Source organism: Hypericibacter sp., from assembly GCF_050729195.1.
In the GTDB taxonomy this organism is placed as follows: domain Bacteria; phylum Pseudomonadota; class Alphaproteobacteria; order Dongiales; family Dongiaceae; genus Hypericibacter.
Genome location: NZ_JBOHKS010000272.1, coordinates 1 through 41256, shown reverse-complemented (window position 1 = coordinate 41256; position 41256 = coordinate 1). Strand labels below are relative to the sequence as shown.

The following is a 41256-nucleotide window of genomic DNA, read 5'->3' as shown; positions in this document are numbered from 1 at the left end:
CGCCCACGGTATTCCCGGCGAGGGTCCCGCGCAGCGTGGCGATGGCCGCCTGCGCATCCTGCGGGGTCGCGGTCAGCGACAGAACCTTGCCCTTGCCGGGCAGGTCCGCGAGCGGCCCCGGATCGGGCACGACCAGCCCATGCCGCTCGAGGGCATAGGCCGCGCTGAAATCGATCGTCTGTTTCTGGGCCTGGGTCACGGGCAGCCAGGCCATCAGCGCGTCGGTGCGCCGCGCCAGCAGCGCCGCGACGCTGGCCTCTCCCTTGCCGGAGACGAACTCGCACTGCGCCGCCATGCGGGAGCAGAGATCCTTCGCCAGCTCGGCCTCGAAGCCGATCGTGGCGGCGCTCTCCGGCGCGCTCCCGGCCGGATCGCGCAGGGCGATGCGGATGGTCGTCGAAGCCGTGTCGGCCGCCGCGGCGAACGCGTAAAGGGAGATGGCGAGAACGGCGAGCGCGGCCGTGACGGAGCGGCGGCTCCGTCCCTGCGTCGCGCGGCCCCTGCTCAGGATGTCGCCTCGGCGGTTGCCGCCGGCTTCTTCTGCAGGCCGACCCGCCGCGTCCGCTCGGACAGGAACACGACGAGGAAAGAGACGCCCAATATGCAGGATCCCAGCGCCAGCACGCTGGGCAGCTGGTTGGGCAGGCGCAGCTGGCTGAAGATGAAGAGCGGCAGCGTCGCCTCGTTGCCGGCAAGGAAGAAGGCCAGCAGGAACTCGTCGAAGGAGGTGGTGAAGCAGAGCAGCAGGCTCGCCACGATCCCGGGCATGGCGAGCGGGAAGGTGACGCGCCAGAAGGTCTGCCACCCGTTCTCGCCGAGATCGGCCGAGGCCTCTTCCAGGTTTTTGTCGAAGCCCTCGAGCCGGGACATCATCACCAGCATGGCGAAGGGCACGCAGATCAGCACATGGCCCGCGATGATGGTGTAGAGCGACGGATCGATCTTGAAGACATTGAGCGCCAGCACCAGGAGCGCGATGCCGAGGATGATGCTGGGAATGACCAGCGGCAGCAGGATCAGGCCGCTCACCGGCCCGCGTCCGGGCAGGCGATAGCGGGTCATGGCCTTGGCCGCGAGGATGCCGAGGATCGTGCTGATGACCGACGCCGAGACTCCCACCTTGAGGCTGTTGGCGAGCGCGTGGATCAGCGCGTCATTGTTCGCCATCGCGACGTACCACTGGAAGGTGAAGCCCTTCAGCGGAAAGGCGACGAAGATGCTGTCGTTGAAGGAAAACAACGGCAGCAGCAGCACCGGCCCGTAGAGGAAGACCAGATAGAAGATGGCATAGCCGATCATCGGATCGGTGCTGGCATTGCGCTTCATCATCGCTTCAGATCTCCCGGCGGGTCATGCGGGAGCGGCCGACCGACCAGAGGAAGATGCAGACCATGATCGTGATCGTCATCATCGACACCACCGAGACGGCGGCGGCGAGCGGCGCGTTGTTGCCCTTGCTGAAGAGCGACTGGACCACATTGCCGATCATGATGCCGTTGGTGCCACCGACCAGGGTCGGCGTGATGTAGTCGCCGACCGTCGGGATGAAGACCAGCAGGCTGGCGGCGATGGTGCCGGGGAGCGAGAGCGGCAGGGTGATGCGCAGGAAACGCTCCAGCCGGCTGTCGCCGAGATCGGTCGCCGCCTCGAGCAGCGAGCGGTCGATCTTCTCGAGCGAGACATAGATCGGCAGGATCGCGACCGCGGCCCAGGCATGGGCCAGCGTGATGATGACCGAGAAGGGGTTGTAGAGCAGGAACTCGAGCGGCTGGTCGATCAGCCCCAGGCTGACCAGCCCCGAATTGATGACGCCGTTATATCCCAGGATGATCTTCCAGGCGAAGACGCGGAGCAGATAGCTGGTCCAGAACGGCACCGTGATCAGGATCAGCCAGGCCATCTTGTGCTTGGTGACCCGGAAGGCGAGGAAGTAGGCCATCGGATAGGCCAGCAGCACGACGGCGGCCGTCGAGGCCAGCGAGATCAGGATCGACTTGAACAGCAGCAGCAGATAGATCGGCTTGTGGAGATAGAAGGGAATGCCGAGGAAATAGGCGGGCGTGGAGGAGGGCTCGAAGATCGTCCAGTAATTGTCGAGCGTGAAGCTGTAGTCGATCGTCACATATTTCTGGGTGAAGAAGGACATCGCGAACATGCCGAGCAGCGGCAGGACCATCAGCCCCACCATCACCAGCAGAGTCGGCGACAGCAGCAGGTAGCCGCGGACGGCTTCGTTGCGATAGAGCCAGGCGCGCAACCGCTGCCCGGTGGGCAGTGGCGGCATCGCATGGGAAGGCAGGGTCTCGGATGCGCTGACCATCGTGGCGCGTCTCCCCGGGCGTCAAATGGAACGGGCGATTCCCATCTCGGTGCGGCGATCATCCGGCGGCACCAAGGCCGCCGGATGTGTTTGCGCCATGACCGTCAGATGCCGGCCTTGACCTCCTCATACATGGACTGAAGCGCCGGCTCGTTCTTGATCGTGGCCTGGAAATGGCCCGCCTTGATGTAGGCGTCGATGTCGCCCGGCGTCAGGCCACGCTTGACGAGCTCGTCGGCCGTGATATGCGAATAAACGTTCTTGTTGGAGTGGCCCATGCCGAAGGTGTTGACCCAGTAGATGCCCGTATCGACGCTGAGATAGGCGTTGATCAGGTCGTAGATCATGTTCTCCATCTCCGGCTTCACCCAGCTCGTCATGGCGACGCCGCAGGTCCAGGTCATGGGCCCTTCCTTGGGGATCATGAACGCGGAGGGAATGCCCTGCTTGGAGAGATTGAGGATGGTGTCGTTCCAGGAATCCGCGGCCACCAGCTCGCCGCTGGCGAGCGCCTGCTGCCAGCCGGTATTGTCGTTGGTGTAGAAGCGCAGCAGCGGACGCTGCTTGATCATGAGCTCCTTGAGTTTCGCCACCTCGGCATCCGTCATGTTGAACGGATCCTTGGCGCCCGAATAGATCGCCGCCGCCATGACGCCGTCGATCAGGCTGTCGATCATGGAGAGCCGGCCCTTGTATTTCTCGTCCCAGAGGATGCCCCAGGTGTGCTTGTCGGCCGGCACATACTCAGGCGCGAGGTCGGTGCGGAAGGTCACGGAGGTGAGGCCCCACCAGGCGGGGACCCACATGCGTTTGCCGCCGATGACCGTGTCCGGCACGTTGTCGAGCGCCGGAATGATCTCGGGCCAATGCTCGAGTCGCGAGGTGTCGATCGGCTTCAGGAAGCCCAGGTCGTTCCACTTGTTGACCTTGTAGGAACAGGGCATGACCATGTCGGGATGGAAGCCCGAGCGCATCTTCGACTCCGCTTCCTCCTCGTCGCCCCAGATCGAGAAGTTGGGCGCCTTGCCGTACTTCTTGTCGAACTCCCCGTGCATCTCGGGAGCGTCATAGCCGCTCCAGGTGAAGACGGTCGGCACGCTGTCATCGGCGAGCGCTCTGGTGCGTCCCGTCGGCATGATCGCCACCGCCAGGCCCACCGAGGCCATGGCGCGGGCGAATTTGCGGCGCGTCATGCGCCCATATTTGATCTCGTCGATGAATTTCTCGATATCGCGTTTGGTCTCCATGGTCACGTTCTCCCCGTCATTACGAATTTTTGTTTCGGTCGTGTCCGGGCGGCGGCATGCGCGGAACTCGTTCGCCCGACGACCTTTGTTTGAAACCGACCGTACGAATGCCGCCCTAACCATAGCGCGCAGGGTGACCTAGAGGAATATTCGAGATGAGGCGGGAGCGGTCCGCCAAATCCAGGATGTTTATGAACAGAGTTTCACAACCATTGGATTGATGAAAGCGCCGGCCTGAGAGCCTCGGCGAACCGGTTTATGACAGCGGATCGTTCCTTGCTGGTGGCGGGGCGACGGGGAGGCCAGGCCCAGGCGGATCGCGGGCCAGGGCGGGCGCCCGAGCGGATTCCGGGGTCACGACGTTGTGTGCCGGGGCGCTCTTGAGGGAGCCCGCCGGCCTCCGCATCTATCCAAGGGGGTATTCGGGCCGGAAATGTCGCAATTCCGGCCGACAAGGTGGAGGCCGCCATCGCCGCGTTCGTAACAAGGTCCCGGGCCCTTCGCGGGCTCAGGTTTGTCCTGCCACTGCTGGCCCTGGCCGGCAGCGCCGGGCTGGCGCTGGGCGACGATTTCGTGGTCAGGCCCTATCAGCCGGCCCCGGCGCCGCAGAGCATGGCCCCGCCGCCCGCGCCCGCGCGTCCGCCCACGGCCGGTATCTCGAATTTCGGGAGCTGGCAGAAGGAAGACAACCATTTCCGCTGGCAGCCCGGCCAGCAGAGCAACGACCCCAACCAGGCGCCGATCTGGGTGCCGGGACAATGGGGCAACGACGCTCAGGGCAACCAGACCTATAGGCCCGGCTATTGGCGATGAGGGCGGCGCAGCCGGCAGGGCGCCGGATCGCGGCTCAGGCCAGCTGCTTCGCCAGGTCCGAAAAATCGCGCGCCACCAGGTCGAACTCGGCCTCGAAGCCCGTGTCGCTGTAGTCCTCGCCCGGGTCCTGAAGGCGGGGCATGACGTAGGCGGCGCGGAAGCCTGCCACCATGCCGGCGCGTAGATCGCTGGGATGAGCCGCCACCATCATGATCTCCTGCGGCGCGCAGGCAAGGATCTCGACCGCGCGCGCATAGCAGCGCGGGTCGGGCTTATAGAGCCCGAGAATGTCGCAGGAAAGAATGCTGTCCCAGGCGATGCCGTTGCGCCGCGACGAGCCGACCGCCATGTTCCAGCTCAGGATCGTCAACGGCACGACCACATGATTCTGCCGCAGCGCCGCGATCGCCTCGCGGGCCCCGGGCCAGGCCGGCATGCGCCGCCAGCACAGATCGAGATCACGCCGGTCGCGCGCCGAGAGCGCCGTCAACCCGTGCCGCGCCTCCTGCTCGGCCATGACCGCGGCGAAGATCTGGTCGGCCGTCATCCAGGGCCGCTCGCCGCGAATCACGTCGCTCATCATCGCGAGGAAGCCTTCGCGGCAGGCGAAGGCAAAGGCCTGCCGGTCGAGCACCGGCTTGCTGTCGCGGGACAGGATCCGGTCGAGCGTCTCGACGATGGCGCTGTTCCAGTCGAACACCGTGCCGCCGATATCGAACAGCAGAACCCGCGCGTCCATGAGGGACCCCTTTGGCTGGCGATCGGCAGGAAGCTTAGGTCCGGCCGCTCTCCGCCGCCAGCCGCAGCGGGCGTCGGGGCTGAGGGTTATGGGCGGATGGTCTCGATCCGGGCCGCCATGTCGGGGCGCACGCTGATCCGGTAGGTCGCATTGCTGCAGGAGAGAATCCAGACCGGCATGTCGGGCCGCGACAGTTCGGGATCGCGATGGGCCTCGATCGCATTGCTGCAGGCATGGCCCTGCTCGCGAACCTGGTCGGCGAGAATGGACCTAGCCCTGACGGGCTGGCTTTCGTCGGGCGTCTCCGCCGCGAGCGCGACGGTCGGCAGCAGGAACAGCGCCGCGATCCAAAATCCGTGCGTCTTCGCCATGATCATCCTCTTCCGTCGGGATCCAGTCTCAAGACTATTCCCAAAACCGCCATCGCCTTAATCTAGATTATGGCGTCGATTCCACGAACAGCGGTTAATTCCCGCATTCGCGAATCCCGCCGCCGGCAAGGAGTTTCACGATGCAACGCTCATTCTCGCCTGCGCGCGCGGGCCGCAGTCTCATCCTGCTTCTGCCGCTGCTGCTGCTCGTCGCCTGTAATGCCGGCACGCCGATGCCGGGTGGTTCCTTGCCGCCGCCCGACACGACTATCATGTCGAAGACGGAGCCGCCGCCGCTGCAGGAGGAGGTGATCCCGCCGCCGCCCAACGGACCGCCCGGCTACTTCACCTGGGACTTCGGCCATTGGCATTGGGACGGCGAGACCTACAGCTGGATCCCCGGCCACTATATCGAGCGCCCCTATCAGCACTCGACCTGGGTTCCCGGGAAGTGGGTCTATGACGGTAGCCTGTTCTGGACCTGGACGCCGGGTCACTGGAACTGACCCGGCGTTGTTTGATGCCTGCGCTCAGCCGACCTTCTTGACCGGCGGAACCTTCCAGCTGCCATCGATGATCGAGGGGTCCTTCTCGCTCGGCCAATAGAGCCGCATCATCAGGATGAACTCGTCCGGCGGCGCCGGCAGCCAGTTGGATTCCTTGTCGGCGCCGGGCGATTCGTTCTGCAGATAGAGGTCGACCGATCCGTCGGCGTTCTTCTTCAGGTCCTGTCGGGCGCTGATCGAGTAGCGGTTGATCGGGTTGGCGACGAAGAAGTAGTCCTTGTTGTACATCGTGATCGACCAGAAGCCCTTGGCGGGCGGCGTCTGGCCCTTGGGGAAATGGATCACATATTTGTGGGCGCCGTCATAGGCGCCGCCCGCGGCGTCCTTCTGCGAGACCGGATAGATCGCATCCTGCGGCCGGTTGCAGCCCAGCCCGATCGCAGTGACGAGGGCGCGGAGCAGATAGTTCGTTCCGTAGACGCCGCCCTTGGTCGTATAGCCCCAGCCATTGATCTTGGTGATGCCCTTGTTGACCTTGAACTGTAGCATGATCCGGTCGAAGGCGATCTCGGGGATGCGCTTCTTGAAATCGGCATCGAGCTTGCTGGGGTCGAAATCCTGGCCGGCGACGAGACCGATCTTCGCATAGCGGGCGAGCTCGGGCGCATCCGCGGCCGCCGGCGGATTGCGCTTCATCAGTTGCGCGAGCAGCGTGAAATAGGCGTCCGCATCCATCGCGTTGACCTGCTCGCGCACGGCCATCTTCATGTCGATGGAAGGATCGACCGTTCCCGCCGGCGGCGTGTAATCCTTCCCGTAGGAACTCAGCGGGACCAGCTTGAACTCGTCCTGCAGCGCATGCACGGCGGCATAATCCTCCGACGTGCCGGTGCAATAGATGCGGCCCAGCAGCCAGACGATGCTGGTCGGCGACTTGTACTGCTTGACGCCGGCCGGCAGCGTGCCGGTCCAGCCCGGCCCGGTGATCGCATAGGTCTGCGCGCCCGTGCCCGTGGTCCGCTTGCCGGGGACCTGGAACACGTCGGTCCAGCCGTCGAGCATCGGCATCAGCGCATAGCGGCCCTTCATATCGGGGATGCTGAGCACCCAGGGCTCCTCGCCGACATCGAAGAAGGCGGTGGTGTAGAGCGTGTCGGCGTTGGGCGCCGTGACGTCCTTGAAGCTCGCGTCCGGATATTGGCGCAGCTTGATGATCTGACCCATCGGCGCATGGGTTCCCTCGGGCGCCACCACATTGGTGAGGACGCGCCGGGTCATTTCCATGGTGACGAGCGGATAGCCGAAGATATAGGCGTCGGTCGCCAGCCAGAAATCCTCCAGGCCCTCGCCGATCCCTCCCAACTCGCCGAACTCGGCACGGGCCGGGCGGGTCAGTGCTGCGCCCGCCAATAATCCCAGGCCGCCGATCATGGCGGCGCGTCGCGATGTCTTCATGGTCAATGCCCTTTTTCCTATCGGATGAAATTCCGGGCCGGATGATAGGAGAGACAAGGTCAATAAAATTGTCATTTGGCGCCAAGCGGCGTTGACTGCCCGCGGCTGAACGGGCAGCCAGGGAGAACCTCGGGCGTTGCGGCCTATCCCGCGACCAGCGTAAGCACCGGCCCGCCAGCTTCAGCCGAAGAGTTGTCGATCGACAGAATGGAGGTCTGCCGGGTCAAAATATTTCTCAGCCCATTTGCCGCTCGTCGACAGGAACCATCCCTTATCGATCGCCGCTTGCTGCTTCGAGGCATTGGGGGTTTTTTTCTTGGCGGATTTGGGACCCGTGGCGCTTCGATCCAAGAAATCGAAATGATCCACGAGCGTCAGCGCCTCGATGGCGAAGACCGTCGCGATGTCGGCGTCATGGATGGCGAGCAGATTGTCGCCGTTCAACTCCTCGCCGCCCTGCGCCAGGTTGGAGGAGCCGCAATACACGACCGGATCGGGGCCGTTGAAGCCGCATACGACGAACTTGTGATGAACCTGATGGCCGATGCCGCCGACATTGGGCACCTGATTGAACGGCGCCGGCAGAATCGTGTTGATGGGCTTCCCGGTGACGAGAACCCCCGTCTTCTTGCCGACGGGATAGAGCGCAATGCCAAGCGGGCTATCCGATATCCCATAACTGAAAATGCTCTGTTCCTTGTGGATATCGTTGAGGGCCGTGTAGACGGGGCTTTTGCCTTTATCGATCTGCATGACGGCGAACAGGACGCTTCCCACCGATTTCGACTTGCGGCCTTCCTGCGCGATGCGCTTGGCAATCCCCTGCAGAATGGAATCGGCGAATGCCGGATCATGGGGTGAAAAAGTGATCGTTGTCTTGGGCGTCTTCGCCGACGAGAAGCTGAAGGTCTGGGAAGACCACTTGGATTTCAGAAAGCCCGGTCTTTTGGCGTCGTCGTTCCAGCATTCATCGAACATGTCGGCATAGGTCTGCGCGATCTGTCCGTCATTGAAGACAAGAACGTGATTGGAGTTCACATAGAGCCCGGTGACGGCGAAGTTGCTCGAGCCCGTCAGTACCTTCTTGGCAGCGCCATTGCCCTTGGGACGAACGATCAGGACTTTGTCGTGGGCATAGCGACCGAAATGCCCGCGCTTCAGGAGCTGCGCCTTCCCTGCTGCCTTCGTGAACAGCGTTTCGAATTCGTCTTCGGGGATCGCCTTCGACTTGCTGTGATGCAGGGCGGCATTGTCCAGGATAATCCGGACGCGCCCCTGCCTGGCGAGCTTCAACAGGATTTTGATGATGTCGGGCTCTTTGAGGTCATAGGCGAAGACGTCGACGCGCAAACTCTTGCTGTCAAAAACCTCGTTCAACAGCCCGAAAATCTTCTCCCGGGCCGTGAAACCCAGCCACGCATACTCGTCTTCGAAAGTGAAATGCTCACCCATCGCGTTGACGCCGGATTCCTGCGATGTATCGAAAACCAGCTCTTTGTCGTTGGGCTGGATACGAGCGTCCTTGCCGAAATGATTCACGAACGCCTGTGACTGCGTGTAGCCACGGGTGAATCCGAGTTCCAGGCCTTTCTTCTCGAATCCCTTGACGTCGATGACGACCGACGCCCCGAGATTGGGGTCCAGCGGCTGAAGGGATCCGCTGTCATCGAAAAATCTGGGCGTTGCCGTGTAGGTATATTCCCCGAGGAAGGGGCTGATGCCCTGATGCACGGAACCCGGCACATGTACCCAGCGAAATTTGTGGATCGGCGCGTTGATGCTCGAATTTTCCGGCTCCTTCGGATCTTGAGCATGCTGGCCCGGTTTTTCGAATCGCAGATTGTTGTGGATGTAGAAGGAGGGGCGGCCCTTCGGCTGACACAGGATCGTGAATCCGGCCAGGTTCTTCGCGCTTCTCTTATCCTGAAGGTCGAAGGCGAGAAGCGTCTTCGCGTCGCCGCGATAGGCCTTTAAGGAGAATCCACCCTTCTTGCTCTTTGCGCTGTTCATTTTTCTGATTCCTCATGGCTTGGATCAGTTTCACAGGCGGCGGCTCAACCATGAGACCTGGGTCCGGGAAATATCCACTAATATTTGCAGTGACCAATTTTGTTCATCGTTCGCGATGCCAGGTTCACGTCGCGTTGCGGGCAATCCCGCTCCTCTGCAGGCGAGCGATGGCGCGATAGGGTGAAGACCTTGTCCTAATCGTCGGTTCACCCCCTCCGATGCGGAGCGCCGTTGGTTGCCGAGATTGAACGAACGGCCAACAACGTGCGGTTTGCAGCGCTTATCCCACACCTCGCTTGCGATGGAGATTCGAGGCCGCGCGGCCTCACCATGACGGGTTCGGGCAAAGCAGGTTGGAACCCCAACAACTGTCGCGGCCTTAATCTAGATCATTGCCGCGATTTGACGAATGGGACCAGATTCCAGGCCTCGGCGGCTTCGCGCGTGCGGGATCGCGCCAGGTCCTCTGCTGAAGCGGAGAGACACCGGCCGGCGAGGAAGGAGGTCGATATGTGTCGGCTGATGTCGCGCGTCCTTCTTTCTTCCTGGCCACAGCATGGCCGCGCGCTGGCGCTGCTGTCGCTGCTGCTCGCAGCCTGCAGCCCGGATGTGAAGACGCCGGGCTGGACCTTCACGCCCGCCGAACCGCCGCCGCCCGCCGAGCAGGAACTCATTCCGCCGCCGCCCGAGGGTGCCGGCGATCAGGCCGTCTGGGAATTCGGCCACTGGCACCGGGAAGGCCAGGATTACACCTGGGTCCCCGGCCACTATGTCGAGCCGTCCAATGACGAATCGATCGGGTCCAATGGCCGCTGGATTTACACCGGCAATCACCAATCGATCTGGATCCCGGGCCATTATCAGAAAGAGTGACGGGGCAGACGTAGCAGCGCCCCAGCCCGCGACCAGCCTGCGATAGAGATGCCAGGTCGCGTCGCCCGGCACCGGCATCACCACGATCAAGCCGAGGAAGAGCGGGATCGAGCCCAGCACCAGCCCGCCGGCGCCGCTAATCAGACCGGTGGGCGTCTTCCCGGCACCCATGACGGCCGCGCCATTCGCTCGGCATAGGCGGGGAACATGATGTTGAATCCGATGCTGATGCGCATGCGATGGCTGCGGTTGGGATCGACCGCATGCTGCAGCCAGGCGGGAAACAGCAGCAGCAGACCGTCCTTGACCGTGACGACGACCTGCTCGGTGTTCTCGGCCGTCAGTTCCGTGACCGGCGGGCGGATGATCGCGGTTTGCGGTCTCGGATCGAGGAAATTGATGCTGTCGGCCCCGGGGTGCGTCCGCACATAATAGACACCGCTCAGGTAATTGTTCGGATGGTTGTGCAAGCGGTGCCCGGCGCCCGACGCGTTCAGGTTGGCCCAGCATCCCGTGATCTTGGCGCTCTCGTGACCGACCTTGAGATAGGCGAGGGCACTCGCCGCAGCCTCGTTGACGCAATCCACGAGTTCCCGGAACCCGTCCCGCTCCTGCAGCCCATGATCCGACTGCCAGCTCTCCGTGGGCTTGAGGTCATAGAGCGGCGCTCCCATCTGGCCGAGCGCCTGCAGGATCGAATCATTGAGCGGCTCGTAGATCTCGGGCCGGAGCTCCGCCTTCCATAGGAAGGTGGGGAACATCCGCAGCACATCCGCATTCTGAAATCTTTGCCCTGGTTGTCGGGTCATGGTGCTCATAGGAGCGATTGAGGGAAGCGGCGGCTCGCCGCTCACGATCGGTCCGACATCGGAGGAATGGCGCCGCCGCAGGCAAGATCGGGATCCCGGAAAGTCGATTGCCAATTCCGTGCGGCCATGAGCTGCGCGCCATTGAGGAACCGGGCGCCGATGAGATTGGCACCGGAAAGATCGGCGCCGTCGAGGACGGCCTTGAAGAGGTTGGCGCCCGCGAGATTGGCGCCGATCAATAACGCGCCGGTGAGAATCGTGCCGCGCAGGTCCGTCTCGCGAAGATCGCCCCCGGAAAGGTCCGCCCCGGCGAGACCCAGACCGCGCAAGCTCGCGTTCGAGAGGTCGGGCTTGGCAATCGCCTGTGCCGACCGCCACCGGTTCCAGCAATCCACGCCTTGCTTCAGCGCGGCGAGATGCGTTTCGTCGGCCATTTTCTATTCCTCTGCCGACAGCTCCGCCGGCAGTCGAGCGTCGGTCAGGGACAGAGCCGCGGCGAGCTGGGCGCGGGTCAAGCCTTCTGCATTTCGCAGATCTGCCGCCGACAGGTCGGCGCCGTCGAGCCGCGCCACACGAAGATAGGCGCCGCGGAGATCGGCCTCCCACAACGACGCGCCGTTCAGGAAGGCGCCGCCGAGCCGGGCCGCCCGGAGATCCGCGCGATCCAAACGCGCATGCCGAAGGCTGGCGCCGCGCAGGTTCGCCTCGCGCAGATCGGCCTCGCGCAGGTCGGCACAATCGAGGGTGATCCCGCTCATGTCGGCACCGTGCAGATCCGCTCGCCGCAACACGGCCCTCGTCATCGCGGCAAACTCCAATTCGGCGCCGGCGAGAACCGCCTCCTTGAGGTTTGCCGCCTCCAGGTTGGCACCGGAGAGCCGCCCACGCCCGAGATCGGCCCTTATCAGCCAGGCGCCTCTCAGATCGGCACCGATCAGATTGGCCTGCTGCAGATCGGCCTCTTCGAAGTCGGCGTCCCGCAGGCGCGCATGGTCCAGCTTGATCCGCCGGAGGCTCTGGCTTGAAAAATTATGCCCCGTGAGGTCGGTCGCGCCGAGATCGGCGCGTGCACCCTGCTTCCGGTTCGTCTCGAGATAGAGACGGTGCGCCGTCAGGATTTGCGCGAGGCTCCCGGGTGAAATCGCGCGCAACCGGAGCGGCCGCGAGGCTTTACGGTTCCTCGCAAGAGTCTCTTCGGAGGGGCCAGCCTTCGCCATGGCATGGTCCTGACCCTCGACACAACACGGGCTCGCGGCTCAACCGCCGCGCGTCGAGGAAATCCTCGGCCGCCCGGCCGCCATCGGCAACAGCAAGCTAGCCCGCGACCAGCCTGCGATAGAGATGCCAGGTCGCGTGGCCCAGCACCGGCATCACCACGATCAGGCCGAGGAAGAGCGGGATCGAGCCGAGCACCAGCCCGCCCGCGACGATCAGGCCCCAGGCCGCCATCGGGCCCGGATTCATTCTGACCGCGCGGATCGAGGTCTTCACCGCGGTGTCGAGCCCGACATCCTTGTCGAGCAGCAGCGGGAAGGAGATGACGCTGATCGACATGGCGAGGAGCGCGAAGAGGAATCCCACCCCGCAGCCGACGATGATGAGCGCCCAGCCGGCGCCGGTGGTGAAGAGGTCGCGGGCGAAGGCGCCGATCGAGACCGGCACCGCGGGCCCCAGCGTCACGGCGTAGAGGAGCCAGGCGACGGCAAGCCAGACGAGGAACAGGAGGACGAGGCCCAGCCCCAGCAGCAGGATCGGGCCGATCGCGGGCGCTTTCAGCACCGCGAAGGCGTTGGCCCAGCTCGCCTGCACGCCCCGCTCGCGCTCGCGGCTCATCTCATAGAGACCGAGTGCCGCGAACGGGCCGATGAGGGCGAAGCCCGAGGCCAGCGGAAACAGCAGCGGCAGCATGGCATGGCCATAGACCGCGCGCGCCAGCAGCAGGCCGACCACCGGGTAGAACACGCAGAGTGCGATCACGTCGGTGCGATAGGCGCCGTAATCGGCGAAACCCTTGCGGATCACATCCTTGAGCTCGCTCGTGCGGATGCGATGCAGGGTGGGGGCCGGCGAATGCAGCGTCGTCTTGGTATGGCCGATGGCGTGGCCGGCTTCGCCCAGCGCATGGCCCAGATTCTTCATCTGGTCCACGCTCCATTCGACGGGATTGCGGATGGCTTCAGTCATGGCGTCCTCCCGAACGGTTGATCCGGGGGGTCGCGCGCCGTGGACGGCCGAGAGCAAGGTCGGACCCGCTCAGGCGGGCCGTGAATCTTGCCCTCTTCCCGCAAGATGGGAGGCTGATTCACGTCTCGAGCCAAGGCTTGAGACGATCAGGCCCCTGATGGTCTTGCGGTCTTGATACGGCCGTCGGACGTAAAACCCGCGACCCACCATGGGGATAGAATAGGCCGATTGGGGGCGGGCGCCAGCCCCCTCAGGCGGCCGGGGTGGTAAGGCGTTGATCCGGGACGCGTTAACCCTGTTGGGCCGGCGCTTCCGTTCAGCGCTTCCACCCATAGCGCGGCACGGCCCCCCGGTAGCGGCGGTAGGGCTCGCCGAACTTGGCCTCGAGATAGGTCTCCTCGCGCCGCACGATGCCGTAATGGAGCAGGGGCAGGCTGGCCAGCGTGAGCAGCAGAACCCAGTCGAGCGCGAAACCCAGCGCGATCCCGATGAGCGCCAGGATGCCGCCGACATACATCGGGTTGCGCAGATGCGCGAAGATGCCGTCGGTCGCGATCGCCAGCGCGGGCAGGGTCGGCCGCGTGTTGGTGCCGATCCGCTGGAAATGGCGATTGGCGATGACGATGAGCGTCACCCCGACCGCGAAACCGACGGCGCCGATGACGATGCGCGGCTGAACCGGAATCTGGATCAGCCCTCCCAAAGGCAACAGCCATTGCAGCAGCAGCCCGATCACCAGCACCGCCAATGGAATGAGCGGCGGGAAGACGACGATGTCGGGCCGATCGGGCTGGGTCATGACGCACTCATGATTTCTGAGAGCGACCACAATCTACCCCTCCTTCGCCCGTCTTGACAGACCAGGGCTCGCCGGGCCTTTCTCCCGCCCATGGCCTTCACCGACATCAAGCCCGAACCGATGACCCAGGCGCTGGCGGAAGCCGCGGCCGCGGCCGCGCGCGGCGAGGTGCCGATCGGGGCGGTGCTGGTCAACAGCGCGACGGGCGCCGTGCTGGCCAAGTCCGGCAATCGGGTCGAGACCGATGCGGATCCGACCGCCCATGCCGAGCTCCTCGTGATCCGAGCCGGCACCAAGGCGCTCGGCACGCCGCGGCTCGAGACCTGCGATCTCTACGTCACGCTCGAGCCCTGCGCCATGTGCGCCCAGGCGATCGCCTTCGCGCGCATCCGGCGGCTCTATTTCGGCGCCTACGATCCCAAGGGTGGCGGCGTCGAGCATGGCGCGCGGATCTTCACGCAACCGACCTGCCATCACCGCCCCGAAGTCTATGGCGGCATCGCCGAGCGCGAGGCGGGGGCGCTGCTGAAGCGGTTCTTCCAGGAGCGGCGCTAGAAGCGGCCGCGCCTTTTTCCTGTCATCGCCGGGCCCGACCCGGCGATCCAGGGGCCGGTAGGGCTGAATGCCCGCCTCAAGCTTGTCCTCGGGCCAGCCCCGGGGATCCGGGCGTGACAGAGAATGCGGGTGGGGGTGTTCTCTTTCGCGAAGCGGCGCTTCTAACCACCGATCCCGAAAATCCTTCGCGGCCGTGCGAGTCCTGCCAGCTCATGCGTGCCGAGCTCGCACAAGCCGGGATGGTCGCCCAGCGCCGTGGCGAAGCTTTCCGAGAGCAGCACGGGGCGCTCGAGCCGCTTGCACAGGGTTTCGATGCGCGAGGCCTCGTTGACGGCGGGGCCGACCACGGTGAAGTCGAGACGGTCGGTGGTGCCGACATTGCCGTAGAGCACCTCGCCGTGATGGAGCGCCAGATCGAGCCCCAGCACCGGCAGCCCCTCGGCCGCGCGCGTCTCATTGAGCAGCGCCATGGCTTCCTGCCCGGCCTCGGCCGCCGCGAGCGCCCGCAGGCAGGCGCCCCCCGCATTGTCCTCCGAGGGGAAGATCGCCATCAGCCCGTCGCCGAGGAATTTGAGGATATGCCCGCCTTCGCGCGTGACGGGCGCGCCCATGGCGTCGAAGGCCGCGTTCAGCAGCGTCAGCGTCTCCTCGATCGGCGTGGTGTCGGAGAAGGCGGTGAAGCCGCGCAGATCCGCGAACAGGATCGCGGCCTCGATACGCTGCACGCCGCCGCGCGTGATCTCGCCCGCCAGCACCCGCTCGACCGAGTTGCCGCCGACATAGGTCGCGAGCAGGTTGCGCGCGATCTGCTGCTGGGTGTCGGCCTTGACGACCAGGGCCGTCGTTCCCATCAGCTCCTCGAGCAGCAGGATATCCTCGTCGGTGAAGCCCGCGGGCGCGCCCGTCGCCCAACTCGTGATCATGCCCGTCATCTGCGACCAGGGCAGCCCCGTCTCGGGATTGAAACTGTGCAGGCAGCAGAGCCAGTCGGTCAGCCCCTGGTCGCGGAACTCGGTCAGCACCGGGAAGTCGAGCTGTGCCTGGTTGCCGGTGAGGCGCCGGCGCAGATTCGGCAGCCGGTTCTCCAGCACATGTTTGAAGGGGCTCACCTTCCAGCCTTGCGTGTCGTCCATGCCGCGGGTGAAGAACTGCGTCTCGACCGCATCGGTCTTGCGCGTCCAGGTATGGCTGAAGCCGCGCAAGGAGGGATGCAGCAGCGCCACCGACAGATGCGCGCGCTCGATCCGGAGCGGCGTCGCCGCAAGGCGCCGGCACAGCTCCTCGAACAGCGCCAGCACTGGCCGGTTCTGCAAGCCGCTCTCGATCAGCCAGACATGAATGGGCACGGCATCGAACATGGGGGAGGACTCGATGAAAAATACATCACGCCCCCTCCCCTTGCGGGAGGGGGTAGGGGGAGGGGACCCTTCGTCTTACATAGGAGAAATGTCGGCGGTTGCCAGGGCGGAAATGTGAACGGAGGCTTTCCCCGATCATTTTGCTTTCATGTCATCGCCGGGCTTGACCCGGCGATCCAGGGGCAGTCAAGCCTGGATGCCCGGATCAAGTCCGGGCATGACAGGGGGCCTAGATCGGCAACCGGTCCCTTACGCGGTAATAGAAGATCGAGGGCGCCAGGAACCAGGGCCAACCCGTATAGAGCGGCCGGGTCGGGAAGCTGATGCCGTCGATGGCGGTCGCCCCCTCCTTCTGGCCCAGGATCTGCTGGCCGATCCTCGTGCCGAAATAAGTCGCGAGCGAGACGCCGGAGCCGCAATAGCCCATCGCGTACCAGAGCCCGTCCTGCTTGCCCATATGCGGCATGGTGTCGAAGGTGTAGGCGACGAAGCCGTACCAGCTGTGGCTGATCTTGGCGCTCTGGAGCTGCGGATAGATATCGCACATCGCCTTGTGCAGGCGCGGCGCGCTCACATTGGCGTCGGTCTCGTTATAGGCGACGCGGCCGCCGAACAGCATGCGCCGCTTGTCGGGCGAGAGCCGGTAATAGAACACGAGCTTGCGTGAATCCGAGAGCGAGCGCGCATTCGGATTGAGGCCCAGCGCCAGCGACGGCTCGAGCGGCTCGGTCGCGATGATGTAGCTGCCGATCGGAATCACGCGGCGGCGGAACCAGGGTGTGCCGGGCCCGGTATAGCCGTTGCTCGCGATCAGCACATCGCGCGCCCGGACATCGCCGCGCGCGGTCTTGACGGTGAAGGCCTGAGAGCCGCGCTCGACGGAATCGACCTTGGTGCGGTCGATCACGGTGGCGCCGGCCTCGCGCACCCGCGCCAGCAGCCCGGCATGATAGCGCGCGGGGTGAAGCTGCGCGTGGCGCGGGAACACAGCGCCACCGAAATAACGGTCGGAGCCGATCTCGCGACGCTGCTCGGCGCGTGGCACCATCTGGTAGGGCACTTCCTGGCCCAGGGCCTGATGGCCCAGATGCTGTGCCATCGCCTCATATTGGCGCGGGTTATGCGCGGCATGGAACCGGCCATTGATCTCCCAGTCGCAGTCGATCTTCTCGCGCTCGATGAGGTCGGCGATGAAGTCCAGCGCGCGGATGCCCTCGCGCCGGATCTCGAGCGCCTGCGCCGCGCCATGACGTTGGGTCAGGGTCGCGTAGTCGGGCTTGATCGAGGTCGAGACCTGGCCGCCATTGCGGGTCGAGCAGCCGAAGCCGGCGACCTCGGAATCGAGCACCACGACCGAGCGGCCGCCGCGCGCGGCCACCAGCGCCGCCGAGAGCCCCGTATAGCCAGAGCCGACGATGGCCAGATCGACCGAGGCCGGCGGCTTGGCATCGGGCAACGAGGCCGGCGGGGCCGCCTCCCACCAATAGGATTGCTGCTTGTAGCCGCTCGCGAACAATGCGTTTCCGTTCATGATACCCGTCGGGTGGTTGCTATTTCTCGGCCAGGACCGTGACCGCCATCCAGTTGGGCGGCGGCGGCACGATCATGAAGGCTTTTGCGCGCTCGATGAAGAGGCGTGACGGCGGGTCGCCGTCCGGGCATTCCCGGTCGGCGGCCTTGAAGGCGTCGATGGCCTCGGCGAATTTCCGCTGCGCATAGAGATCGAGGCCCTGCTCGTAGAGCGCGATCCAGCCCAGCGACCCGAGCTGGGCGCGCTCGGCCGGCAGCCCGATCAGCTCATAGATGGCGATGCCCTCTTCCTTGCCATAGACCGCGACCCGGTCGAGGCGGCGCACGAGGATGCCGTCGCCCGCCTGGCGGCGCGTCTCCTCGCCGATCAGGATCGCGGTCTCATAGCGTTTGTTGAGGGCCTCGAGCCTCGAGGCGACATTCACCGGATCGCCGATCGCGGTGTAGTTGAGCCGCTCCTCCGAACCGATATTGCCGACCAGGATGTTGCCGCTGTTGATGCCGACCCGCATCCGGAGCGGGACGCGGCCTTGCGCCTGGGCCTCGAGGCCCAGGGTCGCCAGGGCCTGCTGGCAGGCCAGCGCCACGCGGCAGGCATCGAGCGCATGGTCGGGATTGGGCTCCGGCGCGCCCCAGAGCGCCATGATCGCGTCGCCGATGAATTTGTCGATGGTGCCGCGGCCCTCGGCGATGATCGGCGACATGCGGCTGAGATATTCCGCCAGCACCGGCACCACTGCGTCGCCCAGCTTCTCGGACAGGGCCGTGAAGCCGGCGAGATCGGTGAACATCACCGAGATCGGCAGATGGGTGCCGCCGGGCTTGGCCTCGATGCCCTGTTTCAGCAGGCGGCGCACCAGCTCGGTCGGCACATATTTCTGGAAGGAAGCGAGGCCCGAGGCCATATGGACGAGCGCACCCGAGAGCCGGTCGATCTCGGAGAGGAAGGAGTTCCTGCGCTGCACCCGGTGCAGCTCGAAATTCTCGATATGGCGGAGCTCGGCGGTGACGCGGCGCAGGGGCCGCGCGATCGCGCTGCGCGCGAACCAGATGGCGCCGGCCGCCATGAAGAGCGTGAAGAAGCCGATGATCCAGGCCAGCCGGCGCGTGTTGCGCTCGACCTCGGCCAGGAAGTCCGAGGCCGGGATCACGGTCGCGACCAGCCAGCCATTGAAGCCCAACGGCGTGAAGGTGACGAAATAGTCGTCCCGGTCGACCGTCGAGCGATAGTCCCAGGACATGGTCCCGTGGATCTGGCCCAGCTGCATGCCGAAATGATGCAGCGCCTCCATGGCGACCTGGTTGAGCTTGTCGCGCAGCGCGTCGTTCATGACGGTGGTCGAGGCGTCGGTCGCGGCTGTCTCGTCGCTTTTGTCCGCGAGCTCGGGCGCCGCCACGATCCGGCCGCGAGCATCGACGATCGCGACGGTGCCGCTGCGTGCCACCTGGATGCCAGCCAGGAATTTCGACAGCCGTTCCAGCTCGATCGCCACGCAGATCACACCCTGGAACCTGTCGAACACCTTGAGCTGGCTCGAGATGGCGATCGCGGGCTTGGTTTCCGTCGGGAACAGGCTGATGTCGCTCCAGACAGGCTGGTCGGTGGCCATGGCGCGCTGATACCAGGGCTGCTGCGAGGCGTCGAACGCGTCCGCGGTGAAGCTGCGTTGCAGGAACTCGATATCGCCGGTGATGATTCTGTAGGTATCGACGCGGCGCCTCGCGCTCAGATGCTTCGGCAACCAGGTCACTTCCACCATCTGGATGTTCTGGTCGCCGAGCTTCTCGGCACCGAAAAAATGGCCGTCGGGCCAGCCGAAGGAGATCCAGGAGAGGCTCGGCTGCGATTGCAGCAAAGCGAGGAAGATGAATTCGCGCTTGGCCTCGTCCTGCGGCGTGATGACATTCTGGAAGAAGATGGTGCGCAAGGCTTCCTGGGCGGCGGTCGCGTTGGCGATGACCGAGGCGACCTCCTGCTGGATCGAGCCCGCGATCTTGTCGTTGAGCTGCCCCACCAGGTCCTTGAGATTGGCGCGCGCGACGGTCTGCCAGGAGAAATGGATCAGGGCCGCCGTCAGCAGTACCGAGAGCAGCAGCGTGACGCTGAGCACGGCGCCCAGGCTCGGACGCCAGCGCCGGCGCGCCTCGCCCGAGGCGGGCTCCTCAGTGGCGTTTTCGTCCTCTTGTGGGGCTGGTGGCACGGCCATGACGACAGGATGTCTTTCTGGCGCCGCCGCCAATTTGCGACAGCCGCGTGACAGGCTAGCCTTTGTGCGCGGTCGCGGTCTATCCGTTGGGCGGGTGCCCCTGATTCGACGGGCACGGGCGGCAGTGGTAATCTGAGGCCACCATGAAAATCCTGGTTCTGGTTATAGCTGGCCTGATCGTCGCTGCTCTCTTGGATCGCTTTGTCAGGGGCTTTTTTCAGCACCGCCGTGAGACGGGTGCCGATCAGGATCCTGAAGCGACCATGCCAGGGTTCTCGGGTGCTGCGCTGCGCTCCGATGGCTCTGACACCCATTCCGCCGGAGGTCATGGAAGCGACGGACACCATTCGGGCTGACCGCTCAATTCCAATCCCCTGAACGGCCTTGGACCAACCTCTGGATTGGTCTCGGGCGGCGGGGTTGCGAACCGCCCGCTTCTCGGCCAGCATGGCCGCCTCATTCGCCGGCTGGCCCGGCGATCCATCTCGGGGAGAAACAGCATGTCCGGACCCACGATCCATCGTTTCGAAGCCAACGGACCCGGCGGCAAGGGACTGCAGGATTGGGGCGGAATCCCCGCGGAATCGCTGGTCAGCGGCACGCCGCATCAGAACGGTCACAGCTACGTCAATGACGACAAGCTGGGCTTCAAGGCGGGCGTGTGGGACTGCACCGCCATGACCGGCAAGATGGAGCCCTATCCCTGCCATGAGTTCATGGTCGTGCTCGAAGGCTCGGTCACCATGGTCGAGGAGAACGGGCGCGAGACCACGATCAAGGCGGGCGAGAGCTTCATCCTGCCCAAGGGCCTCGTCTGCCAGTGGAAGCAGCCGGGCTATATCCGCAAGTTCTATGTGATCTGGGACGATCCGGCCGGTGCTGCGCCGAAGGATCCGACGTCGCTGAAGGTGCTGAAGCCCGATCCCAAGGGCAAGCTCGAGCCGAGCCCCGCGACCCCGGCCGAGATGCTCCTGTCCGGAAAACCGGTACAGCATGGCCATGACTGGTTCGTCGATCCGACCGGCCAGTGGAGCGTGGGCGTGTGGGACTCGACCGCCTATCACCGCAAGCAGGCGCCGTTTCCGCGCTACGAGATGATGAGCCTGCTCGAGGGCGCGGTCACCATCACCGACGACAAGGGGAAGGTGAACCACTTCAAGGCCGGCGACACTTTCTTCATCGAACAGGGCGCCGTCAGCGACTTCAGGACCGACGGCTATGTGCGGAAGTTCTACTGCATCTTCCAGCCGAAGAAGGCCGCGGCGAAGAGCGAAGCGGCGGAGTGAACGGACGCGGACGCTCGCTCGCGAATCTTTTCTGCACCAACCCCTCCCCCTACCCCCTCCCGCAAGGGGAGGGGGCGTGATCCTTGTTTTCCAGCTCTCCCACTACGACAGCGGGGCGCGGTCTTTGTTTTCTAGCCCCCTCCCCTTGCGGGAGGGGGTAGGGGGAGGGACCTCGCTCGGGAACCTCACCGACTTCCCCGCGTTTTCCTTCAGACAGCCCTCTCGCGCCCGGGAGGATCTCTCCAAATGGCCGCCGCTCCCACCGCCCTGGTCATCATCGACGTGCAGAACGCGATTCTGCGCGGGGTCGGGGGCGCGCGGGTCGCGGAGACGGAGCGGGCCTTCGAGACCGTGGTCGCGCGTATCGCCGCCTTGCAGGCGCGAGCCCGTACCGCCGGACTGCCGGTGATCCTGGTGCAGCATGACGGCGAGCCCGGCCATCGCCTCGCGGGCGGCAGCGAAGGCTGGCTCATCCGCGGCGAGCTGGCGCCGCATCCGGGCGAGGCGGTCGTGCATAAGAAAAGCTGCGACAGCTTCTTCGAGACCGACCTGGCACGGCAGCTCGCCGCGCGCGGGATCGAGCCCGGCACCGGCCGTCTCGTCATCGCCGGCTGCATGACCGAATATTGCGTCGACACCACCTGCCGGCGCGCGGTCACTCTGGGATATGACGTGACGCTCGCTGCCGACGCGCATATGACCGCCGATTCGGGCGCGCTCACCTTCGAGCAGATCATCGCGCATCATAATGCGCTCCTGGAGGGCTTCGACGCCGGGAGCAAGCTCGTGACGGTGAGGCCGGCCGCGGACATCGCGCTGTAACAATTCGCGCGGGTTGACAGATCCTGTTCCCTGCATCCTCAGTCGATAGGTTCGCCTCGCGCTGCTTTGAACGCCACGGGGGGATCGACGGTAAAAAAATTCTCCGGGAGCGACATGCAAAATACGCGCTCCGGACGACAAGGGTGTTCAATCCCGCGCCTCCTCCTTGTGACAAGAAGGCCCCCTGCGGCAGTCGGTCTCACGCACGGGATTGTGAGCGGCGCCGCAAAGTTTTCGCGGCTAGGCTTTCGACGCAGGGGGCATGAGACGAGGGAGATCGTCGTTGCAGAACCATCGCACCGGGCCGGATGAAGAACGGCCACCCCTGCCGAGTGTCGGCACAGCGCTGCTGCGCCTCGCAATCATCGGTGTCGTCTCACTGCTCGCCACCGCCGCCATCGCTCATAGCGGCGGATGGCTCCATCCCGGCAAGTCGGCGCCCGTGCGCGTCGTCGATGGTCTGGCGCAGGAGAGCGGGCTGCAAGCCGGCTTCCGGCCCAAGCATGTAAAAGGCCCCTGCCTAGCGGACATGGCCGAGAGCGATGGCCAGGGCCCGCGTGACTCCAAGGCCGGTATGTTCGATCTGGGACCGGTGCCGGTGACCGGCGGTTTCGCTCTTGCCGGCGGCCAGCCTTATCTTCCCGACACGCCGCAGACCGCGCGCGGCATGGCGCTGCGTTTCATGCCGGTGAACGGCGAAGACTCTCCCTTGACCGCAGAGAGTGGAGACGAAGGGCATGACCGGGCCGCAGCGCCTCTCTCCTTGCTCCCTCCCGCAAGGGGCGGGGCCTGAATCAGGGCGCGTCCTGCCCGATCATCGCCGGTGCTTCGGGGAGCCCGATGAGCTCGACCGCCCAGCCGAGGCAAACGGCCAGCTGCAGCCGCTGGATCCAGCGCAGGCGCGGCAATCCCGGTGGCGGCGGCAAATACGCCTTGTCGGCGAAATAGCCGGCGGCGAAAGCGAGCGCAATCTGCTGGTCGCGTTTCGGAAAGCGCAGGCCCAGCGCCCGCTCGAACAGCGCCACTGTCTCGGAAGCGGCCAGGCCGCCTTCGCCCTCGACGCTGGGGGCGAAGAACACCGTGTCGAGCACGACCGGCCCCGTCGTCACATAGGACCAGTCCAGCAGTACGGGCGCGCCGTCGGCACGGAACAGCAGATTGTCCGAGCGCAGATCGAGATGAATGAGCGACGTCGCGCGCTCCGGGGCCGGCTGCAGCAGCTCGCCCGCGGCCGACTGCAGTTCGACCAGACGGGGCAGACTCCGGTCGAACCAGCGCCGCGCCGCCGCCCGGTCGGCGAAGAGGGAGAGGAATCCCTTTTGCGCGTCGGTCGAACGCGCCAGCGCGATCCATCCGGTATCGAGATCGCTCAGATCGATCGCGAGCGAGCGATAGGCGTTGGGGCGTTGCCAGGTCATCGCCAGATCCCGCGCGCGCTCATAGAACACGGCCAGCGATTGCGCGAGGCGCTCAAGCTTGGCGGGGGACCAGGGCAGCGCCTTCTGGGCACCTTCGATGGCCTCGAGAAGGAGGAAGGTCCAGGCATCGACCTCGATCGTGCCGAGATAATCGGGCGCCAGGCCTTTGAGGACGGGTAGCGCCCGATAGCTCTCGATCTCCTGCGCCAGCGAGAGCCGGCCCTCGCGCGTCTGGCCGGGATGGGTGCCTTTGACAAAGGCGTGCCGGCCATCGGCCAGCGTCAGATGGAACGAAGCCGAGGGCGAGTAGCCGCCCCAGGCGATCTCGGCCTCGGCGACGCTGGCGCCCAAAGCGCGTTCGAGCGCAGCGACGGCCGCGGTCGGGACGTCGCTCCAGCGCGGCTTGTTCTCCCGCGCGGCCGGTGGCGCCTCGGTGAAGCGCAGCCTCACAGCCGCCGCCAGTCCTTCAGCACGCGCATCGCGGCATTGCGGCCGGGCGCGCCCGACACGCCGCCGCCCGGATGGGCGCCGGCGCCGCAGAGATAGAGCGCCTTGACCGGTGTGCGGTATTGCGCGGCATCGGGATGGGGCCTGAGCGAGAAGATCTGCCCGGGGTCGAGCTGGCCGTGATAGACGTCGCCGCCGGTGAGCCCGAACACCCGTTCGAGATCCGCAGGGCTGTAGGCGCGCCAGCCCAATACGAGCTTGCGGATATTCGGGATGTAGCGCTCGGTCGTGGCGAGGATGCCCTCGACCGCATCGCCCCGGGCCTGCTCCCAGGACCGGCCGCCCGCAAGCCGATAGGGATAATGCTGCGCCAGGATCGAGAGGATATGGCAGCCCGGCGGCGCCAGGCTCGGATCGGTCGCGGTCGGGATCACCGCATCGAGGATCGGATCGGCGGGCAGCTCGCCACGCTTGGCCGCGCGAAAGGCCTCGTCATAGGCGGCATAGCCCGAGACCATTCGGATGAAAGCGCGATGCTGGGGGCCGATCTCCTGGCCCGGTCGCGATGCGAACTCCGGCACGCCCGAGAGTGCGATATTGATTCGGAACGAGCCGGATGCCATGCGGTAGCTTTGGATGCCGGCGGCGAAATCCGGCGGCAGCCTCTGCTCGCCGACGAGACCGAGGAAGGTTCGTTTGGGATCGGCATTGGACAGAATCGCGCGGGCGCGGATGTCCTCGCCGGATTTGAGACGCACGCCGATGGCGTGGCCTTGCTCGATCAGGATGGTTTCGACCGGCGCGTTGACGCGGATCTCGGCGCCGAAGGATTGCGCGGCCTTCGCCATCGATTGCGTGACCGTGCCCATGCCGCCCTTCGGCAGATGCCAGGCCCCGCGCTCGCCCTCGACCTCGCCGATGCCCAGATGCAGCAGATTGATGGCCGAGCCCGGCTCGTCGAGCGCCACGAAGGCGCCGGCCGTGGCGGTCGCCGCATACATGGTCTTGACCGCGTCGCTGTCGAAATATTTCTCGAGAATGGTGCCCACGGGCGTCAGGAAAAGCTGCAGGAACTGATGGCGCTCGGCCGGCGAGAAGCGCTTGAGGCCACGGCCGAGCCGCAAGCCGCCGAGGAGATCGGCAAGCCCGCCGCCGGAGAGCCGCGGCGGTTCTTCGAGCATCTCGGCGCGCACCAGATCGCCCGCCTTGCGCAGCATCGCGCCCAGCCTCGCCATGGCGTCCCAGTCGCGATTCGAGAAGCGGGCGACCTCCGCGCGGTCGGCATTCTCGTCGCCGGTGAGGAGCAGCGACCTGCCATCGGCAAAGGCGCCGAAGGAGCCGCCCATGCGCAAGGTCTCGAAACCGTGGCGCCTGAGCCCGAGATCCTCGATCACTTCCGGGCGCAGCAGGCTCACCACATAGGCCGCGGCCGAATTGTGGAAGCCCGGATGGAATTCCTCGGTGAGCACGGCGCCGCCCACGACCTCGCGGCGCTCCAGCACCAGCACGCGCTTGCCGGATTTCGCGAGATAGCCCGCGGCGGTCAGGCCGTTATGGCCGGCCCCGATGACGATCGCATCCCATTTTTCGGTCACGGTCGCTCCCCTGGTCTGGACCTTCGACGGCCCCGAATGCCGTTTGAGATTAGAGCGGGTTCAAGGAAGGTCCAGAGTGCCGGACGTCACTTCTCCCGGTCGAGGCCCGCCGATCCGCCGCGCGCGCCCACCGCGCGCCAGCCGATATCGCGGCGGCAGAAGCCTTCCGGCCAGTCGATCTGGTCGACCGCCGCATAGGCGCGAGCCTGGGCCTCGGCGACCGAGCTGCCGAGCGCGCTGATACCCAGCACGCGCCCGCCATTGGCGAGGATGCGCCCGTCGGGGCTTCGCTCCGTGCCGGCATGGAACACCACCACGTCGCGCATCTGCGCGGCGCGCTCGAGGCCCTTGATCTCGGTGCCCTTCTTGTAGGGACCGGGATAGCCTTTGGCCGCCATCACCACGGTGAGCGAGGTCTCGGCCTTCCAGCGCAGATGGAACTTGGCGAGCATGCCGTCGGCCGCCGCGATCAAAGCCGGCAGCAGGTCCGACATCAGCCGCAGGCAGAGCGCCTGGCATTCGGGATCGCCGAAGCGGACATTATATTCGATCAGGCGCGGGCCCTTCGGTCCGATCATGAGGCCGGCGAAGAGCACGCCCGAGAAGGGGCGCCCCTCGGTTTCCATCGCCGCGACCGTCGGCAGGATGATGGTCTTCATCACCTCCGCCGCCATCGCCTCGGTGACCACGGGAGCCGGGGAATAGGCGCCCATGCCGCCGGTGTTGGGGCCGGTGTCGCCTTCGCCCACGGTCTTGTGGTCCTGGGCCGAGGCCAGCGGCAAAGCGGTCTTGCCGTCGACGAGGGCGAAGAAGCTCGCCTCCTCGCCGGCGAGAAACTCCTCGATCACGATCTCGGCCCCGGCGGCGCCGAACTCGCGCGCGGTCAGCATCATGTCGATCGCGGCCTCGGCCTCCCCGACCGACTGCGCCACCACCACGCCCTTGCCGGCGGCGAGCCCGTCGGCCTTGATCACGATCGGCGCCCCTTGCGCCCGCGCATAGGCCTTGGCAGGGGCGGCCTCGGTGAAGCGTTTGAACGCGCCGGTCGGGATGCCGTATTTGGCGCAAAGCTCCTTGGTGAAGGATTTGGAGCCTTCGAGGGCGGCCGCCTTGGCGGAGGGGCCGAAGGTCTTGATCCCGGCGGCGCGGAGCTTGTCGGCCAGGCCCGCCACCAGCGGCGCCTCGGGGCCGACCACGACGAAATCGATCCGGTTGTCGCGGGCGAAGGCGACCAGCTTGTCGAGCTCGTCCGCCTTGATCGGCACGCATTCTGCCTCGGACGCGATGCCGGCATTGCCCGGCGCGCAATAGAGCTTGTCGCAAAGCGGCGAGGCCGCGATCGCCCAGCACAGCGCATGCTCGCGCCCGCCCGATCCGACCACCAATATCCGCATCGCGATTCCTCCATCGTTGTTCCGAGTCGGCTGCCACCCCTCCCCCTACCCCCCTCCCGCAAGGGAAGGGGGCGGAGTTTAGCAGAACCCCCTCGCTCTATCCGCCGCCGCGCCCGAAGCTCTGAAGTAGAGCGAAGCGATCACATTAACTTAGGGGGTAGGGGGAGGGGTCGTGCAGCAACGCGCTGCCGCTCCCGCCGGCGCGGGTTCTTAGCATAGAATGGGGGCATGAGCGAAAGCCGGACCCCGGCGGGCGAGACCCGCCTGCATAACCTGCCCGAATACAGCGTCTCGGAGATCAGCCGCGCCGTGAAATCGACGCTGGAGGAGAATTTCCAGCGCATCCGCGTGCGCGGCGAGGTGTCGAAGCCGAATTATCACGGCTCGGGCCATCTCTATTTCAGCCTCAAGGACGAGGACGCGGTGATCGACGCGGTCTGCTGGCGCGGCACGGTCGGGCGGCTCAAGCTCAAGATCGAGCATGGCATGGAGCTGATCGCCACGGGCCGCATCAGCTCCTATCCGGGCAGCTCCAAATACCAGATCATCATCGACTCGGTGGAGCTGGCGGGCGAGGGCGCGCTGCTCAAGCTCCTGGAGGAGCGGCGCAAGAAGCTCGCGGCCGAGGGGCTGTTCGACGAGGCGCGCAAGAAGCCCCTGCCGATGCTCCCCGCCGTGATCGGCGTCGTCACCTCGCCGACCGGCGCCGTCATCCGCGACATCCTGCATCGCCTCGCTGATCGTTTCCCGCGGCCGGTGCTGCTCTGGCCCGTTGCGGTGCAGGGCGAGGGCGCGGCCGAGCAGGTCGCGGCCGCCATTCGCGGATTCAACGCGCTGCTGCCCGGCGGCAAAGTGCCGCGCCCCGATCTCATCATCGTCGCGCGCGGTGGCGGCAGCCTCGAGGATCTCTGGGCCTTCAACGAGGAGATCGTGGTCCGCGCGGTCGCGGCCGGCACGATCCCGCTCATTTCCGCGATCGGTCATGAAACCGACACGACCCTGATCGATTTCGTTTCCGACCGGCGGGCGCCGACGCCGACCGCGGCGGCGGAGATGGCGGTCCCCGTCCGCTCGGAGCTCATGGCGGCGATTGCCGAGAACGGTCATCGCCTCGCCCGCGCTGTCGCTCGCGACCTCGCCCATCGGCGCACGGAGGTTCAGGGCCTGGCGCGCGGCCTGCCCGAGCCGCGCCGCCTGATCGAGGAGAAGACCCAGCAGCTCGATGGCTGGATCGAGCGGCTCAAGGGGGCCGAGCGCGGATTCTTCGCCGAGCGCCAGCGTCAGGTCGCGACCCTGGCCGCACGGCTGGTGACGCCGGGCGAGATGATCCGGCGCAAATCGCAGGAGCTGGCCCATGGCGCGACCCTGCTGAAGAACGCGATGGCGGCTTTCGCCGCGAAGAAAGAACGCGGGCTCGATCGCATCGCCGCGGGGTTGCGGCCGGCGCTGGTGACCGAGCTGATCGCGCGCCGCCGCCTGGCGCTGGACGGGCTCGCCAGGCTGCTCGACGGGCTTTCCTATGAGAGCGTGCTGCAACGGGGTTTCGTGCTGGTGCGCGATGCCGCCGAGCGGCCAGTGACGCAAGCCGCGGCCGTCGCCGCCGGCATGAAGCTGACCCTCACCTTCGGCGACGGCACCGTGCCGGCGATCGCCGAAGCCGGCGGCCGAACGACCTCGCGCGCCGCAAAAGCCGCAACGCCCGCCGAATCGCCCTCTTCATCCAAACCCAAGAAAGGCGGGCCCAAGGACAGCGGCCCGCAAGGCTCACTGCTATGACATTCGACCGCTCGCGCCGGCTCTGGCTCAAAGGGAGTGCTGCGCTCGGCGCCGCCTGGGCGCTGGGCGTGCGCCGTGGGCTCGCGGCCGCGCCTGCGACGATCGAGGGGCATATGACCCAGGGTGGGCTGCTCTTTGGTCATGCCGAGCCCGGTTCTCGCGTCTGGCTCGATGGGGCCAGCATCCTGGTTTCGCCGGCGGGCGAGTTCCTGTTGGGCTTCAATCGCGATGCGCCGCCGGAGGCCAAGGTCCGGATCGAGCATGCCGATCATTCGGTCGAAGAGCGAACCCTCGCGATCACGCAGCGCACCTATGAGGAGCAGCGGATCAATGGGCTGCCGCAGAACACGGTGACGCCCAACGCCGACGAGCAGGCCAAGATCGCGGCCGACCAGGAGAAGATCAACGTCGCGCGGATTCCGCAATCGACGGTCGCCTGGTACGCGCATGGCTTCGACTGGCCGGCGCTGGGTCCGATCTCCGGCGTCTATGGCTCGGTGCGGATTCTGAACGGCGTGCCGCGCAATCCGCATTACGGCGTCGATGTTGCCGCGCCCGAAGGCACGCCGGTCAAGAGCCCGGCCGACGGCATCGTCCGGCTCGCCGAGACCGGCATGCTGCTCACCGGCGGCACCGTCATCATCGAGCATGGCCAGGGCCTGACCTCGATCCTGATCCATATGTCGGCGGTGCTGGCGCATCCCGGCTTGTTCGTTTCCAAAGGCACCGTCATCGGCCGCATCGGCCATACCGGCCGCGCCACGGGTCCGCATGTCCATTGGGGCATGAACTGGCGCGATGTGAAGCTCGATCCGCAGCTGCTGGTGCTGCCCATGCCGGCGAGTGCCGCGATGGTGAGTTCCTCGAAGACACCGACCGCGACCGGCGAATGACGGCGGCCGTGTCAGCGCGTGAGGACGGGTTTCAGTAATTGGTCCAGCGCCGCTTCATCCTCGAAGCGCAGCAGGATATCGAGCGGCGTCAACCCGGCACGGAAGTCGGGATGGACGCGCACCCAGTCCTTGCGGGTGGTGAGCAGACCGGCGTTGAGCGCGCTCGCGTCGGCGCGGAGCCGGTCGAGCTCCTTCTCGCTGTAGCGGTGATGGTCGGGGAACTCGCGCCAGCCCGCGAGATCGAGCCCCATCTCCTCGATCGTGCGGCGGAATTTCTCCGGCGCGCCCAGGCCGCAAAAGGCGAACCAGCGCCGGCCCTTCACATTCTGGGGATGGGTCGGCTCGATCCGCGCTTTCAGCAGCGGCAGGCCTGCCGGCAGGCGCTGTGCGACGCCGGCCTCGTCCGGGCCGATGATGACGGCGAGCTGGCAGCGGGCTGCGGCCTTCGCCACCGGCTCGCGCAAAGGCCCCGCCGGCAATTGCCAGCCATTGCCGAAGCCCGAGATGCCGTCGACCGTCAGGATGGAGAAATCCTTGGCGATCGTGCCGTTCTGCAGCCCGTCATCGAGCAGCACGACTTCAGCGCCATCCTGCGCCGCGGCCGCCACGCCGGCGGCGCGGTTGCGCGCCAGCCAGACCGGCGAGGATTGCGTCAGCACCAGGGTTTCGTCGCCGACCTCGGTCGCCAGATGGCGCGCCGGGTCGACCCGCAAGGGTCCGCGCTCGCTGCCGCCATAGCCGCGCGTGACGATATGAACCCGCCGCCCCTGCTGGCGCAGCCGCTGGGCCAGCGCAAAAGTGAGAGGCGTCTTGCCGGCGCCCCCCACGGTCGCGGCCCCCACGCAGATCACGGGCACCCGCGCGCGATGCGGCTTGGCACCGGCCTGACGAAGGAGAAATCCCAGGCGATAGAGGACGGCGGCGGGTGCCAGCAGCGCCGGAAGGATGATCGATGCGCCGCGCCGCCAGAATCTAGGGGATGACATGAGGGTCCTTCGCGGTTTCGAGCGCCCGCAGGATCGGCGCCAGGGCGACGAGGCTGCGATCGAGAACTTGCGCCTCGGCCTGTGCGAAACGCTGGGCTGTCGAAGCGAGTTCCGAACGCGCGGCGGGATCGCCGAGCAGGGAGATCGCCTGCGACGCCAGGCTTCCCGCGTCGGGCAGGATCCGGCAGCCGCCCGCTTCCGCCAGGCGCCCATAGAGATCGGCGAAATTGCCGATATGGGGGCCGGTCAGGATCGCGCGGCCCACCAGCGCCGGCTCGATCGGATTATGGCCGCCCTTGTCGACGAGCGATCCGCCCATGATCACGAGATCCGCCAGCCGGAACCACAGCCCCATCTCGCCCAGACTGTCGGCGAGATAGATCCGGTCCTTGGGGCCGGGCAACCCGCCCAGGGAGCGGCGGCGCAGCTTGCCGCCCAAGGCCAGCAGCGGTCGCAATTCCGGGAGAAGGATGTCGCCCCGGGTCGGATGGCGCGGCGCCACCAGCAGCAGCGGCGCGATCTCGCCGGTCAGATGCGGCGCCAAGGCCATCGCAACCAACTGCTCCTCCGGATCATGACTGCTGGCCAGCAGGATGACCGGGCGCCCGGCGATGGAGGCCTTGAACCGCGCGAACTCCGTTTCGTCGCAGGCCGGCATGGCGGCCGCGGCCTTGAGATTGCCGGTGGCGACGGCATGGCGCGCGCCCAGGCTCGCGAAGCGTTGCCGTTGCGTCTCGTCGATGGCGGCGATCACGGTGAAGGAACCGAGGAGCTGGCGGGCGAAGCCGCGCAACCAGCGCCAGCGCCGGAAGGAGCGTTCGGAGAGCCGGCCATTGACCAGCGCCAGGGGCAGGGCCCGCGCCTTGGCGGCCAGCAGCAGATTGGGCCAGAGCTCGGAATCGACGATCACGCCGGCATCGGGCCGCCAGTGGTCGAGAAAGCACTCGACCCAGGCCCGGCGGTCCAGCGGCAGATATTGCTGGATGGCGCCCGGCGGCAGCGACGTCGCGAGCAAGGCCGCGGCGCTCATCGTGCCGCAGGTGACGAGCAGCTGCAACCCGGGCCGGCGTTGGCGCAGGGCCGCGATCAAGGGCAGCAGCGACTGGGTCTCGCCGATGCTGGCGCCATGCAGCCAGAGCAAGGTCCCGGCAGGCCGCGCGACCCGCGTCTCGCCCCTGCGTTCGCCAAGCCGGCTCTTGTCTTCCTTGCCGAGGGTGGCGCGATGCTCGAGATGGCGATCGAGCCAGGGGCCGGCGAGATCGGTTGCGGCACGATAGAGGGTTACGATCATCGGGCGGGCTCCGCGATGGCGGGAGATGCTGCCGGCTCGATCGGGGCATGGCCCATGCGCCGGTCGCAGTCGGCGGAAAGCTCGTTGAGCGCCCGTTCGAGCGCCAGGCGCGCGGCTTCGATCGTGGCCACATCGGCATCGCGCGGCACCCGGATCGGCGCGCCGACGCGATAGATGCCGCGCCCGAAGGGCAGAGGCAGGAGGAAGCGGTCCCAGGAGCCGAAGACATGCCGGCGGCTGGTGGCGACGGCGCTGGGCAGGATCGGCACCCCGGTCAGGGCCGCGAGATGGATCGTGCCGGCGGCCGCCTGCATGCGCGGTCCCCGCGGCCCGTCGGGGGCGATCGAGACGATGCCGCCCCTGCTCAATTGAGCCCGGCATTGAAGCATTGCCGCCTCGCCGCCGCGCCGGGTCGAGCCGTCGACGATGGAAAGCCCCAGGCGCTCGATCATGCGGGCCACCAGACGGCCGTCGCGATGGGTGGAGATCAGCACCGCGGCCGCGCGCGCCTCGCGATGGCAGAGCGGCATCATGGCGAGGCGCCCATGCCAGAAGCAGAAGATGACGGGCTTGCCCTCGGCCCTGAGGGCTTCGAGCGTGCCGAAACCTTCGCGTTGCCAGCGCGTGGTCCAGCCGACGATGCGGATATAGAGCGCAAGGAAACACGCAAGGGGCACCTGGATCAGTTCCGAAGCCAGCAGCCGGCGGGAGATTCGCATCGTGCGGGGCTCAGCCTTGGGCCTGGCGCCGGCGCTCGGCCGGCAAGGGCTCGGACGCCGGTCCATCGTCGGCGTCGACCGTCGTGTCGCGGAACTGCAGCGCATGGAGCCGCGCGTAAGTCCCGCCCAGCGCCAGGAGCTCCGGATGCGGGCCGGTCTCGACCACGCGGCCCTGGTCCAGCACATAGATGCGGTCGGCGGCGGCGACCGTCGCCAGCCGATGGGCGATCACCAGCGTGGTGCGCCCGCGCATCAGCCGGGCCAGCGCCGTCTGTACGGCGCGTTCGCTTTCAGGGTCGAGATTCGAGGTGGCTTCGTCGAGCAGCAGGATCGGGGCATTGCGCAGCATGGCGCGCGCGATGGCGATGCGCTGGCGCTGGCCGCCGGAAAGCTTGGCGCCGCGCGGGCCCACCATCATGTCGAGCCCCTGCGGCAAGGTCTCGATGAACTCCCAGGCCTGGGCCGCGCGCGCCGCCTCAATCACCTCGGCCTCCGAGGCCTCGGGCCGGCCATAGAGGATGTTGGCGCGGATGCTGTCGTCGAACAGCAGCACATCCTGGCTGACCAGCGCGATCGACCGGCGCAGCGAGGCCAGGGTCAGCTCGCGGACATCCTGCCCGTCGAGCGTGACGCGGCCCGATTGCGGATCGAAGAAGCGCGGGATCAGATTGAACACCGTGGATTTGCCGGCGCCGGAGGGTCCCACCAGCGCAATGGTGGCACCCGCCGGTACGTCGATATCGACGCCGGCAAGCGCCGGCCTCTCGGCAGCACCTTCATAGGCGAAGCCGACCTGCTCGAGGCGGATGGCGCCGCCTTGCAGGTTGAGCGGCCTGGCGCCGGGGCGGTCGACGATGGCCGGTTCCAGGTCAATCATGGCGAAGATGCGATCGGCGGCGGCGAGGCCTGCCTGCATCGCGGCGTTGAGATTGGCGAGACGCTTCAGCGGCTCATAGGCCAGGAGCAGCGCGGTGATGAAGGAGAAGAAGGTCCCGGGCGTGCGCAGGCCCGCGATCACCTGATGGCCGCCATAGAGCATGACGGCGACGATCGCGAGGCCGCCCAGCACCTCCATCACGGGCTGCAGTGCCGAGCGGCTGCGTCCCGATTTGAGCTGCAGCTGGAACAGGCGATCGACCGCTTCGTCGGCGCGCGCGATCTCGGTCCGCTCCATGCCATAGGCCTTGACCTGGCGGGCACCATGGAAGACCTCGTCGAGGAGCGTGGCGAGGCCGCCGGTCTGCTGCTGCGTCCCGCGGGCGAGCCGGCGCACCCGCCGCCCCACGCGCGCGATCGGCAGCACGGCCAGCGGAAAGGCGACGAAGGCGATCAGCGCCAGCAGCCAATCCTGGTAGAACATCAAGGCGACCAGCCCGACCAGGGTCAGCGCATCCTTGCCGACATTGGTCAGGAGCGTGGAGAGCGCGTCGCGCAGCTGCGCGCAGTCATTGATGACGCGCGCGATCAGATCGCCGGGCGAGCGGTCATGGAAGAAGACCAGATCGGCACCGACCACATGGCGGAACAGGCGCTTCTGCAGGCCCGATACGATGGCGAGACCCATGCGGGTCATCAGCACCGACTGGCCGAAGCTGGCGAAACCCTTGACGACGAAGATGGCGAAGGTGCCGGCCGCGACCATCTGCAGGGCCGCCATGTCGCGCGCGCCGAAGACACGGTCGAGGATGGCCTGCATCTGCCAGGCAAGGGCCGCGGTCGTGGCCGAGACGATCGCCATGCAGATCAGCGCTGCGATCAGCCGCGGCAACTCGGGCCGGACATGATCGGCCAGGAGACGGCGCATGGGCGAGGCGGGCGCCTTGCCGGCCTTGGGCAGGGCTGAGGGGGAAGAATCGGTCGGGTTCTTCATACGGCCGGCAGGATAGCACGGCCTCTGGAAGGTTCTGACCGCCCGATTTTCGTCAGTTAAGGAGATCCGGCGCGTCGCCCGGCCGTTCCTGCGCCGCGACAGAGCCCTTGAGCGGCGCCAGGTTGGCCAGGAAATCGCGTGCCGACCGGGCCCAGGAGAATCGCATCGCATAGGCCCGGCAATGGGCCGGATCGATCTTGCGCGCGGCCTCGATCGCCTTGCCCAGATCCTCGTCGAGCACGCCGGCGCCGCCGTCGGCGATCACCTCGTTGGGGCCCGTGACCGGAAAGGCCGCGACGGGCACGCCCGCCGCCAGCGATTCCATCATCACCAGACCCAGCGTGTCGGTGCGGCTGGGGAACACGAAGACGTCGGCGGCGGCATAGTACTTCGCCAGTTCCTCGCCCTGCTTGACGCCGACAAAATGAACCGCGGGGAACTGCTTCTGCAGCCGGGCGCGTTCCGGCCCGTCGCCCACCACCAGCTTGCTGCCGGGCAGGTCGAGCCTGAGGAAGGCTTCCAGGTTCTTCTCGATCGTGACCCGCCCGACATTGAGATGGATCGGCCGCGGCAGATCGAGAAAGCCCTTTTCGCGCGGACGGAAGAGCTCGGCGTCGGTGCCCGCCTGCCAGAGCCTGAGATTGTTGCCGAAGCCCCGTGCCTTCAACTCATCGATGATGCCGTCGCTCGGGACCATGAGGCAGCGCGAGATCTTGTGGAATACATGCAGCGTGGCGAAGGTCTTCGCCATCGGCACGCCGAAGCGCGCCTGCATATATTCGGGCGACTTCGTCACATAGGAACTGGTGAAGGGGATGTTCCGGCGCCCCAGGATGTTCCGGGCGGCGACGCCGACCGGCCCCGCGGTCCAGAGATGGATCGCGTCGGGTCGGGCCGCCAGCATCATCGGGCCGATGGTCTTTTCCGGCGAGAGCGCCACGATCACTTCGGAATCGCCCGGGAAGGGGATCGTCTGGAATCGCCGCGGGCCGATCACCACGACCTCATGGCCCATGATCTCGAGCTGCCGGTCGATCTGCTCGATCATGCGCACCGTCCCATTGACGGTCGGGTGCCAGAGATCCGTTACGGCGAGGATTCGCAAAAGCACACACTCTCGAGGCTGATGAGAGGAAGAGGCCGGATATCCGTTCGCAGCGGGCGCATCTTAGCCATCTGTGGTCGGGCCTGCCATGGCGGGCGCCGGTCCTTAACCATGGATGTCCGAGCCTTAATGTTTTGTTGCGAGCAGTTCCCGGAAACGATGCGCGGATCTTTCCCAACTGAAGGCCAGGGCATGGTTGCGGGCTCGTTCGCGAGGAATGGCCAGGGCGCCTTCAACGGCGCGACCCAGATCCTCGTCGAGCACGCCGGCGCCACTATCGGCAATGATGTCCCGGGGACCCGCAACAGGAAAGGCCGCGACTGGAAGGCCCGAGGCCAGCGCCTCCAGAATCACCAGGCCGAAAGTGTCGGCCCTGCTCGGAAAGACGAACAGGTCGGCGCTGGCATAGAACCTCGCCAGCGCTTCGCCTTCCTGCGTCCCCGGGAACAGCACTCGAGGATAGCGCTGCTTGAATTCCTCGAGCATGGGGCCCGCGCCGATCATGATCTTGCTGCCGGGCAGGTCGAGGTCGAGAAAGGCCCCCAGGTTCTTCTCCGCCGAAATTCGGGCGACGCAAAGGTGGATCGGACGAGGCAAGTCGAGCGGCGCGCGCCACCGCGGATGAAATCGCTCGGTGTCGACGCCGAAGGGCCAGACATGGAGGTTCTGAAAGCCTCTCGCCTTCAGCTCCCCGGCGATACTGTCGGTCGGCACCAGGACGCGGGTCGAGGGAATGTGGAACTGGCGCAATTTCGCAAAGAGCGGCTCCGGCGACGTCCCGAAGCTCATCTGGGCGAACTCCGGCAGCTTTGTCAGATAAGAGCTGGTGAAGGAGCGACGCTTCTTGAGGCACCACCTGCGAGCGGCGAAACCCACGGTCCCCTCGGTCGCGATATGAAGGGCCTCGGGCGCAAACGCTTCGATCATGGGTCCGATGGTTGCCACGACATTGTCGGCAAGGCGGACGGTGGGACCGAGGAAAGACGGGCTGGTCTGGAAGCGATCGGGCCCCACGACCTCGACCGTCTCGCCTTGCGCCTGCAATTCGGCCACCAGGCTGTGAAGCATCCGCTCCACCCCATGATGCATCGGCAGCCAGAGATCGGTGGCGATGAGGATGCGCAAGGGGCGCCGACCCGCTTCAGGAGATGACGATCGAGACTGTGACCATCGATGCTAGCAGTCCCGGCGGATGGGGGAACATAATCCTTTCGGAGGTGGCTATATCAAACTCGGGTCGAGGGTGAAGAGCTCCTGGGCCCGGCTGACGCCCCGCAGCGCGTAGCGGCCGACCGAGACGAGATCGGCCCGTTCGGCCGCCGGTGCCGCCGCCGCGAAGGCATCGGACAGCAGGACGCTGCGGTCGACCTGGCGGCACATCGAGGCGATCCGGCTGACCTCGTTGACGGCCGGCCCGACCACGGTGAAATCGAGCCGTTCGTCGCTGCCGATATTGCCATAAAAGACTTCGCCGATATGGAGGCCGAGATAGACCGAGGTCACCGGGCGGTTCTCGGCCGCGCGGCGCTGGTTGAGCGCCATGAGATTGCGCCGCAGGCTTTGGGCGGCGCGCAGCGCGCTGCGGCAGGCGTCCCCCGGGTCCTCGGCCTTGAAGATGGCCAGCGTGCCGTCGCCGATCAGTTTCAGCACGTCGCCGCCGGCCTCATGGATCGCGGCGATGACCAGCTCCGCATAGTCGTTGAGGAAGGGAATGATCTCGGCCGGTGCGGCGCTGTCGGCGATCGCCGTATAGCTGTGCAGATCGGAAAACCAGAGCACCGCGCTGATCCGGTCGGCGACGCCGCGGGAAATGCGGCCGCTCAGCACGCGCAGGCCCGCATCGCGACCGAGATAGACCTCGACCAGCGTGCTGGCGATCCGGGCCAGGGATCCGCATTTGATCGCGAGCGCCAGCGCCGGCACGAGACGGCGCAGGGCCACGAGATCATCCGCCTCGAAGCCTCCGGGCCGGCGCGTGACCCAGGAGGAATAGACGCAATCCATGCCGCCGATGAAACCGTCGCGGGCAAGCCGATGGATCATGGCGACATAATCCGTGTGACCCTCGGCCTTCAGCGTGTCGAGCATCGAGAAATCCGTGGGCTCGCCATGGCCGATCCGGCGGCGAACCTCGTCGGTATCCGTCGTCAGCAGGTGGTGGAAGGCGGTCCTCTGCCAATCGGCCGCCGCCGCCCCCTCATCGGTGCGGCCATATTCCACGAGGCTCTTCTCTTCGATGCCGTCGTTGCGCCAGCGAAAGGCGCAACCCTCATAGATCGGGTGCAGCGTGTCGATGAGGGCGATGGCGCGGGAAAGCTCCAGCCCCGCCGCCTGGCAGCGCTCGCAGAAGCCCTGCAGCAACGCGTCTTCCGCGGTGCCGGCGAGGCCGCCGGCAATGAGCCACGCCTTGATTCGATGGAGGTCGCTGTCGTCCATAAGCCCATTCTGCGGCAATCGCGGGCGGCGACCAGCGAAAAATCTCCGTTCATGGCTTTCCTCTCCACCACGAAGTGGGGGAGAGATGCTATGGGGCGGGCGGAGAGGAAAGAAGACCGACCCTCACGCCGCGAGATTGCCCAGGAACTGGCGGGCGGAGGCGGCCCAGGAATATTCCAGGGCCAGGTCGCGGCAGCGCACCGGATCGATCGCGCGGGCCGCTTCGACCGCCTTGCCCAGGTCGAGATCGAGGGCGCCGGCGCCGCTGCCATTGATCACGTCGAGTGGGCCCGGCACGGGATAGGCCGCGACCGGGAGGCCCGAGGCGAGGGCTTCCAGCAGCACGAGGCCGAAGGTGTCGGTGCGGCTGGGGAAGACGAAGAGGTCGGCCGCCGCGTAGTAGCGCGCCAGCTCCTCGCCATGCTTCTCGCCGGCGAAATGCGCATCCGGGTAGGCCCGCTTCAACTCATGCAGCTGCGGCCCGTCGCCCACCACCAGCTTGCTGCCGGGCAGATCGAGCTCGAGGAAGGCCTCGATGTTCTTCTCGACGGCGACGCGGCCGACATAGAGATGGATCGGCCGCGGCAGGTTGAGGAATTCCTTCTCGCGCGGCCGGAACATCTCGGTATCGACGCCGCGCGACCAGCGCCGGATATTGTGGAAGCCATGCGCGATCAGCTCGTTGGCGATGCTGTCGGTCGCCACCATCACGCTGGTCGAGGGCGCATGGAAGCGGCGCACCACGGCATAGCTCCAGGCCAGCGGCACCGCGCAGCGCGCGCGCACATATTCCGGGAACTTGGTGTGGTAGGCGGTGGTGAAGGGATGGTCGTGGCGCAGGCACCAGCCCCGCGCCGCCCGGCCGATCGGGCCTTCGGTCGAGATATGGATGCAGTCCGGGCGGAAATTCTCGATCGTGCGTGCGACGCGCCGGCCCGGCATCAGCGCCAGGCGAATCTCGGGATAGGTGGGGCAGGGCACCGTGCGGAAGCGGTCGGGCCCGACCACCTCGAGTTGGTGGCCTTGCGCTTCCAACTCATGGGTGACGCGGCCCAGCGTGCGCACCACGCCATTGACCTGGGGGCGCCAGGCGTCGGTCGCAATGAGGATGCGAAGGGAACGTGTGAGGGGTGGGTGCAATTCGCCGATCCGCCGCATCATGCCAGTTCGAGCATGGAGGCCTGCCGGACCTCGGCCCAATTGACGATCTCGAGCCGCCCGTCCCAATGCTCCACCAGCGCGGTGCAGCTCTCGACCCAGTCGCCATCATTGCAATAGAGCACGCCGTCGATGGTGCGGATCTCGGCCTTGTGGATATGGCCGCAGACGACGCCATCGACGCCGCGCCGGCGCGCTTCCTCGGCGACCGCGCGCTCGAAATCGTCGATATATTTGACCGCGTCCTTGACGCGCTGCTTGAGATAGGCCGAGAGCGACCAGTAGGGATAGCCCATCTGACGGCGCGCGATATTGAACCAGTGATTGGCGCGCAGCATCCAGTTGTAGGCCCAGTCGCCCATCAGCGCCAACCACTTGGCATATTTCACGATGCCGTCGAAATCGTCGCCATGGATGACCAGCAGCTTCCGGCCATCGGCGGTCTCGTGCATCGTCTCGTTCAGCACGGTGATGCCGCCGAACTGCAGCTCGGAATAGTCGCGCAAGGGCTCGTCGTGATTGCCCGGGACATAGATGACGCGCGTCCCTTTGCGCGCCTTGCGCAGGATCTTCTGCACCACATCGTTATGACTCTGACGCCAATACCAGGCGCGCCGGAGGCGCCAGCAATCGATGATGTCGCCGACGAGGTAGAGGAATTCCGATTCGTTATGTCTGAGAAAATCGACCAGGAACTCGGCTTTGCATCCGCGGGTGCCGAGATGGATATCCGAGATGAAAATCGCGCGATAACGATGCGACGCGCGCGCTTGATTCATGAGCGACTCTCGGTTCCTAAGCGTCTGGTCAACGAATCACGTTTCTCTTTCTGTCGCATGCCTCTACCGCTTTATCTTCTGGCATTACAAGAAAGAACCTGTATATTGCGCGCCGCTCCAATAAAAATTCACCACTGCGTCATAAATCATCAATAGAACTGACTCGAACACCCGGATTGTGACCCCGCGATGACATTGGCAGCTCCCCTCGCAAGCAGCATCGACAGCAACGATCGGACGCTGCTGGTGATTTTCAACCCGACCGCGGGCGGACGCCGCCGGCGCCGTCTCGACGCGGCGCTGGCGGCGCTCGAGCATCGCGGCTGGGATTGCGAGTTGCTGGAGACGCAGGCGCGCGGCGATGCCGAGGCCCTGGCGCAGAGTGCCTCGAGCGATTCGAAGGCGACGCGGCTGCTGATCGCGGGCGGCGACGGGACCATCAACGAGGCGGTCAATGGCGCGCTCAAGGCGGGCGCGCGGCTGCCGGTCGGGATCATCCCGCTGGGCACCGCCAATGTGCTGGCGGCCGAGCTGGGCATGATGGATATGGGCGAGGCGGTCGACGCGGCCGCCGCGGGCGTCATGCGGACGATCTGGCCCGGCATCGCCAATGGCCGGCACTTCGTGATGATGGCGGGGGCCGGCTTCGACGCCCATGTGGTCGCCAATGTCGATGGCGCGCTCAAGAAGAAGATCGGCAAGCTCGCCTATGTCGCGACCATGATCCGTCTCGCCTTCCGCTTTCCCTTCCCGCTCTATCGCGTGCGGATCGACGGGGTGTGGCATGAGGCCGCCTCGGTCGTGGTCTCGAAGGGCCATTACTACGGCGGCCGCTTCGTGCTGGCACCGCAGGCACGGCTCGACAAGCCCGAGTTCCAGGTCTGCCTCTTCACCAAGGGTGGACGCTGGAACCTGATCCGCTATGCGCTGGCGTTGCCGCTGGGTCTGTTGCCGAAGCTGAAGGACATCAAGCTGATCGCCGCGCGCGAGGTCCTGATCGAGGGACCGGAGAACGATCCGGTGCAGGGCGACGGCGACGTGATCGCGCATCTGCCGGTGACGATCCGCCTGGCAGAGAAGCCGCTGACGGTGATGGTGCCGCCGGCGCGGGGCTAGTCTCGCGAGGTTTCTATCGACCTCGCTGCTGATGATCCCTATTTCCCCGCGATCGTCATTCCGTCGACGCGCGTGGTCGGCGCGTCGGTGCCGTATTCGAACTCGAGGTCGTTCGCGGGCTCGAGATTCAGGAACATGTCCTTGAGATTGCCGGCGATGGTGACCTCGCTCACCGGATAGGCGATTTCGCCCTTCTCGATCCAGAAGCCCGAGGCGCCGCGGCTGTAATCGCCGGTGAGGCCGTTGACGCCGAAGCCCATCAGGTCGGTGACGAAGAAGCCGCGATTGATGTCGCCGATGAGCTGAGCCGGCGTTTTCTCGCCGGGGCTCAGGCTGAGATTGGTGGGCGAGGGCGAGGGCGGCGAGGAGGTGCCGCGCGAGCCATGGCC

General features: G+C 66.2%; 40 protein-coding genes. 11 read left to right on the top strand and 29 right to left on the bottom strand.

Features of this window, described 5'->3' with window-relative positions; all coding sequences use genetic code 11:
* On the bottom strand, window positions 1-319 hold a 319-nt coding region (locus ACREE8_RS22085; protein WP_431575176.1), incomplete at its 3' end, for a transporter substrate-binding domain-containing protein.
* Between ACREE8_RS22085 and ACREE8_RS22080 the strand changes: the two genes are divergently transcribed.
* Window positions 294-431, top strand: a complete 138-nt coding sequence (locus ACREE8_RS22080) for a hypothetical protein (protein WP_431575177.1) — start codon at window positions 294-296, stop codon at window positions 429-431. The two genes, ACREE8_RS22085 and ACREE8_RS22080, sit on opposite strands and share 26 nt — an antisense overlap.
* A gap of 73 nt (window positions 432-504) precedes the next feature.
* Here the strand turns inward: ACREE8_RS22080 and ACREE8_RS22075 are convergent, their stop codons facing one another.
* From ACREE8_RS22075 to ACREE8_RS22065, 3 genes are all read right to left on the bottom strand, one after another.
* Window positions 505-1329 (bottom strand): ABC transporter permease, encoded by an 825-nt coding sequence (locus tag ACREE8_RS22075; RefSeq protein ID WP_431575175.1) that lies wholly within the window; start codon window positions 1327-1329, stop codon window positions 505-507.
* A 4-nt stretch (window positions 1330-1333) separates the two neighbouring features.
* The gene (locus tag ACREE8_RS22070; protein WP_431575174.1) at window positions 1334-2320 is read right to left on the bottom strand and encodes an ABC transporter permease; all 987 of its coding nucleotides are present in this window, start codon (window positions 2318-2320) and stop codon (window positions 1334-1336) included.
* 104 nt (window positions 2321-2424) lie between these two features.
* Entirely contained in the window at window positions 2425-3567 is a 1143-nt protein-coding gene (locus tag ACREE8_RS22065; RefSeq protein WP_431575173.1) for an ABC transporter substrate-binding protein, read from the bottom strand.
* A gap of 456 nt (window positions 3568-4023) precedes the next feature.
* On the opposite strand from ACREE8_RS22065, the gene ACREE8_RS22060 reads away from it, so the two are divergent.
* Entirely contained in the window at window positions 4024-4380 is a 357-nt protein-coding gene (locus ACREE8_RS22060; RefSeq protein WP_431575172.1) for a hypothetical protein, read from the top strand.
* A gap of 34 nt (window positions 4381-4414) precedes the next feature.
* On the opposite strand, the gene ACREE8_RS22055 is transcribed toward ACREE8_RS22060, so the two are convergent.
* Both ACREE8_RS22055 and ACREE8_RS22050 read right to left on the bottom strand, forming a co-directional pair.
* Window positions 4415-5119 carry an HAD-IA family hydrolase gene (locus tag ACREE8_RS22055; RefSeq protein ID WP_431575171.1) on the bottom strand — a complete coding sequence of 235 codons (705 nt, stop codon included), beginning with the start codon at window positions 5117-5119 and terminating at the stop codon, window positions 4415-4417.
* Between the two features lie 86 nt (window positions 5120-5205).
* Window positions 5206-5490: a hypothetical protein gene (locus ACREE8_RS22050; protein WP_431575170.1), complete on the bottom strand. Its 285-nt coding sequence runs from the start codon at window positions 5488-5490 to the stop codon at window positions 5206-5208.
* Between the two features lie 140 nt (window positions 5491-5630).
* On the opposite strand from ACREE8_RS22050, the gene ACREE8_RS22045 reads away from it, so the two are divergent.
* On the top strand, window positions 5631-5996 hold the full coding sequence (locus tag ACREE8_RS22045; protein ID WP_431575169.1) for a hypothetical protein: 366 nt from the start codon (window positions 5631-5633) through the stop codon (window positions 5994-5996).
* A 24-nt stretch (window positions 5997-6020) separates the two neighbouring features.
* Here the strand turns inward: ACREE8_RS22045 and ACREE8_RS22040 are convergent, their stop codons facing one another.
* Window positions 6021-7451, bottom strand: coding sequence for a DUF1254 domain-containing protein (locus ACREE8_RS22040; protein ID WP_431575168.1), 1431 nt, complete (start codon window positions 7449-7451; stop codon window positions 6021-6023).
* A gap of 180 nt (window positions 7452-7631) precedes the next feature.
* Window positions 7632-9461, bottom strand: a complete 1830-nt coding sequence (locus tag ACREE8_RS22035; protein ID WP_431575167.1) for a phospholipase D-like domain-containing protein — start codon at window positions 9459-9461, stop codon at window positions 7632-7634.
* Between the two features lie 510 nt (window positions 9462-9971).
* On the opposite strand from ACREE8_RS22035, the gene ACREE8_RS22030 reads away from it, so the two are divergent.
* Window positions 9972-10334: a hypothetical protein gene (locus tag ACREE8_RS22030; RefSeq protein WP_431575166.1), complete on the top strand. Its 363-nt coding sequence runs from the start codon at window positions 9972-9974 to the stop codon at window positions 10332-10334.
* Between the two features lie 140 nt (window positions 10335-10474).
* Here ACREE8_RS22030 and ACREE8_RS22025 read toward each other — a convergent pair whose 3' ends face one another.
* The 5 genes from ACREE8_RS22025 to ACREE8_RS22005 form a co-directional block, all read right to left on the bottom strand.
* Complete coding sequence (locus tag ACREE8_RS22025; protein WP_431575165.1) at window positions 10475-11095, bottom strand: 2OG-Fe(II) oxygenase family protein; 621 nt, start codon at window positions 11093-11095, stop codon at window positions 10475-10477.
* An 89-nt stretch (window positions 11096-11184) separates the two neighbouring features.
* Complete coding sequence (locus ACREE8_RS22020) at window positions 11185-11577, bottom strand: pentapeptide repeat-containing protein (protein WP_431575164.1); 393 nt, start codon at window positions 11575-11577, stop codon at window positions 11185-11187.
* Window positions 11578-11580: 3 nt separating this feature from the next.
* Window positions 11581-12360: a pentapeptide repeat-containing protein gene (locus ACREE8_RS22015; RefSeq protein WP_431575163.1), complete on the bottom strand. Its 780-nt coding sequence runs from the start codon at window positions 12358-12360 to the stop codon at window positions 11581-11583.
* A gap of 97 nt (window positions 12361-12457) precedes the next feature.
* Complete coding sequence (locus ACREE8_RS22010; protein ID WP_431575162.1) at window positions 12458-13327, bottom strand: DUF2189 domain-containing protein; 870 nt, start codon at window positions 13325-13327, stop codon at window positions 12458-12460.
* A 316-nt stretch (window positions 13328-13643) separates the two neighbouring features.
* Entirely contained in the window at window positions 13644-14126 is a 483-nt protein-coding gene (locus ACREE8_RS22005; protein ID WP_431575161.1) for a methyltransferase family protein, read from the bottom strand.
* A 90-nt stretch (window positions 14127-14216) separates the two neighbouring features.
* On the opposite strand from ACREE8_RS22005, the gene ACREE8_RS22000 reads away from it, so the two are divergent.
* Window positions 14217-14681 (top strand): nucleoside deaminase, encoded by a 465-nt coding sequence (locus ACREE8_RS22000; protein ID WP_431575160.1) that lies wholly within the window; start codon window positions 14217-14219, stop codon window positions 14679-14681.
* 161 nt (window positions 14682-14842) lie between these two features.
* On the opposite strand, the gene ACREE8_RS21995 is transcribed toward ACREE8_RS22000, so the two are convergent.
* From ACREE8_RS21995 to ACREE8_RS21985, 3 genes are all read right to left on the bottom strand, one after another.
* On the bottom strand, window positions 14843-16039 hold the full coding sequence (locus ACREE8_RS21995; protein WP_431575159.1) for an adenylate/guanylate cyclase domain-containing protein: 1197 nt from the start codon (window positions 16037-16039) through the stop codon (window positions 14843-14845).
* A gap of 229 nt (window positions 16040-16268) precedes the next feature.
* Complete coding sequence (locus ACREE8_RS21990) at window positions 16269-17570, bottom strand: NAD(P)/FAD-dependent oxidoreductase (RefSeq protein WP_431575158.1); 1302 nt, start codon at window positions 17568-17570, stop codon at window positions 16269-16271.
* A 19-nt stretch (window positions 17571-17589) separates the two neighbouring features.
* Window positions 17590-19776, bottom strand: coding sequence for an adenylate/guanylate cyclase domain-containing protein (locus ACREE8_RS21985; protein WP_431575157.1), 2187 nt, complete (start codon window positions 19774-19776; stop codon window positions 17590-17592).
* Between the two features lie 500 nt (window positions 19777-20276).
* Here ACREE8_RS21985 and ACREE8_RS21980 point away from each other — a divergent pair, with 500 nt between their 5' ends.
* The 3 genes from ACREE8_RS21980 to ACREE8_RS21970 all read left to right on the top strand — a co-directional run bounded on the left by ACREE8_RS21980 (window position 20277) and on the right by ACREE8_RS21970 (window position 22677).
* Window positions 20277-21062, top strand: coding sequence for a cupin domain-containing protein (locus tag ACREE8_RS21980; protein ID WP_431575156.1), 786 nt, complete (start codon window positions 20277-20279; stop codon window positions 21060-21062).
* Between the two features lie 246 nt (window positions 21063-21308).
* The gene (locus tag ACREE8_RS21975) at window positions 21309-21884 is read left to right on the top strand and encodes a cysteine hydrolase family protein (RefSeq protein WP_431575155.1); all 576 of its coding nucleotides are present in this window, start codon (window positions 21309-21311) and stop codon (window positions 21882-21884) included.
* A 283-nt stretch (window positions 21885-22167) separates the two neighbouring features.
* Complete coding sequence (locus ACREE8_RS21970) at window positions 22168-22677, top strand: hypothetical protein (RefSeq protein WP_431575154.1); 510 nt, start codon at window positions 22168-22170, stop codon at window positions 22675-22677.
* A 1-nt stretch (window position 22678) separates the two neighbouring features.
* On the opposite strand, the gene ACREE8_RS21965 is transcribed toward ACREE8_RS21970, so the two are convergent.
* From ACREE8_RS21965 to purD, 3 genes are all read right to left on the bottom strand, one after another.
* Window positions 22679-23752: a phosphotransferase gene (locus tag ACREE8_RS21965; RefSeq protein ID WP_431575153.1), complete on the bottom strand. Its 1074-nt coding sequence runs from the start codon at window positions 23750-23752 to the stop codon at window positions 22679-22681.
* Window positions 23749-25344, bottom strand: coding sequence for a phytoene desaturase family protein (locus ACREE8_RS21960; RefSeq protein WP_431575152.1), 1596 nt, complete (start codon window positions 25342-25344; stop codon window positions 23749-23751). The genes ACREE8_RS21965 and ACREE8_RS21960 overlap by 4 nt, the downstream gene beginning before the upstream one ends.
* 86 nt (window positions 25345-25430) lie before the next feature.
* On the bottom strand, window positions 25431-26738 hold the full coding sequence (gene purD / locus ACREE8_RS21955) for a phosphoribosylamine--glycine ligase (protein WP_431575151.1): 1308 nt from the start codon (window positions 26736-26738) through the stop codon (window positions 25431-25433).
* A gap of 228 nt (window positions 26739-26966) precedes the next feature.
* On the opposite strand from purD, the gene xseA reads away from it, so the two are divergent.
* Together xseA and ACREE8_RS21945 are read left to right on the top strand one after the other, a co-directional pair.
* Window positions 26967-28514 carry an exodeoxyribonuclease VII large subunit gene (xseA, locus tag ACREE8_RS21950; RefSeq protein WP_431575150.1) on the top strand — a complete coding sequence of 516 codons (1548 nt, stop codon included), beginning with the start codon at window positions 26967-26969 and terminating at the stop codon, window positions 28512-28514.
* Window positions 28511-29407, top strand: a complete 897-nt coding sequence (locus ACREE8_RS21945) for a M23 family metallopeptidase (protein ID WP_431575149.1) — start codon at window positions 28511-28513, stop codon at window positions 29405-29407. The genes xseA and ACREE8_RS21945 overlap by 4 nt, the downstream gene beginning before the upstream one ends.
* Window positions 29408-29418: 11 nt before the next feature.
* Here the strand turns inward: ACREE8_RS21945 and lpxK are convergent, their stop codons facing one another.
* From lpxK to ACREE8_RS21900, 9 genes are all read right to left on the bottom strand, one after another.
* Window positions 29419-30393, bottom strand: a complete 975-nt coding sequence (gene lpxK / locus ACREE8_RS21940; protein ID WP_431575148.1) for a tetraacyldisaccharide 4'-kinase — start codon at window positions 30391-30393, stop codon at window positions 29419-29421.
* Window positions 30380-31684, bottom strand: coding sequence for a 3-deoxy-D-manno-octulosonic acid transferase (locus tag ACREE8_RS21935; protein WP_431575147.1), 1305 nt, complete (start codon window positions 31682-31684; stop codon window positions 30380-30382). The genes lpxK and ACREE8_RS21935 overlap by 14 nt, the downstream gene beginning before the upstream one ends.
* Window positions 31681-32403: a lysophospholipid acyltransferase family protein gene (locus tag ACREE8_RS21930; RefSeq protein ID WP_431575146.1), complete on the bottom strand. Its 723-nt coding sequence runs from the start codon at window positions 32401-32403 to the stop codon at window positions 31681-31683. Before ACREE8_RS21930 ends, ACREE8_RS21935 begins: the two co-directional genes overlap by 4 nt.
* Before the next feature lie 10 nt (window positions 32404-32413).
* A complete protein-coding gene (locus tag ACREE8_RS21925) occupies window positions 32414-34207 on the bottom strand; it encodes an ABC transporter ATP-binding protein (RefSeq protein ID WP_431575145.1) in 1794 nt (597 codons plus the stop codon).
* Between the two features lie 118 nt (window positions 34208-34325).
* A complete protein-coding gene (locus ACREE8_RS21920) occupies window positions 34326-35384 on the bottom strand; it encodes a glycosyltransferase family 4 protein (RefSeq protein WP_431575144.1) in 1059 nt (352 codons plus the stop codon).
* Window positions 35385-35504: 120 nt separating this feature from the next.
* Entirely contained in the window at window positions 35505-36503 is a 999-nt protein-coding gene (locus ACREE8_RS21915) for a glycosyltransferase family 4 protein (protein WP_431575143.1), read from the bottom strand.
* Between the two features lie 96 nt (window positions 36504-36599).
* A complete protein-coding gene (locus ACREE8_RS21910; protein WP_431575142.1) occupies window positions 36600-37814 on the bottom strand; it encodes an adenylate/guanylate cyclase domain-containing protein in 1215 nt (404 codons plus the stop codon).
* A gap of 123 nt (window positions 37815-37937) precedes the next feature.
* A complete protein-coding gene (locus ACREE8_RS21905; RefSeq protein WP_431575141.1) occupies window positions 37938-38975 on the bottom strand; it encodes a glycosyltransferase family 4 protein in 1038 nt (345 codons plus the stop codon).
* On the bottom strand, window positions 38972-39751 hold the full coding sequence (locus tag ACREE8_RS21900) for a UDP-2,3-diacylglucosamine diphosphatase (protein WP_431575140.1): 780 nt from the start codon (window positions 39749-39751) through the stop codon (window positions 38972-38974). The genes ACREE8_RS21905 and ACREE8_RS21900 overlap by 4 nt, the downstream gene beginning before the upstream one ends.
* A 189-nt stretch (window positions 39752-39940) precedes the next feature.
* On the opposite strand from ACREE8_RS21900, the gene ACREE8_RS21895 reads away from it, so the two are divergent.
* A complete protein-coding gene (locus ACREE8_RS21895; protein WP_431575139.1) occupies window positions 39941-40867 on the top strand; it encodes a diacylglycerol/lipid kinase family protein in 927 nt (308 codons plus the stop codon).
* Between the two features lie 38 nt (window positions 40868-40905).
* Here ACREE8_RS21895 and ACREE8_RS21890 read toward each other — a convergent pair.
* The coding region (locus ACREE8_RS21890) for a metallopeptidase TldD-related protein (RefSeq protein WP_431575138.1) at window positions 40906-41256 on the bottom strand (351 nt) is incomplete at its 5' end.

Coding starts and splice junctions, on each gene's coding strand:
- ACREE8_RS22080 (WP_431575177.1), top strand. CDS start 294: ATGCGGGAGCAGAGATCCTTCGCCAGCTCGGCCTCGAAGCCGATCGTG.
- ACREE8_RS22075 (WP_431575175.1), bottom strand. CDS start 1,329: ATGATGAAGCGCAATGCCAGCACCGATCCGATGATCGGCTATGCCATC.
- ACREE8_RS22070 (WP_431575174.1), bottom strand. CDS start 2,320: ATGGTCAGCGCATCCGAGACCCTGCCTTCCCATGCGATGCCGCCACTG.
- ACREE8_RS22065 (WP_431575173.1), bottom strand. CDS start 3,567: ATGGAGACCAAACGCGATATCGAGAAATTCATCGACGAGATCAAATAT.
- ACREE8_RS22055 (WP_431575171.1), bottom strand. CDS start 5,119: ATGGACGCGCGGGTTCTGCTGTTCGATATCGGCGGCACGGTGTTCGAC.
- ACREE8_RS22050 (WP_431575170.1), bottom strand. CDS start 5,490: ATGGCGAAGACGCACGGATTTTGGATCGCGGCGCTGTTCCTGCTGCCG.
- ACREE8_RS22045 (WP_431575169.1), top strand. CDS start 5,631: ATGCAACGCTCATTCTCGCCTGCGCGCGCGGGCCGCAGTCTCATCCTG.
- ACREE8_RS22040 (WP_431575168.1), bottom strand. CDS start 7,451: ATGAAGACATCGCGACGCGCCGCCATGATCGGCGGCCTGGGATTATTG.
- ACREE8_RS22035 (WP_431575167.1), bottom strand. CDS start 9,461: ATGAACAGCGCAAAGAGCAAGAAGGGTGGATTCTCCTTAAAGGCCTAT.
- ACREE8_RS22030 (WP_431575166.1), top strand. CDS start 9,972: ATGTGTCGGCTGATGTCGCGCGTCCTTCTTTCTTCCTGGCCACAGCAT.
- ACREE8_RS22025 (WP_431575165.1), bottom strand. CDS start 11,095: ATGTTCCCCACCTTCCTATGGAAGGCGGAGCTCCGGCCCGAGATCTAC.
- ACREE8_RS22020 (WP_431575164.1), bottom strand. CDS start 11,577: ATGGCCGACGAAACGCATCTCGCCGCGCTGAAGCAAGGCGTGGATTGC.
- ACREE8_RS22015 (WP_431575163.1), bottom strand. CDS start 12,360: ATGGCGAAGGCTGGCCCCTCCGAAGAGACTCTTGCGAGGAACCGTAAA.
- ACREE8_RS22010 (WP_431575162.1), bottom strand. CDS start 13,327: ATGACTGAAGCCATCCGCAATCCCGTCGAATGGAGCGTGGACCAGATG.
- ACREE8_RS22005 (WP_431575161.1), bottom strand. CDS start 14,126: ATGACCCAGCCCGATCGGCCCGACATCGTCGTCTTCCCGCCGCTCATT.
- ACREE8_RS22000 (WP_431575160.1), top strand. CDS start 14,217: ATGGCCTTCACCGACATCAAGCCCGAACCGATGACCCAGGCGCTGGCG.
- ACREE8_RS21995 (WP_431575159.1), bottom strand. CDS start 16,039: ATGTTCGATGCCGTGCCCATTCATGTCTGGCTGATCGAGAGCGGCTTG.
- ACREE8_RS21990 (WP_431575158.1), bottom strand. CDS start 17,570: ATGAACGGAAACGCATTGTTCGCGAGCGGCTACAAGCAGCAATCCTAT.
- ACREE8_RS21985 (WP_431575157.1), bottom strand. CDS start 19,776: ATGGCCGTGCCACCAGCCCCACAAGAGGACGAAAACGCCACTGAGGAG.
- ACREE8_RS21980 (WP_431575156.1), top strand. CDS start 20,277: ATGTCCGGACCCACGATCCATCGTTTCGAAGCCAACGGACCCGGCGGC.
- ACREE8_RS21975 (WP_431575155.1), top strand. CDS start 21,309: ATGGCCGCCGCTCCCACCGCCCTGGTCATCATCGACGTGCAGAACGCG.
- purD (WP_431575151.1), bottom strand. CDS start 26,738: ATGCGGATATTGGTGGTCGGATCGGGCGGGCGCGAGCATGCGCTGTGC.
- xseA (WP_431575150.1), top strand. CDS start 26,967: ATGAGCGAAAGCCGGACCCCGGCGGGCGAGACCCGCCTGCATAACCTG.
- ACREE8_RS21945 (WP_431575149.1), top strand. CDS start 28,511: ATGACATTCGACCGCTCGCGCCGGCTCTGGCTCAAAGGGAGTGCTGCG.
- lpxK (WP_431575148.1), bottom strand. CDS start 30,393: ATGTCATCCCCTAGATTCTGGCGGCGCGGCGCATCGATCATCCTTCCG.
- ACREE8_RS21935 (WP_431575147.1), bottom strand. CDS start 31,684: ATGATCGTAACCCTCTATCGTGCCGCAACCGATCTCGCCGGCCCCTGG.
- ACREE8_RS21930 (WP_431575146.1), bottom strand. CDS start 32,403: ATGCGAATCTCCCGCCGGCTGCTGGCTTCGGAACTGATCCAGGTGCCC.
- ACREE8_RS21925 (WP_431575145.1), bottom strand. CDS start 34,207: ATGCGCCGTCTCCTGGCCGATCATGTCCGGCCCGAGTTGCCGCGGCTG.
- ACREE8_RS21910 (WP_431575142.1), bottom strand. CDS start 37,814: ATGGACGACAGCGACCTCCATCGAATCAAGGCGTGGCTCATTGCCGGC.
- ACREE8_RS21905 (WP_431575141.1), bottom strand. CDS start 38,975: ATGATGCGGCGGATCGGCGAATTGCACCCACCCCTCACACGTTCCCTT.
- ACREE8_RS21900 (WP_431575140.1), bottom strand. CDS start 39,751: ATGAATCAAGCGCGCGCGTCGCATCGTTATCGCGCGATTTTCATCTCG.
- ACREE8_RS21895 (WP_431575139.1), top strand. CDS start 39,941: ATGACATTGGCAGCTCCCCTCGCAAGCAGCATCGACAGCAACGATCGG.